Source organism: Brevundimonas sp., from assembly GCF_051860745.1.
Classification (GTDB): Bacteria; Pseudomonadota; Alphaproteobacteria; order Caulobacterales; family Caulobacteraceae; genus Brevundimonas.
In genome coordinates, this window is the sequence record NZ_JBHYDN010000001.1 from 129749 (window position 1) to 185782 (window position 56034).

Below are 56034 nucleotides of genomic sequence, written 5' to 3' on the forward strand. Positions count from 1 at the left end.
GACACGCTGGAAGAGGTGCTGGAGCGTTCGGAAGCCGAAAACCGGCCGACGCACGAGATCGCTGACGCCATCGCCGAGACCCGTATCAATGCGGCCCGCGACGCGAAAGCCGAGCAGCGCAAGGCGGCATAGGGCAGGTCCCCCGCTGCGAGCCGACGTCCAATCCTGACGTATCTGTCCGCTATCCTGCGGGATGGTCGGTGCAGCGCACGCTACGGACGGAGTGAACGGAGCGGACGGAGCGGACGGAGCGAACGCTTCGGACGGTGTTTTTCGAGTCCGGATCACCGGATTCGCGCGTCAGGCGCATACGGAACACTATGCGGGATGCTTCCCGTTCTGATTCGGGCTGAGGCGCCATGACCGTAACCGCCGTGACCTCGACCAAGAGCCGTCCGTTCGACCCGATGCTGATCGTGATGGTGGTCGGCTTCGTGGTCGCGGTCGCGGCCCTGGCCTATCCGGCGTTCCGCGCCGATCCGACCAGTGCGCCGGGACTGGTGCTGATCTTCACCGTCGGCGCCGTGGCCCTGATCGGCCTGTTCGCCTTCGCCCGCGGCGAGACCCGAAAGCCCCTCGGCGACGCTACCGTCGACCTGCTGGACGCCATGGCCGAACCCGCGGCCCTGGTCTGGTCGACCGGCCAGGTGCTGGCTTTCAACGGCGCCTGGGCCGAGGCCAATGGCGCCACCGTCGCACTGCCCAAGGGAAAGTCCGCCTCGGCCCTCTACATGGCCTTCGCCCAGGCCCGCGTCGGAGAACAGGGCCGCGCCATCGTCGTCATCGGCGAGCGCGAGCAGGAAGTCCTGATCGGTCAGGCCGGGGAGGGCCGGTTCCTCGTTCGCGCCGCGCCTGAGGCCGTGCTCCCGGTCGGCGCTGCCGTGTCGCCGCGCCATGCCGCGAGCTCCAACGCCGTCGAGAGCCGCGCCATGGCCGCCGGCGCGCCGTTCGGCTCGGCGGTGATCGCCGCCGACGACCTTTTCTCCGGCAAGGTGGAGGAACCCAACGCCGCCCTGTCTGTGTTGACCGGACCCGCCGCGGCCCGCGACGCGGCCTTCGGCCATCTGTTCGATCCGGCCGGCGTGGCCGAGGCGCGGTTGAAGCTGGACAGCGGCTCGTCCGGCCCGATCGAACTGGTCGCCCGCGCCTTCCCCGACCGGATGTTGCACCTCTATGTCGCCCCCGAAGGCGATCGCCGCCGCATCTGGCTGTTCGACGTCTCGGCCCAGAAGTCGATGGAGCTGCAACTCTCGCAGGCCCAGAAGATGCAGGCCGTGGGCCAGCTGGCCGGCGGCGTGGCCCATGATTTCAACAATCTGCTGACCGCCATCCAGCTGCAGCTTTCAGGGTTGCTGGAGCGCCACCCGGTCGGCGATCCGTCCTATGAGGGGCTCAACGAAATCCGCCAGACCGCCATCCGCGCGGCCGATCTGGTGCGCAAGCTGCTGGCTTTCTCGCGCAAGTCGACGGTGCGGCGCGAGCGGCTGGACCTCGGCGAGCTGGTCGGGGAGTTCGCCGTCCTGTTGCGCCGCCTGCTGCGCGAGGACGTGCGGCTCGAGACCGACTACGGCCGCGACCTGCCGGTGGTGCTGGCCGACAAGAGCCAGCTGGAGACGGCGGTGATGAACCTGGCCGTCAACGCCCGCGACGCCATGCGCGGGGTGGTCGAACCGGGGGCCGGCGTGGTCACCATCCGCACCGCCCGCCTGACCGCCGACGAAGCCCGGCTTCTGGGCTGGAGCGCGGCCTCCACAGCCGCCGTCGCCCTGATCGAGGTCAGCGATTCCGGCCCCGGCGTCCCGCCGGAACTCCTCGACAAGATCTTTGAGCCTTTCTTCACCACCAAGGCGGTGAACGAGGGCACAGGCATGGGACTGGCCACGGTCTACGGCATCGTCGAACAGGCGGGCGGCCATATCAATGTATCGAACGCCCCCGCCGGCGGCGCCGTCTTCCGCCTCTTCCTGCCCGAGGCGGCCGAGGCTGAGCTGGCCGAGACGCCGGTGGTCGAGAAGGTCGCCAAGGCGCCGCGCGATCTGTCGGGCGCGGGCCGTATCCTGTTCGTCGAGGACGAGGCCGCCGTGCGCGGCATCGCCGCCCGCCTGTTGCGCCAGCGCGGCTATGAGGTGATCGAGGCCGAGGACGGCGAGCAGGCGCTGGAACTGGCTGAACAACACGCCGGCACCATCGATATGATGATCTCGGACGTCATCATGCCCGGTCTCGACGGCCCGGCCCTGCTCAAGAAGGCCCGCCAGTACCTCGGCGACGCCCCGGTCCTGTTCATTTCGGGCTATGCCGAAAGTGACTTTTCGGACCTGCTGCAGGACGAGGTCGGCGTCTCCTTCCTGCCCAAGCCGCTGGACATCAAGACCCTTGCCGAACGCGTGAAGCAGGAGCTCCACGCCGGCTGACGGGGCTGACAGAACCGTAACTTGCCAATCCCGATCGGGCGCCATCCTGTGGCGCCCTCGCGCCAAGGAGTTAGCCGCCATGATCGATCGCCGCCGCCTGATGTTCACCGCCGCCGCCGGAGCGGGCCTCGCCGCCTGCGGTCAGGCCCTGGCCCAAACGCCCGCAGCGGCGGCCTCCGCCTCAGCGGCCCTGACCGCCCTGATGAACGCGATCGTCCAGAGTTTCCTGCTGGAATCGCCCGAGACCCTGACTTCGCTCGGCATGGACAAGGGACCGATGGCGGCGATGAAGTCGCGCCTCGACGACCGGTCGCAGGCCAAGATCAACGCTGATCGGGTCGTGTTCCACGGCCAGATGAATCAGTTGAGGGCCATCGACCGGGCGTCGCTGCCCCCGACTGAAGGCGTCTACTACGACGCCCTGAGCTTCTTCGGTGAGACCCAGATTATGGGCGAACGCTTCCCTTATGGAGGAGGCGGCGCCCCGGCGCCCTACACCATCTCCCAGCTGACCGGCTCCTATCAGGGCCTGCCGGACTTCCTCGACACCCAGCATGCGATCGAGACCGCCGAGGACGCCGAGGCCTATCTGTCGCGCGTCGCCGCCTTCTCCACCGCGCTGGATCAGGAAACCGCGCGGATGCAGACCGATTTCGCGGCCGGCGCCGTGCCGCCGGACTTCGTCATCGACAAGACCCTGCTCCAGCTCGCCAATCTCTATGACACCCCGGCGGACCAGTTGGTCCTGACCACCTCCGTCGTGCGGCGAACAGGCGAGAAGAACATCGCCGGCGACTGGGGCGCCCGCGCCCAACGGATCGTCGAGGCCGAGGTCTATCCGGCCCTGCGCCGTCAGGCCGAGGCCATGCGCGCCCGCCGCGCCGAGGCCACCCATGACGCCGGCGTCTGGCGACTGCCGGACGGCGAGGCCTATTACGACTGGGGCATCCGCAGCTACACCACCTCAACCCTGTCGGGCGCCGAGATCCACGCCCTCGGCCTGGAGCAGGTGGCCGAACTCTCGGCCCGCGCCGATGTGCTGCTCAAGGCCCAGGGCCTGAGCCAGGGCACGGTCGGTGAGCGCATCTCCGCCCTCGGCAAGGACCCCAGCCAGCTTTATCCGAACACCGACGCGGGCAAGGAGCAGCTGCTGGCTGACCTCAACGCCCAAATGGCCGACATGGCCACCCGGCTACCGGAGTATTTTGGCCGCATCCCGGCCGCTCCGGTCGAAATCCGCCGCGTGCCGACCTTCATCGAGGCGGGCGCGCCCGGCGGTTACTACAACTCGCCGGCGCTCGATGGTTCGCGTCCGGGCGCCTACTACATCAACCTGCGCGACACGTCGGAATGGCCGCGCATGCAGCTGCCGACCCTGACCTATCACGAGGCGTCGCCGGGCCATCACCACCAGATCGCCCTGCAGCAGGAACAGGCCGATCGGCCGCTGCTGATGAAGGTGCTGGGCTTCTCGGCCTATTCCGAGGGCTGGGCGCTGTATTCCGAGCAGCTGGCCGACGAAATGGGGGTCTATGCCGACAATCCGATCGGCCAGATCGGCTATCTGCAGTCGCTGCTGTTCCGCGCCACCCGGCTGGTCGCCGACTCCGGGCTGCACCACAAGCGCTGGAGCCGCGAGCAGACCATCCGCTACATGGTCGAGACCCTGGGCGACTCCGAAACCGCCGTCACCACCGAGGTCGAACGCTACTGCGTCTGGCCGGGCCAGGCCTCCAGCTACAAGGTCGGCCACAACAAATGGGTCGAGTTGCGTGCTCGCGCCCAGGCCGCCCTGGGCGACCGGTTCGACATCCGCGCTTTCCACGATGCGGGCATGAACGCGGGCGGCGTGCCCCTGACCGTGCTGGACAAGATCATGACCGACTGGATCGCGGCCCAGCGCACCTGAGACGAAACGCGGAGATTCCGGCCTTGTCCGCACGAGGCCGGAAGATCGCAGGCAGAGGATTCTCCATGCTCGACCGCCGTCGCCTGATGCTGTCTTCCGCCGGCCTCGGCCTGATGGCGGCCCTGCCCGCCGTCGCGCAGACGACCACGGAAAGCGAGGACGCCCGGCTGCATGCCCTGCTGCTGGCCCAGTTCGAGGACGGACTGGATCGTGGTCCGGAGAGCGCCACGTCTCTCGGGCTCGACGTCGGCGCGCGGGCGGCGCAGAGGGGCCAGTTGAACGACCGCTCCGTCGCGGCCTCCAACGCGGAAGTCCCGCGCAATCGCGAACGGCTAGACCGGCTTCGCGCGATCAATGCCGACGCCCTCTCGCCGGAAGGACGGCTGAGCTACGACGTCGCCCTGTTCCAGCGCGAACTGGCCGTCGACTATGCCCGCTTCCCCTGGCACACGCCCGACGGCTGGAAGCAGACGCCCTATGGCGTGTCGCAGTTGGGCGGCGCCTACGCCACCGTACCGGACTTCCTGGACAGCACGCATCCGATCGAGACCCTCGAAGATGTCGTCGCCTTCCTGAACCGCCTCGACGCCTTCCCGACCGCGCTCGACCAGGACACGGAGCGAATGCTGGCCAATGCGGAGATGGGCGTGATCGCGCCCGACTTCGTGCTCGACAAGACCCGGCTGCAGCTGATCGCCCTGCGAGACCAGCCCGGCGAGCAACAGGCCATGGTCCGGTCGCTGGTGCGCCGGAGCATCGAGAAAGGGCTGACGAATTTCGGCCTGGGCGCGGCGCAGATGTTCGACGGTGCGGTTCGCGCCGCGCTTGATCGACAGATCGCGGCGGTCGAGGCCCTGCGGCTCCGCTCCAGCCATCAGGCCGGTGTCCTTCGGGTGCCGGACGGCGAGGCATACTACGCCCTCAACCTTCGCAACTTCACCACCACCGACTATTCGCCCGCGGACATCCATAGGATCGGTCTGGAGCAGGTCGCAGATCTGCAAGGCCAGATCGACGTCCTGCTGAAGGGCGAAGGCTACACGCAGGGTTCGGTCGCCGAGCGGTTGGCCGGGCTCCGCACCGAGGCGCGCTTCCGTTTCGCAAACACCGACGCCGGGCGGGAGGAGCTGCTGGCCTTTGTGAACGCCGAGATGGCGACCATCCGCGGCCGCATGCCCGAGGTCTTTCCGCGCATTCCACGCAACGACTTTCTGGTGCGGCGCGTCCCGCCGGCCATCGAGGCCGGGGCGCCGGGCGGTTATGCCCAGGGCGGCAGTCTGGATGGGTCGCGGCCTGGCATCTACTACATCAACCTGCGCGACACGGCGGAGTGGCCGCGCTGGACGCTAAAGACCCTGACCTATCACGAGGCGGCCCCCGGCCACCTGTTCCAGGGCGCCCTGGCGCGCGAGGCGGGCGAACTTCCGATCTACCGGCGCGTCGGCGGCTTCTCGGCCTATGGCGAAGGCTGGGGGCTGTACTCCGAGCGTCTGGCCGATGAGCTCGGCGTTTATGACGGCGATCCCTTCGGCCGCATCGGTTATCTGGAGAGCTTCCTGTTCCGGGCCTGCCGTCTGGTCGTCGACACCGGCCTGCACGCCCAGGACTGGAGCCGCGAGCGGGCCATCCGGTATTTCGCCGAGAACGTCGGCGATCCGAACGAGGCAGAGGTCGAGCGCTACTGCGTCGCGCCCGGACAGGCCTGCAGCTACAAGATCGGCGAGACCTTCATCACCGCCCTGCGCGGTAGCCTGAAGGACCGACCGGGCTTTGACCTGAAACGCTTCCACGCCGCGGTGATCGACGGCGGCAACATCCCGCTGACCATTCTCGAGCGGCGTGTCCGCGCGGCGATGGCCATAAGACCCGGAGCCCGAGTATGATCGACCGCCGCCGCCTGATGCTGTCCTCCGCCGGCCTCGGCCTGATGGCGGCCTTGCCCGCCGTCGCCCAGACCCCTGCGATGTCGCCCGCCGACTCCCGGCTCGACGCCATCCTGACCCGCTGGTTCGAGGAGAATGTTGATCTGTCGCCGGAGTATGCGACCAACCTCGGTCTCGACCGGGGCGTCCGCGCCGCCCTGTCGGGTCAGCTCCGTCAGGCCGGGATCGCGGACGCTGAGGCCGACCGGACACGTGCGCGGGCCCGTTGGGCCGAGATCCAGACGGTGTCGGACGAGGGCCTGTCGGATCAGGCGAAGGTGTCGCTGGCCGTCTATCGCTTCACGGCGGAGGGCGCGGCCCACGCGGCGGACATCCCCTACGGCGGCGGCATCGGCCCTTATGTCGTGACCCAACGGTCGGGGGCCTATTTCTCCGTGCCGGACTTCATGGCCAACCAGCACCGTCTCGAGACCGAGGCCGATGCGGAGGCCTTCATCTCGCGGCTGTCCGCCTTCGCCCGCGTGCTGGACCAGGAGAGCGAACGGATCACGGCCGACGCCGCGCTCGGCGTCATGCTGCCCCGCTTCCTGATGGACAAGACCCTGACCCAACTGCGGACACTGCGCGATACGCCGGCCTATGACATGGCCATGGTCGAGGCGCTGATCCGCAAGACCGACGACCGCAATATGATGGGTGACTGGGGCGCCCAGGCCGCCAGCGTGATCGACACCGAGATCAAGCCGGCCCTGACCCGCCAGATCTCCGTCTTCGAGGCCCAGCGCCCGAACGCGACCGAAGACGCAGGAGCCTGGAAACTGCCCCAGGGCGACAGGACCTATGCCCTGGCCCTGCGCGCCTTCACCACCACCGACTACAGCGCCCAGGACATCCACGACATCGGCATTCAACAGGTCGCCTCCATTCAGGCCGAGATCGATACGATCCTGAAGGGGATGGGCATGACCGAGGGTTCGGTTGGCGAACGGATCAAGACGCTCAGTGAGGACCCGCAGCACCTCTGGCCCAATACCGACGAAGCCAAGGTCGAGTTGATCGGCTCCCTGAACCAGCAGATGGCGGAGCTGGAGCCTCTGCTGCCGCGGGTGTTCAACACCCTGCCGGGCGCCCGGGTCGAAATCCGTCGCGTGCCGCCGTCGATCGAGCTGGGTGCGCCGGGCGGCTACTATCAGGCCGCCTCGCTGGATGGGACCCGGCCGGGCGCCTACTACATCAATCTGTCGAACACGGCGAACTGGCCCAAATGGGGTCTGCCGACCCTGACCTATCACGAGGCCTCGCCGGGCCACCATTTCCAGATCACCGTCGCGCGCGAGGCGGGCAGCCTGCCGATTTATCGCCGCGTCGCCGGCAATTCCGCCTTCAACGAAGGCTGGGCGCTGTACGCCGAGCGCGTCGCCGCCGACGATCTGGATGTCTATGCCGGCAATCCGTTGGGCCGGGTCGGATACCTGCAGTCCTATCTGTTCCGCGCGGTCCGGCTGGTGGTCGACACCGGCCTGCACCACAAGCGCTGGAGCCGCGATCAGGCGATCCGCTACATGATCGACGAATGCGGCGAGCCGCCCGAGTCGGCCGAGAAGGAGATCGACCGCTACTGCGTTTCGATCGGCCAGGCCTGTTCCTACAAGCTGGGCCAGACCGTCATCGCTCGGCTGCGAGCGGAGGCAGAGGCTCGTCCGGGCTTTGATCTGAAGGCCTTCCACGACCAGGTGCTGCTGAACGGCTCCGTGCCGCTGGCGGTGTTGGAAGGCCTGATGCGGGCCTGATCGCCCGCGCGTCCACGATCGTGGGATCGGCGTCGGCCTGTGCGGCCAGCCAGTCGCGGAAACGGGCGATCTTGGGCGACCGGCGACGGCCTTCTGGCCAGACCAGATAGTAGCCGGTGTGGAACGACACCGTCTGGGCGAATGGGCGCACCAGCAGTCCGTTTCGAAGCTCGCGCGCGAACAGGACGGGCGAGGCGAGGGCCACGCCCTGATCGCCGAGCGCGGCCGCGACTTCCAGCGCCTGATAGTCGGCGGTCAGTCGGGACATGGGCTGGGTTCCGCCGCTGACGCCCGCCGCGGCGAACCAGGCGGCCCACCCCTTCTCCATGCCGATGCGTGGCGCGTCCAGAAGGTCGCTCGGCTTGGTCAGTTTCAACCGCTCCGCCATGGCCGGACTGCACACCGGGGTGAAGACGCTGGGCATCAGCAGCTGGCTTTCCATTCCGGGCCAGTCGCCGGAGCCGGAGCGGATGCCGATGTCGAACCCCTCCCGCGCGAGGTCGAGCAGGTTGGGATTGGTGTCCAGCCGCACCGCCAGACCCGGATTCGCGACCTGGAAGCCGCCCAGGCGGGGCGCCAGCCACTGGGCGGCCAGGGAGGCGAGGGTGGTGATCGACAGGATGTGCTCGTCCGCCTCGGTCAGGTCGCTGATGGCCCGGCGCAACAGGGTCATGGCCTCGGTTGCGGCGCGCGAAAGCCGCTCTCCGCCCTCGGTCGGCTGGACCTCGCGCGGCCGGCGTCGGAACAGGCTCTGGCCCAGCCGGCCCTCCAGCGCCTTGATCTGCCAGCTGACGGCGGCCTGGGTCATGCCCAGTTCCTCGGCCGCGCGAGTGAAACTCTTCAGACGGGCGGCGGCCTCGAACACCCGGATGGAGGCGAGGGGAATGCCGGAGAGGGGATCGGCCATAAGGTGTCCTTGTGATTTGGTCGGATCATCTGGTTTGTGGGGCCGGCCCGTCAAGCCTAGATATCCGTCATCGCAACAACAACACGGGAGGTCGTCATGGAAAACATCCACGGCGCCCACAAGGAACAATCGTCGGGCTGGTTCAGCGCCTTTGTCGGCGTGGTCACTCGCATCAAGCGCCGGTCCGAAGCCCGTTCGCGCGGACTGGTCGTCACGCCCTGGAGTGGGCGGTCGCCCGCCGGCTGGTCCGCCTGACAAGTCAACGAAGCCCGAGGAGATCAGGATGGAAGAAGCACACCACACCCACAAGGAAACTCCATGGGGTTGGACCGAGGTCCTGAAGGACTGGCGCCGCAGCCGGACCCGCCAGCGGCTGCGCACGCCGTCGCGCATCCTCACGCCCTCGACCCGCTGACGTCGCACAGAGACCGGTCCGCTGCAGGAGACCACCCTTCCCCCGCCCGTGACCGTCGGCCCGCAAGGGCCGTGGCCCGAACCCCGGAGTCTCCTGCTCCCGGGGTTCGGGTCGAACCGTGTCTGGCCTCAGCCCATTGTCCAGCCGTCCGCCTCGCGCAGGGCGTTGTGGATGGCCGTGGCCGCCACCGCCGCCTCGGCCGAGGCCACGGCGATCTGGTTCAGACCCCGCACGACGTCGCCGGCGGCGTAAAGGCCGTCGATGCTGGTCTGCTGCCGCGCATCAACGAACAGTCGACCGTCGTCGCCGGTCCGCGCATCCAGACCTTCGGCCAGCGCCGCGTTCGGGGTCGTTCCCAGCGCCGAATAGACGAGATCGAAGGTACGAAAGACTCCTCCCCAGCTGAGGGCCGTCACGCGGTCGCCTTCCAGCCGGACGTTGTCGATCGGCGCGCGGATCAACTCGATCCCCAACCGCTCCAGGTCATCGGTCTCGATCAGGGCCTCGGGCGAACCGATATGGATCAGGGTGACGCGATCGGAATAGGTGCGCAGGAAGGCCGCTTCGCGCAGGCCCTTGTCGTCCTCGCCGATCACGGCCACCGCCTTGTCGATCGCTTCATAGCCGTCGCAGATCGGGCAGATGCGGACCAGCGACCGTTCGATGGCCCGCTCCACGCCAGGCATGTCGGGATGTTGATCGACCACCCCGGTGGCCAGCAGGACCGCCCGCACCCGCACCTCGCGGCCGTTGATCCGGGCGATGAAACCGTCGCCGTCGCGCATCAGACTCTCGACACGCCCCGCCTCGATGACCGCCCCGTATTCCCGGGCCTGGTCGGTCATCCGCTCGAGGATGGCGTCGCCGGTGATCCCCTTGGGAAAGCCGGGCATATTATGGCTGACCGGAATCCAGCGGGCCCGCGGCGATCCGCCGTCAGCTACCAGAATCCGTCGTCGGAACCGCGCCAGATAGGTCGCCGCCGTCAGCCCTGCCGGACCCGCACCGACGATCAGGACTTCGGGATCACCGCTCACGGGTGCGCCAGGTGGTCGGCCACGGGCATGCCCCAGCATTCCTGCATCTCCCTCTCTGCGGACAGGACGAAGGTATTGCCGGTCCAGGTCCAGGTCTGGGTCGTGCCGCAGTCACCCACGCCGCGACCATTGGCGAAGGCCAACAATGTTCGGCTGTCTGCCGCATACCCACCGTTGATCGTGCAGCTGCCGTCTCGCCGCTCGCCGACGGCAGCTGCAGCGGGCGTGGATTTCGTCCACCGATGTCCGTCAGATACCAGTCGTGGCCCATATTGTAGGCGCCGATGAAGCAGGGAACGGCCCACAACTCGGTCGCGGCGTTGAGCCGGGCCGACATGACCTCTTTCTGCACCCCATCGTTGTGGCTGGTCTCCTCGCGGCACACCTTGACGGCGGGCGGGACTTCGAGGGCGGCGGGCAGGGTTCGGCCAGAGTCTCCGTCGCCGGTCTGGGCGACCGGCGGGACGGGCCGTGAAGACCGGCAGGGCCGGGGCGGCGGAGATAAAGAGGTCTGCCGCCAATATCCCGATCAGGCTCATTTCGCGCCCGCCTTCGGAGCCTTGCCGGTCCGCCCCCGGCCACAATAACCCCGGTCGCCCGGCATGTCGCTACTGCGCCGGATCGTCTGGTCGTCCTTCGACATTATCGAGCACCTGCCGCATCAGGTCCGCATCGATGAGAACGGGAGTTTCGCAAAAAGCGACAATCCAGCGCTGAACCAGCGTTCTTGTTTCACTATCCAAGAGAGACGTCCTCACACATACTTCCGGCCAACAGAACCACCCCGGGGCCGGGCGGTTCACCTTGACCGTGGAAGACTTTTTCGGGGCAGGGTTAACGGGCGGACCGCCTCCCTTTGCGCCTGCCCGCGCGCCCCGCTATACCGCCCGCCACACTCCCCATTCCCATTCAGAGGCGCGAACCCGCATGACCAGGATCAAGGTCGCCAATCCCATCGTGGACATCGACGGCGACGAGATGACTCGCATCATCTGGCAGTGGATCAAGGACAAGCTGGTCTTCCCGTTCCTGGACGTCGAGCTCGACTATTACGACCTGTCGATGGAAAACCGCGACGCCACCGATGACAAGGTGACGGTGGATGCGGCCCACGCGATCCAGAAGCATGGTGTGGGCGTGAAATGCGCCACCATCACTCCCGACGAGGCGCGGGTGAAGGAGTTCGGCCTGAAGAAGATGTGGAAGTCGCCAAACGGCACGATCCGCAACATCCTCGGCGGCGTGGTCTTCCGCGAGCCGATCATCTGCTCGAACGTGCCGCGGCTGGTGCCCGGCTGGACCCAGCCCATCGTGGTCGGCCGTCACGCTTTCGGCGATCAGTACAAGGCCACGGACTTCCTCGTTCCTGGTCCCGGCAAGCTGATGATGACCTTCACCGGCGATGACGGCGCGGTGATCGAACATGAGGTGTTCCAGTTCCCCTCGGCCGGGGTGGCCATGGGGATGTACAACCTCGACGACTCGATCACCGAGTTCGCCCGCGCCAGCTTCGCCTTTGGTCTGGGCCGCAATTTCCCGGTCTATCTCTCGACCAAGAACACCATCCTGAAAGCCTATGACGGGCGCTTCAAGGACATCTTTCAGGATGTGTTCGACAGGGAATTCGCCGCCAAGTTCAAGGCCGCCGGCCTGACCTATGAGCACCGACTGATCGACGACATGGTGGCCGCGGCCATCAAATGGTCGGGCGGCTTTGTCTGGGCCTGCAAGAACTACGACGGCGACGTCCAGTCCGACGTGGTGGCGCAGGGCTTCGGCTCGCTGGGACTGATGACCTCGGTGCTGATGACTCCGGACGGCAGGATCCTGGAGTCGGAAGCCGCCCACGGCACCGTCACCCGCCACTTCCGCCAGCACCAGAAGGGCGAAGCGACCTCGACCAACTCCATCGCCTCGATCTACGCCTGGACGCGCGGCTTCTCGCACCGCGCCAAGCTGGACGGCAATGCCGAGCTGGCCACTTTCGCCGACACCCTGGAACGGGTCGTCGTCGAGACGGTCGAGGCCGGCCACATGACCAAGGACCTGGCGCTGCTCGTTGGCGATCAGCAGGGCTGGCTGACCACCGAGGGCTTCCTCGACAAGGTCGCCGAGAACCTGACCGCGGCGATGAAGGCATAGTAGCGGAGCGTTATCGCTCGCGGCGCGGCGGCTCGCTGCTTGAGCGCGGGGCATACGCGAAGCGCGAGGCCGCATCGGGTCGGGAGGTCCCGAAGGGCCGACGACCGCGGCCCAACAAACAGGCCGCGGCCAAACAAACAAGGCCCGCCGGATTCGCGTCCGGCGGGCCTTTCGTTTGAGCCGGGTCCCTGTTCGTGCATTGATGGCGCCTGACGAGAGGAAGACGATCTTGAACACGCCATCCGACGACCACCATCAGCCGGTGTGGGCCCGGAGCCCGAAACGGCAACGCGGGCTCGGCGGGCTCTTCGGCAATCTGATCCTGTTCGCCGTGCTGGGGGTGGTGATCTCCTGGTTCGCCGCACCCGCCGTAGCCTTCTTCGGCATACGTTCGGCGGCCGAGGCCAGTGACGCCGCAGGTCTGGCGCGATTGATCGATTTCCCCGCCGTGCGCCAGTCCCTGCGGCCACAGCTGGACGGCAATCCGGCCGCCGCCGCCCCGGCGCCGTCCTTCATGGACGACCCCATCGGCGCCGTACGTCGCCAGATCGAACAGGCGACGGCGGCTCCTGCGCCGGATGTCGAGGCCTATCTGACCCCCGCCGCTCTTGCGGCCCTGACCCGCGGCGAGGGCCGCTATGCGTCACAGCGCGCCGGACCCCAGCCGTCTCCGGACGCCACGATCACCGGGGGGCCGATGCCCAAGCCGGTCTATTGGGGCATGAACCGGGCGCGGATGAGCGTCACTGACGAGGGCGGATCCGAAACGGTCTTCACCTTCGAGCGCAAGGGTCCCTTCGAGTGGAAACTGGTCCATGTCGGCCTGCCCGACGGCGTTGCGCCGGCTCCCGAGACGCGGGCCGCGCCGACGGTCGAGGGCGGTTGAAAGCGCCGCCCCTTGGCGACCCTGCGCGACTCGGGCAACCGTAGCGGTAGGGAGGCGTTACGACGCCAGAGGGTTGCATGAAGAAATCACTGATCGTCGGCGTCGCCGTCGGGGCCGTGGCCCTGTTCGGAATCGCCTGGGCCGTTGCGCCGGTGCTGGCGGCGCAGGCGTTGATCCGCGCGGCCAAGGCCGGGGATGAGGCCAAGATCGAGAAACTGGTCGACTTTCCGTCGTTGCGCGAAAGCCTGAAGTCCGAGCTCAACACCGAACTGATGGCGCGCATGAGCCGCGATCCGCGCGTGACCGACAGCGGTCTCGGCGGTCTGGGCATGATGCTGGCGCCGATGATCCTGTCCGGGGCGGTCGATACGCTGGTCACGCCCCAGGTGGTCGCCCACATGGTCACCACGGCCGAAGCCCCCGACCCGACGCGCCGCCCCGCGCCTGAACCGCCCGGAGACGAGGCCGACGGCGACGACATCCACCAGGCCTGGGGCTATCGCAACCTCGATGAGTTCGCTGTCACCCTGACGGATCGGGACCAGCCCGACGACCACCTGGCGCTCATCATGGAGCGGCGGGGTCTGTTCGACTGGAAGCTGGCGGCTGTGGATTTGCAGACCGGGGCGGACGCTTAGCCCGCCAGCGCCGCCCGCACCGCCGCCAGACCTTCTTCCGCCTTCGACCCGTCGGGCGCTCCGCCCTGGGCGAAGTCCGGCTTGCCGCCGGCGCCCTGACCGCCCATGGTGATCACGGCGACACGGGCGAGGTCGGCCGCATTGACCTTGCCGATCATGTCATTGGTCACGGCGACGGTGATGGCCGCCTTGCCCTCGGTGACGCCGATCAGGGCGACGACGCCCGAGCCGACCTGTTTGCGGAAGTCCTCGGCTACGCCGCGCAGGCCCTTGCCATCGACGCCGTCCAGCACGCGGGCGATCAGTTTGACGCCGTTGATCTCTTCCGGTCCGGCGTTGGCCGAACCGCCGCCGCCGAGGGCCAGCTGTTTCTTCAGCTCGGCGACCTGCTTCTCCAGCGCGCGGCGGTCGGCGGTCAGGGCCTCGACGCGAGCGGGGACGTCCGCGGGCTGGATCTTGAACGACTGGGCCAGCGACTTCGCCACCCCGGCCTGGGCCAGCAGGAACTGGCGCGCGGCCTCGCCGGTCAGGGCCTCGATACGGCGCACGCCGGCGGCGATGCCGGTCTCGGACACGATCTTGAACAGGGCGATGTCGCCGGTGCGGGCGACGTGGGTGCCGCCGCACAGTTCGACCGAATAGGGCGCGTCGTCCGTCAGGGACCGGCCCAGCGTCAACACCCGCACCTCGTCGCCGTATTTCTCGCCGAACAGGGCGATGGCGCCGGCGGCGATGGCCTCCTGCGGGGCCATCATCTTCGTTTCGGCGGGCAGGTTCTGGCGAATGACGGCGTTCACTTCGTCCTCCATCCGGGCCAGCTCGTCCTCGGTGACAGGGGCGTTGTGGCTGAAGTCGAAGCGGAGGCGTTCGGCGTCGACCATCTGGCCCTTCTGGGCGACGTGGCCGCCCAGAACATTGGCCAGGGCCTTGTGCAGCAGGTGGGCGGCCGAGTGGTTGGCGCGAGTGGTCAGGCGAGCGTCGGGCGCCGAGCGCAACTGGGCCCGGGCGCCGATGGCGAGCACGCCCGAGGTCACTTCGATGCGGTGGGCGAACAGGTCGCCGGCGTGTTTCTGGACATCCAGCACTGTGGCCGAGCACTGCTGGCCCGAGGCGTCGGTCCATTCGATCTCGCCGCGGTCGCCGGCCTGGCCGCCGCCTTCGCCATAGAAGGGGGTCTGATCGAACAGGACCTCGGCGGTTTCGCCTGCGGACAGTTCGTCCACGGACGATCCGCCGCGCACGATGGCCAGCACCTCGCCCGAGCCCTCGACGGCGTCATAGCCGGTGAAGACGGTCGGGCCGAGGCGTTCACGCAGGGCCAGCCATTCGCCGGTCGAGGCGGTCTGACCCGAGCCGGTCCAGTGCTCACGGCTGCGCGTCTTCTGCGCGTTCATGGCGGCGTCGAAGGCGTCGGTGTCGACGGTGAAGCCGCGCCGACGGGCCTCGTCCTGGGTCAGGTCGAGCGGAAAGCCGTAGGTGTCGTACAGGGTGAAGGCGGTCTGGCCGGACAGCACGCCGCCCTCGCCGAGGTCGCGCGACGCGTCCTCAAGCAGGCCCATGCCGCGGCCGAGGGTGGTGCGGAAGCGGATCTCTTCCTGCTTCAGGGTGTCGGTGATGAAGGCCTCGGCGCGGCGCAACTCGGGATAGGCCTCGCCCATCTCGGCCACCAGCGTCGGCACCAGACGGTGCATCAGGGGATCGGCGGCGCCCAGCAAATGGGCGTGGCGCATGGCCCGGCGCATGATCCGGCGCAGCACATAGCCGCGCCCTTCGTTCGAGGGGGTCACCCCGTCGGCGATCAGGAAGGACGAACTGCGCAGGTGGTCGGCGATGACCCGGTGGCTGGGGGTGCGGTCGCCCTCGGCCGAGGTGTTGGTCTCATGCTCCGAGGCCGCGATCAGGGTGCGGAACAGATCGGTCTCATAGTTGGAGTGCACGCCCTGCAGCACGGCCGCGACCCGCTCGAGCCCCGCGCCGGTGTCGATCGACGGCCTCGGCAGGAGCGAGCGCGAGCCGTCGGCCTGCTGGTCGAACTGCATGAAGACCAGGTTCCAGATCTCGACCCAGCGGTCGCCGTCCTCTTCCGGCGTGCCGGGAGGGCCGCCCCAGATGTGGTCGCCATGGTCGTAGAAGATTTCGGTGCAGGGGCCGCACGGGCCGGTGTCGCCCATGGACCAGAAATTGTCCGAGCCGGCGATACGGGTGATGCGGCTCTCGGGCAGTCCGGCGATCTTCTTCCACAGGTCGAAGGCCTCGTCGTCGTCGATATAGACGGTGGCCATCAGCCGGTCGGCGGGCATGCCGAATTCCCTGGTGACGAGGTTCCACGCCATCTCGATGGCGTGTTCCTTGAAATAGTCGCCGAAGGAGAAATTCCCCAGCATTTCGAAGAAGGTATGGTGCCGGGCCGTGTAGCCGACATTGTCCAGATCGTTGTGCTTGCCGCCGGCGCGGACGCATTTCTGCGAGCTGGTGGCGCGCTTGTTGGCGCGGGTTTCCTGGCCGGTGAAGACGTTCTTGAACGGCACCATGCCGGCGTTGACGAACAGCAGGGTCGGGTCGTTCTGCGGCACCAGCGGGGCCGACTGGACCTTCTCGTGGCCGTCGGCGGCGAAATAGTCGAGGAAGCTCGAGCGGATCTGGTTCAGGCTGGACATGACGGTGCGTTCGGTCGGGGGAGAAACGGGGAACGCGCCTCATATAGGGGTTTCAGCCCCAATGCATCACCCGCCCGTGAGCGAGGCGGCTCAGCCGGCGCCGAGCATGCGGCGGGCCACCCAGGCGATCGGCAGGCCGACGGCCACGATATGCACCGCGATCGGCTTCAACGCCGTCATCAGGTCGGCGGGGGGCGTCAGCGGCGAGGCCGACATCGGCACCACCACGAAGGCCATGGCCAGCCAGACCGCGACGCCGAACATCACGCCGACCGGGATCCAGAAGCGGCGCAGCGCCGGGATCGCGGCGGCGGCGGCCACGAAGATCACGGCGATGACCAGCATGATGGCGAAATGAGACGTCAGCCCCAACCAGGCGGTCGGCCAGCCGCCGCGATACGCCTCCGGACCGAGCAAACCGCTGGCGACGGACTGCAGCACGACCCGGGCCGGGACCTGCGGATTGGTCACGATGGCCGCGATGATGTCGAGCGCCCCCGCCAGCAGGCCGGCATAGAGGGCGGTGCGGGCAAGGGTCAGGGTGGTCGGCAGGGTCATGGTCGGGGTCCTCCGGTCGGGGAAGCCTCTGACAGCCTGGCTGTTACGGCAAGAAAAAAGGCCGCCCGATCCGGGTGGAGATCGGGCGGCCCGCTCCGTCCGGCCCGGCCCGCGGGGGTCGGAGGCGGGTCGCGGGACCCGGCCGGAGAAGGTGATGAGTCAGAAAAGCGAGTCCAGAGAGTCTAAAGAGTCCAAACCCGGGGCCGCTGAAAAACAGGGTCCAAAGAGTCCAGGGAGTCCAAAGCCGGCCGCGAAAAACACCGTCCGAAGCGTTCACTGCGTCCACAGCGTTCGCTCCGTCCGGATCAGCCCTCGAGGTCCTGGCCCTCGTCGGGTTCGGGCGTGCCCAGCAGCTCCTCGGCGATCTTGGTGGTCGAGGCGCGGACCGCCTTTTCAATCGAGTCGGCGATGTCGGGATTGGCCTTGAGGAAGGCGCGCACATTCTCGCGGCCCTGGCCGATGCGCTGGCTGTCGTAGGAGAACCAGCTGCCCGACTTCTCGACGATTCCGGCCTTGACGCCCAGGTCGATGATCTCGCCCAGCTTGGAGATGCCCTCGCCGTACATGATGTCGAAGATGACCTCGCGGAACGGCGGGGCGACCTTGTTCTTGACCACCTTGACCCGGGTGGTGTTGCCGACGACCTCGTCGCGGTCCTTGATCGCGCCGGTGCGGCGGATGTCGAGACGGACCGAGGCGTAGAATTTCAGCGCATTGCCGCCCGTCGTCGTCTCCGGCGAGCCGTACATGACGCCGATCTTGTGGCGGATCTGGTTGATGAACAGGACGATGCACTGCGACTTGTTGATCGAGGCGGTCAGCTTGCGCAGCGCCTGGCTCATCAGGCGCGCCTGAAGACCAGGCAGGCTGTCGCCCATCTCGCCCTCGATCTCGGCCCGCGGCGTCAGGGCGGCGACGGAGTCGATCACCACGATGTCCACGGCGCCCGAGCGCACCAGGGTGTCGACGATCTCCAGCGCCTGTTCGCCCGTGTCGGGCTGCGACACCAGCAGGTCGTCGAGGTTGACGCCCAGCTTCTGGGCGTAGCCCGGATCGAGCGCGTGTTCGGCGTCGACGAAGGCGGCGGTGCCGCCGGCCTTCTGGATCTCGGCCACGGTGTGCAGGGCCAGCGTCGTCTTGCCCGAGCTTTCCGGTCCGAACACCTCGATCACGCGGCCGCGCGGCAGGCCGCCGATGCCCAGCGCCATGTCGAGGCCGAGCGAGCCGGTCGAGACGGACGGAATCGCCTCCAGCGCCGCGCCGCCCTTGCCGAGCTTCATCACCGAGCCCTTGCCGAAGGCGCGGTCGATCTGGGCGATCGCCGCCTCCAGAGCCCGCTGCTTGTCGCCGTCGTCCCGCGTCACCAACTTCAAATTCGCCTGAGCTGCCACCTTGCCACTCTCCCTTGCCATGATTCCCATCTGGTTCCGGGAGAGACCCGCCTGGACCCGCTCCCTGTGTGAGACGGAGTTAGTACACGGTTTGTTCTGGTTGCCAATATGTTCTTTTTTGCAGGTCGCGGAGGTACGTCCGATTTTGACGTCGGGGGATCCGCTCCGCCCCCCGATCGCTGGTGTCGCCCCGTTCATCGGTGGCTACCTGCTGTGGCGGGACGACTGTGGTGCAGTTGGCCGGTCGAGTCAGCGTCAACGACCGTCGTGAGTCCCATCCCGACCCACCTCCCACTCCCGGGCGGATATTTCGGCACAGTTAACCCATAATAGTGAGACGGTGTGCTTGCATCACTCCGGAGACGATGGTCGGAGAAGCGTTTTTGGATCCCGAGGAAAACCAGCGCGGCGCCGGCGAGGCAAAGCCACCTGCCAATTCGCTCCTTTCCCCGGAGGCGTTGTCCCTGGACGTCCTGGGAATGGACCTGCCCCTGTCAGGATTGCTCGAAGCCATCGTGAGGCTTGCCGAGCGGATCCATCCTGGCTCCGTGGCCAGTATCATGCTCCTGGACGAGGCAGGGGAGCATCTTCTTCTGGGCGCGGCCCCGAGCCTGCCGGACATCTACAACCAGACAATCAGTGGGTCCGCCGTCGGTCCGGACGCCAACCCGTGCGGCACCGCAGCCTTCGGCAACTGTCTGGTCGTTGTCGAAGATATTCAGTCTGATCCGCTGTGGGCCAAGTTCAAGACCTTCGCCGAAGAGTTGGGTCTGCGTGCGTGCTGGTCGCAACCCATCCGGGGCGTGATTGGGCAGGTCCTCGGGGTCATAGCGATCTATCACCGGGAAGCCTTCTCGCCGACAGGGCGGCAGATCCGATCGATCCAGAACCTCTCGGTCGTGGCGTCCAGCGTCATCGAACGGCATGCCGCGGAAGCGGCGACGGCCGAGGTCGAACGGCGACTGTCCGAGACGTCCTCGCGCCTGAACGAGGTGGCCGAGCACGCTGACCACGAGCGGCGTTCAGTCGCACGAAGAGAAGCGTTCTACGGGACGATCATGGAAATGCTGCCGGCCCTGCTCGTCGTGAAGGAGGCGATCACCGGCAAGTTTGTCCTGATCAATCGAGCGGCTGAAGAAGCCACGGGCCTGTCGTCAGCCGAGGCCGTGGGGAAGACAGTTCATGAACTCTTTCCCGCTGAAGAGGCGCAGCGATCCTGGGACGAGGATCAGGAGGTCATTCTCAGCAAACAGGTGAAGGTCGAGCATAGCGCGCTGGTCACAACCCGGGACCGGGGCGAGCGGTACTGGACGACCCGGAAAACCGCGACCTTTGAGGACGGTCAGCCTGCCTATGTCGTCACTGTCAGTGAGGACGTGACCGAGCAGCACCATATGAATGTTGCGCTCCAGGCCGCCCTGGACGCCGCCGAGGCCTCCGGGCGTGCAAAATCGGCATTCCTGGCGAACATGAGCCACGAACTCCGTACGCCCCTCAACGGGATTGTGGCGGCCTCGGACATCCTGACCCGCAAATGCGACCGGCGTGACCAACTTGAACTGCTGGATATCATTCGCTCATCCGGCGAAACGCTGACGGCCTTGCTGTCGGACCTGCTCGATACGGCCAAGATTGAGGCCGGCGAACTCAAATTAAGCCTCGAAGCATTCAATCTGCGGGAATTGGCAGAATTCAACCACGAAAAATTCAAACTGCAGAACGTCAATGCAGCCGTGGCCTATGGGATCATTATCGAAGAAGGCCTTGATGGCTTTTACAGAGGGGACCCTCTGCGAATCCGGCAGGTGCTGGGCAACTTTTTCAGCAACGCCGCGAAATTCACCTCGACAGGAAAGATCGTCCTGTCGGTTGAAAAGCGTTCAGGCGGACTGATCCGCTTCTCGGTGTCGGACACAGGAATTGGCTTTCCGCCGGAAACCAGGGGCCGGCTGTTCAACAGATTCCAACAAGCCGACGAGACAACCACGCGCAAATTCGGCGGGACCGGTCTCGGCCTGTCCATCTGTCGCGATCTGGTGGAACTCATGGGAGGCGCGCTGGATTGCGAGAGCCAACCGGGGGTGGGTTCGACCTTCTGGTTTGACCTTCCGCTGGAATCCGTCAGCGCCCCGGAAGACAAGCGCTCGACTGCCGCGGCCGTCGAATCTCCGGATCGCCCCCTGCGGGTGCTGATCGCCGATGATCACCCCACCAACCGCAAGGTGGTCGAGTTGATGTTGTCCGGAGTGGCCGAGGTCGTGAGCGTGGTCGATGGACAGGAAGCCGTAGACGCCGCGTTCGCTTCGCTCTTCGACATCATCCTTATGGATATGCAGATGCCGGTCATGGACGGCCTCACAGCCGTGCGGAGGATCCGAGCGGCGACATCACCCTGTCGGGACGTTCCGATCGTCATGATGACGGCGAATGCGATGCGGGAACATGTCGAGGCCAGCAGGACCGCGGGCGCTGACGTTCACCTCGCCAAGCCGATCACCGCCGAGACCCTGTTTTCTGCGATGAACGAGGCCATGGAACGATCCGTCCCCGATCAGGAGAACGCCTGTCAAACCCCGAGTTCGGCCGGGATATGACCGGGGCTGGGAGCGGAGAGGGTTGGAGGCCCCGGCCCGGTCTGCCGAGCGACGGCTCTTCGGCCCTGGCGTCGACAAGGCCGAAAATCCGTTTCCGCGCAAAACCAGGCGGCAGGAAGCTTGCGACCGACGGTCTTCGACGGCTTGGAAGCCGTCGCGACGGGATCGACCGGAGTCGGCCTTTGCGACGGGCTTGATCCCCAAGCGCCGCCGTGCGTTCAGGGCGGATGACAAAACGCTCCAAGCCCGCCGTCCTCAATATCCGCAACGCCAGACTGGCCGATGTCGGGGCGATCTCGGCCCTGGTGGCCAAGGTCTACAAGGACATGCCGGCCTATACGCCGGGCATGTTGCGGGGGCAGATCGCGGCCTTCCCGGACGGCCAGTTCGTGGTCGAATACGCCGATGAGATCGTCGGCTACGCCGCCGGCTTTCGCATCGACGAGAAGACGGCGATGTCGCCGCACACCTGGACCCAGATCACCGGCGGCGGATACGCGGCGCGGCATGATCCGGTCGGGGACTGGTTCTACGGCATGGAGGTGTGCGTCGATCCCGACCGCCGCCGGCTGCGCATCGGCCAGCGGCTGTATGACGCGCGGCGCGACCTGTGCGAGGCGGAGAACCTGCGCGGCATCGTCTTCGGCGGGCGGATGCCGGGGCTGGCGCGGCGCAAGGCGGCCTGGCCCGACGCCCGCGACTATCTGGACGCGGTCACGGCGCGCAAGCTCAACGACCCGGTGATCGGCTTCCACATGCGCGGCGGCTTCGAGCCGATCGGGGTGCTGGAGAACTATCTGAGCTCGGACACGGCCTCGATGGGCCATGCGGCGCACATGGTCTGGCGCAATCCCTATTATACCGAGACGCACGGTCGGGGCGCGGCCTTCGCGGTCAAGGAGACGGTGCGGGTGGCGACGGTGCAGCTGCAGGCCCGCAAGGTGGCCAGTTTCGAGGAGTTCATCGCCAACGTCGAATATTTCGTCGACGTGACCTCGGACTACCGTTCGGACTTTGTGGTCTTCCCCGAGCTGTTCACGCTCCAGCTGCTGTCGCTGGAGAAGAAGAAGCTGACCCCGGTGGAGTCGATTGAGGCCCTGACCCGCTACACGCCGCGCTTCGTCGAGGCGATGCGCAAGATGGCGGTCGAGTACAACATCAACATCATCGGCGGCTCCCACCCGACCCAGACCGAGGACGGCGACATCCAGAACGTCGCCTATGTCTTCCTGCGCGACGGCTCGGTGCACGAGCAGGAGAAGATTCACCCGACGCCGAACGAGCGGCATTGGTGGAACATCAAGGGCGGCGACCGGGTGCACGCCATCCCCACCGACTGCGGCCCGATCGGGGTGCTGATCTGCTATGACTCGGAGTTCCCGGAGCTGGCGCGGCGGCTGGTCGACGAGGGCGCGCGGCTGCTGTTCGTGCCGTTCTGCACCGACAACCGGCAGGGTTATCTGCGGGTGCGCTATTGCTCGCAGGCGCGGGCGATCGAGAACCAGTGCTACGTCATCCTGTCGGGCAATGTCGGCAATCTGCCCAACGTCGAGAACATGGACATCCAGTACGCCCAGTCCTGCATCCTGACGCCGTGCGACTTCCCGTTCGCGAGAGATGGCGTGGCGGCGGAGGCGTCGGAGAATGTGGAGACGGTGACGGTGGCGGACCTGGACCTGTCGGACCTGGCCTGGGCCAAGTCACAGGGCACGGTGCGCAATCTGCGCGACCGCCGCTTCGACCTGTACAAGACGGTGTGGACCGACGGGGGCTGAGGGCGGGGGCCGGTGGCCGGAGATCGCTGGTTCATCACAGCGGGCACAACGGGTTCACGACGGGCACGACGGGTCCTCAGCGGATTACGGAGCCGGAGTCGCTTTCGAGGTTATCGAAACAATGCGGCGTACGCCGCGGTCACAAGACTCCGGAAAGACGTCGACGCGGACACATCCCCGGTCGCGTCGTGTCCTTTGTGACTTCCGTTGTCCCGTGGTGATGAACCTCCCGCCCGGCCATGGCCGGCTCAGGCGGTGCTGGCGGCGACCATCGGCTCCACGACCCGGGCCGCGACCGACAGGCCGACGCCGAGGAACAGGGCCGCCGCCGCCGCGATCAGCAGGGGGCGCGCCAGTCCCTGCTCCGGGCTGAGCGGCCGGATCAGCATCAGCACCAGCAGGCCGAGCAAGACCAGCACGCCCGGCATGTTCATGCCGATGCCGAGGAAGACGGTGTGGGCCTGACCCATGATCCAGGCGCCGCCGAGCACGGCGGCGACGGCTGCCGGGGCCAGAGAGCGGGGGCGGGTCAGGCCGGGGTCGAGGAAGGCGGCGAGGGCGGCGGCGACCGCCGCCAGCAGGCCCGTCCAGATGAACAGGAAGGCGGCCTCGGGCGCGAGGGCCTGCGCCACCGTCCCGAGGGTAAGGACGAGGCCGATCAGGCCCGTCCAGCCGCCCCAGGTCGAGCGGGCGGCGAGGCCGGGGAACAGCGACAGGCCGGCGGCGATGATGGCCGCGCCGATGACGATCGTGTTCACTCCGCCGAGAACCAGGGCGACGACGGCGGCGACCGCTATGGCCCCGGCGACGATCCGGCGGTCCAGACGCGTCCGTCCGCCGAACAGGGCCAGCGCCACCGCCAGCACGGTCAGGGCCGCCCCGGCCTCCATCCACGGCAGGCGGGCCAGCAGGGTGTAGTAAGCGTCAGCGCTCTCTGCCCGCCCCGACATGGGTCCGGCCAGAAGGCGCACGAGCTGGGTCAGGACCAGTCCCGTCGACAGGAACCAGAGGCCGTCCACTGCGCCTCGCCCGGCGTCGGCGAAGGTCAGGCCGGCGTGGGATCTGGCTCGCCAGACGGCGAGGCCGAGCCCGACGAAGGCCAGTCCCAGCAGGCCCCAGCCCATGACCGGCGAATGGCCGACGACGACGCGACCGAACAGGTCGGCATAGACGAGGTTTTCGGTCGCGGCGGGCAGGGCGGGCGCGCGCAACAGGGCGTCCGCCGTCTCCAACGCTTGCGATCCGATATGCTGCACGCTGCCCTGATCGAGCGCGTCGGGGGTCGAGACGGCGGCGTGATACTGTTCCGGTCGGCCGATGAAGGCGAGGTTGATCCCCTGGACGCCGCGGTCCTTGGGGATGGTGAAGTCGGTGCCGTTGGGCATGGCTTCATAGACGAACACAGCCAGCGAGTTGGACGAGACGCCGCCGGTCGCCCGGGCGCCGGCGCGGGCGAACAGGCTGATGGTCCCGGCATTGCCGCGCCCGGTCTCGAACATCATGGCCCGGCCGCCGCCGCCGCGCGCTTCCAGATTGACCACCGCCCCGATGCGGTCGCGCAGGGGATGGCCGCCCCAGAAGGCGCGGGCGCCGTCGAGGTTCAGCTCCTCGCCGTCGGTCAGCAGAACGACCAGGGTGCGGTCTGCCGGCCCGCGGGCGCGGATGGCGCGAACAGCCTCGAGGATGGCGGCCACGCCGGCGGCGTCGTCCGCCGCCCCGGCCGAGTCGGGCACGGTGTCATAGTGGGCCATCAGGGCGACGGCGGGCAGGCGCGGGTCCTGCCCGGGCAGGACGCCGATGAGGTTGGTCAGCTCGACCCCGGCCGCGGAGCCGCTTTCACGCTCGAACCGACGGACGGCCGCAGGCGAGAGGGCGCCGGTCTGGGTCGAGGTCTGCAGGCCCAGCGCCTCCATCCGTTGCAGCAGCACGGCCCGGACCCGCGCATGGTCAGCCGAACCGACCGGATGCGGGCGGCGGGCGATCTCGCGGATGTCGGCCATGGCCCGCCCGGCCGAGAAGGCGGAGGCCGGGGCGCCGACGCTTGCGGGCGCGGGAACCTGCAAGGTCAGCACCGCAATCAGCAGCGCGAGCGCCAACGAACCGACGAGCCAGAGCAGCCGCATGAGTCATCCTCCCCGATGAAGGGGCAGGCTAGCGGGCTGGGAGGCCCCCGTCATCCTCAGCCGAGACCTTTCGACCGGCGGCCTGCGGCGCGGGCGCGGGCGGACCGCGGCGCTCCGCCGCCAGCTCTTGCCCCGACCTCATATGGGTCGGGCAGAATCCCGGGTCGCGAGAGATCCAGAGGCGTGGATCATAGTCGATCACGGCCGAGGCGTAGTTCCGGCAGCCATGGCCTCTCGTGGTGACGCCGGGGCAGCGTTGCCGGCCCTCGGCGGTGCGCCACGCAACGAGCTGCTGGAGCGTAACCTGAAAAAAGTCGGCCACCGCGACGTCGGGATCGTCCGCGGTCCGCACCGTCTCCTCAAGGCCGCCCCAGATCCTGGCCACCCGGTTGCGGAACGAAAGCTCCGGCTTGCTGACTTTCACGCGTCATCCCTCGCCGGGGAGTGCCGCCGGTGAAGCTATAACCGCGTGGCGGCTGGTTCGTTGCTGTGTGGGAAGCCGTACCCGAATCAATGGAGGCCCGAAAAGCCGTCCGTCTGACGGACGTTCACCCTGGGCCTCAGGCCACCCGCCTCAGCGCCGCCGGGGATTTGACGAACAGACCCTTGCGGCCCGCGACCGGGCGGAAGGCGATGCTGTCGTTCTCCGGCTGCTCGTCAGGGCCGAGGAACAGGCAACCGTCATCGACCAGCCGCCGTTCCAGATTGTCGAACATCTCACCGCGTCGGGCCGGATCGGCGTCGTCGAGAACGTGGCGGCAGAAAATGATGTCGAACTGACGGGCGTCGGTCGAGGCATCGACCAGATTGGCGCGGTCGAAATGGACCATGGCCCGCAGCTCGGCCTTGGCGATCCAGGCGTCCTCGGCCTGGTCGAAACACCGTAGCATGGTCTCGGCCTTCAGGCCGCGCTGGATCTCGAACCCGGTGTAGGCCCCGGAACGGGCCTTCTCCAGCGCGCGCTGGGACAGGTCGGTGGCGACGATTTCGACGGCGACGCCGGCCTCTTGGGCGGCGATGGCCAGCGACCAGGCCTCCTGGCCGGTCGAACAGCCGGCGGACCAGACCTTGACTGGCTGGCCGCCGCGGGCCTTGCCGAGCGCGGGCAGCAGTTCCTTGCCGAAGGTGTCGAAACTGACCCGGTCGCGCCGGAACCATGTTTCGGGATTCAGCAGGGCCTCGATCACGGCCCAGCCCAGGCTGGCGACCGGCTTGGCCCAGAGCGAGCCCAGCATGGCGTCGACGGTCTCGAACCCCTCGCGCCGGGCCACGGGACCCAGCCGGTGCTCGGCCAGCTTCATCCGGTCGCGCGTCAGCCGGAAGCCCGCGCGCGAGGCCATCAGCGATTGCAGGCGATCGAAGTCGTCCGGGCTCATGGAGTCAGACAGCCCCCACTTCAGCGAATTTCGAGGTCAGGATCTCGCCGTCGAAAGGCTTCATCACATAGTCGTCCGCTCCGGCCAACAGGGCCTCGGCGATGCGTTCGGCGCGGGTCTCGATGGTGCAAAACAGGACCTTGGGGGCCAATCCGCCGGGCAGGGCGCGCAGGCGGCGCAGAAAGGTCATGCCGTCCATTACCGGCATTGACCAGTCCAGCAGGATGACATCCGGGATCACGCCACCGCAGAAGGCCAGGGCTTCGGACCCGTCGGCGGCCTCGTCGACCTCGAAGCCGAGTCCCTCGATGATGCGGCGCGCGACCTTGCGGATGATCCGGCTGTCGTCGACGATCAGACAGGTTTTGGGGGTCAAAATCTGGGTTCCGGAACTGTGATACACAACGCCCGCGTGTACGTGAGTCCCATAATCGGCCCACGCCGGTTAATGACTCCTTGGGAAACCGGCTTAAGTGTCAGTTAGGCATGTGGGCGGTCAGTACGACCCGCCCCTCCTCGGCCTCGACGTCCAGCGATCCGCCGGCGTCATGGGCGGTCAGCCAGAGCCAGTAGGGCTGGATCCATTGGCCGGACAAACCCTCAGAGAGGGGCTGCCCGGCCAGTCCGGCGACGGCTTCGCCCTTCAGGCGGGCGCGGGCGCCTTCGGCCCGACCCTCAATGACCAGTCGGGCGCCGTCGGATCGCGTCGCGATGGTCGCCACCCCGCCCGAGGGCAGCGCGGCCATGGTCAGATAGGCCAGGTTCACCAGCGCCCGCGACTGGGCCTTGGAATAGCTCGTGTCCGCGACCGCCCACTCCAGCGTCGCCCGACCGCCCTCGGTCAGGCCCGAGACTAATCCGCCCAGTTCGGCGCCCGAAAACCGCTCGGCCGAGGTCGCCGCGCCGAAGGCCACGCGGGCAAAGGCGACAAGGGCCACCATCTTCCTGGCGCTGGCCTCGATCAGCCCCATGGCGTCGTCGCGCATGTCCTGGGCGGTGGGGTCTTTCAGCAGGTCGAGGCCCGAGCTGATCGCGCCGGCCGGGCTGATGAAGTCGTGGCACAGCTTGCCGGCGATCAACGCCGCCAGGGCCTGGCCGTCGGGAAGGGGAGAGGCGGGGGCTGTGTCGGTCATCGGGCCTTGCGCGCAACAGTCGGAAGCTGGCCGGACGCTGACCTGATTTGCCGGTTCGCGAAACCGGTCCGATGCTCTAATCGGGCGGGCATGAACAAACGACTGATCGCCGACCTCGGGTCCGGCGCACTGACGGAGGCGCTGGCTGACCTCGCCGAAGACGCCGCGCGCGTCATTCTGCCGTACTGGCGCAACGGGGTGGTGGCTGAGTCCAAGGCCGACGACAGTCCGGTCACCCGCGCCGACCAGGAGGCCGAGGCCCTGATCCTCGCGCGTCTGGCGACCCTGTATCCCGGCATTCAGACCGTGGCCGAGGAGGCCGTCGCCGCGGACGGGGCGCCCGCGTCCGCCGAGGACTGGTTCTGGCTGATCGATCCGCTGGACGGCACCCGAGGCTTCATCGAGGGGCGCGAAAGCTTCACCGTCAATATTGCTCTGATCCACAATGGCGCGCCCGTCGCCGGAGTGATCACGGCGCCCGCGACGGCCACCACCTGGCGCAGCGCCGCGCCGGGCGCCGGAGCGTTTCGCCGCCGTTTCGGCGAGGTCTGGCAGGCCGTCAAGGTGCGCAACCGGCCCGCCTCGCCGATGGCCTTGATGAGCCACTCCATGACCGACGTCGAGGCCGAACGGCTGGCGTCGCGCCATGGCTGCGTCCAGTGGCAGGGTATGGATTCCTCGCTGAAATTCTGTCTGGTCGCCGAGGGCCGTTTCGACGCCTATCCACGCACCGGCCCGACCTCGGAATGGGACACGGCGGCAGGGCAGGCGGTGCTGGAAGCCGCCGGCGGCCGGGTCATGGCCGAAGACGGCCAGCCGCTGCGTTACGGCAAGCCGGGCTTCGGCAACGGCGGGTTCGTGGCGCTGGGAGGCTGACGCGGGTCAGAGGCCGTTGGCGCGCATACCGATGGGCATGAGGTAGGCCCTCATTTCCGGCCAATCGACCCGCCCGTCGCTGCCGGTATCCATGAGGCGCACCCACAGGGAATTGCTCGCCTCTTCCGCGATGCGATCTCCGTCTGCGTTTTGATGTCCCCGTTCCGCGATGGGCGCTTCGGCAAGATCAATGTAGCCGTCGCCGTTGCGGTCGGTGAGTTCGAAGCTGCGGCGGTACTGGCGTTCCAGTTCCGCTGGGTCCTTGGTGACGAAATGGGTTGAACTGCCGATGGTGGCGCGAGCATCTGGACTCATTGTCGAGGAGGGATCGCCCAGTGCCCCCAAGATCGTGGCTAATACGGCAAGCATGAAATTCTCCGATTGCACAATCAAAAGATGCATTCGGGAAGTTAACGAACGATGACCCGCGAATGTGCAGCGGATCGCTTGGCGTGAATCAGCGGCTAGGCCGCGGCCGCCTGCAGCTGCAACAGGGCGGCGCGCTGGATCAGGGCCGGGGCGCCCCATTCGCGGGCGGTCTCCATGGCCTCGGCCAGCATCATGCCGACGGCGCGGGGTTCGGTCGCCGTCAGACGCGCCTTGGCCAGGGCCAGGTGGGCCATGCCGATCTGGTCGGCGACCCACTCCAGCGGCTGGGCGCCCGCAGACTCGGCCAGACTGCGCCGCACGACAGCTTCCAGCCCGGTCAGGCTCTCGACATCGCCCATGGCCTCGGTAAGGGCCGTCTCGGCCGCCAGCCGCCGTTCACGGGCCAGCGCGCCCAGGATCAGGCCGGGTTCACGGGTCAGGGTCTCGGCCTGGATCAGCCGCGCCAGCGGCGTATCGGCGTCGCCGGGGGCGAGCTGCACGGCCACCCAGTCCAGCGGGCTGTGGTCGGCGGTGAACTGATCGGCGGCGGCGGCGAACAGGGCCTGACCCTGGGTCGTCGCGGCCTCGTCCTTCGCCAGACGGGCCAGCGCCATCAGCCCGGCGCCGGCCAGCGCCAATGCGCGGGCCCGGGTCAGGGGCCGGTAGTCCGGCGAGGCGGATTCGACCAGCACCCGCAGGTCACGTCCGGCCTGATCCAGCAGCCGCCCGTCGCGGCGGGCCACCCCGGCTTCCAGCCCGAGCGCCGCCCGATCCAGCCTCAGATCATCGCCGACCGTCGGCGGCAGGGCCCTGGCCCCATGCAGGGCCGCATCCAGCAGGGCGGCCGCGTCCAGCATGGCTGCCGGCTCTCCTGACACCCGGGCCCGCCGCGCCGTCAGCCGGGCGTGCAGGGCCGCCGCGGCGGAACGCGTGGCCGGACGGTCCGCCGTCAATGACTGAACGTCCGCCACGGCCGCGGTCAGTTTCTCCGGGCCGCCGAACAGGTCGAAGCGCAACAGGTGAATCTCGCCGGACTCGATCGCGGCCGCCGCGGTCTGGTCGGGCGTGGCCGTGTGCCGCGCCGCGTCAGAGGCCGCCGCCGCCGCGCGGTCGAGGCTGGTCCGGCGGCCCGTCCGGCGGGCGTGCTCGCGCCACAGGGTCGAGGCCCGCATCCAGGTGTCGAAGGGATGGGCGCAGGATACCCGCCCGGCCTCGATAGACAGGGACTGGGCCTCGGTGGCGACCAGGTCCGCGCTGACAAGCTCCAGCCAGCCGAGGTCGTCGCTCTCGCGCGCCTTTTCGAACAGCTTCCTCAAATCCCGGCCGAATTCGAACATGGGGGCTGGCGCTCCGGTCGTCCCGCTTCGGGACCAATACGCGTCCCTTGGGCCATGACTAGCAAACGCGACGCCGCGCCGGAGGTTCGACTGGCGGGTCGTGGAGTTTCAGCCCAGCTCCATTAGTCCGACCCGGTCCTGGCGCGCATGTGTTCGATCTGGGCCAGCAGCTGGCGGGCTTGCTGGACGCCCGGCCCGCCATGCGGGTCGTTGACGATGGGCGTGAGCAGGACGACGGCCTCGTCGTACCGTCCGCCTTGCATCATCGCGATCGCCGCGTCGCCACGGATCGACATGACCTGTGGTGCATATCTCGTCGCCATCGCCCAGGTCATCAGGTCTTCCTGTGTCGGATAGTCCTCGGCCCCGCGACGCAGGCGGGCCAGGTCGGCGTAGACACGATAGTCCTTCGGCTCTGCCTCGAGCGCGCGGCGCAGCAGCTCCACGGCAACGCCGCGCTCGCGATCGATTTCGGCCTGGTCGGAGGCCAGATCGGAGCGTTCCTCGACGATGTCCGCCATCAGCAGCAGGCCCTCTACGTTGGTGGGCTCGATCTCCAGAGCGCGGGTCAACGCAGTTTCAGCCGCCGCGGGGTCGCCCCAGCGCCGTTCCGCGCGACCCAGCGCGACCAGCGCCAGCGCATCGTCAGGGAAGCGAGCCGCATTGGTCCGGCTGGTCCCCAGCAGGACGGGGCCGTTCATCTCTTCGGGGCGCGGGCTGCGGCTGTTGACCAACGGCAGGATCACTGTGTCCCACGCCGGCGACAGGATCGAGACCGTGATCTCCGGCGTGATCGGCGGGATGTTGAGTTCCGAGTAGTAGAGCCGTCCCCGGGCATAGGCCTTCAACTGGGTTTCCAGCGCGTCAGGCGCGATGCCGAAGCTCGCCTGCCAGGCTTCGACCGGGTCCCGACCCGCGCCTACCGCGTTCAGATAAACGCCCAGCGCTCGCGCCCGTGTCTGGTCGGCCAGCAGCCAGTGGGTCAGAGCCCAGGACTGGGCGTAGTACATGCCCCGGCCGGTCTGGCTTTCGATATCGAACGAGCCCTGCGCCCGCAGCAGTTGCTCCATCGGAAGCCAGCGGCCCTGCTGCAGCTGATACTGGCGGCCGGCGTTCGGCAGCCCGAAGGACGCCGCCCCGCGCTCGCTGACCGTCGCGGTCGCATAGTATTCGGCCAGCCCCTCGCTGAACCAGCCGGGAAGGCGGCCCTGGCCTGCGTTCGCCATGAAGTGGTGGGTGTATTCGTGCAGCAGCAGATCATCGTCCCGGCCACGGATCAGGATGGCGAAAATGTCGTTCTCGCTGGCCATGTAATAGCCGTCGATCCCTTCGGGCAGCTGGGGCTGGGCGATGCGCAGCGCCCGGGCGTCCCCCACCAGATAGACGGGCAGCTTGCGGGTGTCGTCTTGCGCCGCCCCGCCGAACCGCGCCTTCAACAGCCCATGAAAACGCTCCAGCCGAGCCGTGTAGTCGCGCAGCGAACGCTCCGAGCCGTCGCTGTAGACGACGAAATGCTGGCTTTCAGCCTTGCGCCAGTCGGCGTGGGCGAGGCCCGGAACAGCGGCACACGCGAGCCCCAGCATCATGACGCGCGCCATGGCGATCAGGCGGTCTGACAATTTCATCCAAAATCCCCCGTTTTATCGAGCCTTAGCTCATTTCGATGACAGGATCATCGCGGCTCCCGTCAAGCCCCGGGGGCCGAATCCCCGGATACGAGAATGGCCGCGACCGAATCGCAGGGCCCGTCACAGGTCGTCGAGGTTTGGCTGTGACGCGCCGCGCGGGAGATTTTATGGATATCGAGCACCGTTTCGACGAACCGGCGAAACGCGTATTCATGAGGGTCGGCGAGACGACCACGGGCGCGGCCGTGTCGCGCCATATCGCCGGGCTCGCCGCCGGCCGGCCCGAACTGGCCGGCTGGGACTGGATTCAGGACGTGCGCGAGAGCCGCGGCGAAGTCGACAACGCCGATATCGCCAGCGTCGCCGAGGCTTTCGCGGCCGCGCCGCCCGGGCCCTGCTGGACGGTCTTCATCAGCCCCGACCCGAATCTGGCCCTGTGGTGCAAGGTGATGGACGCCATGTTCATCGGGCGTCTGCACCGGGCAGTCCTCACCCCCGAGGCCGCCGTCCAGCTTCTGGACTCGCTGCGGGCGGCTACCCCCGCTCCTTCGTCTTCGTAAAGGCGACGGCGGGGAACCGCTCCATCACATAACCGGTCTCCCAGCTCGACTTGGCGAGGAAGACCGGGTCGTCGTCGATGTCGCGGGCCATTTGGCCGCGGTATTTGGCCATGAAGTCCTCAAGGTCCGCCTTCGTCCCGCCGATCCAGCGGGCCTCGGCCCAGGGGGAGGGTTCGAAGAGGACCTCCAGGCCGTATTCCTCGCCCAGCCGGTCGGCCATGACCTCGAACTGCAGCTGGCCGACAGCGCCGACGATGAAGTCCGAGCCCATCTCCGGGCGGAACAGCTGGGTCACACCCTCCTCGGCAAGGCCGTCCAGCGCCTTCTTCAGATGTTTGGCCTTGAGCGGATCCTTGACCCGGACGCGCTGAAGAATCTCGGGGGCGAAATTCGGCAGGCCGGCGAAGCGGATCAGGCCGCTTTCGGACAGGCTGTCGCCGACGCGCAGGACGCCGTGGTTGGGGATGCCGATAACGTCGCCGGCATAGGCGTCCTCGGCCAGCTCGCGGTCCGAGGCGAAGAACATGATGGGGGCGTTGACGGACAGCTGTTTGCCGGTGTTCTGGACCTTCAGCTTCATGCCACGCGTGAACTTGCCCGAAGCCATGCGGAACATGGCGATGCGGTCGCGGTGGTTGGGGTCCATATTGGCCTGGACCTTGAAGACGAAGCCGGTGACCTCGGCGGCTCCCGGTTCGACCGTGACCGCGACCGGCTCGGCGGCGTTGCGGGTTCCGGCGGGCGCGGCCTTGTGCGCCTTCATCACCTTGGGCGGCGGGGCCCATTCGCCGATCGCCGCCAGCAGTTCCTCGATGCCGAAATGGCGCAGGGCCGAGCCCCACAGCACCGGGGTCATATGGCCTTCGAGGAAGGACCGGCGGTCGAAAGCCGGATAGCCGCCCTCGACCAGTTCCTGGGCCTCCATCAGCGCCTCGTGTTCGCCGGGCTCGAAATATTGCGCCGCCTCGGCCAGGGGCAGGGCGGCCGGATGGGGCACGTCCTCGGCCGAACCGGCGGGCTTGCGGGCGTAGGGCTGGAAGCGGCCCGTGCCCATCTCGACCATGCCGCGCAGGCGGTTGCCGCTCTGGGCCGGCCACCAGATCGGGGCGGGGTCCAGCTGGAGCCGTGACGCGATCTCGTCCAGCAGGGCCATCGGGTCCTGGGCCTCGCGGTCGAGCTTGTTGATGAAGGTGATGATCGGGATGTCGCGCAGGCGGCAGACCTCGAACAGCTTCAGCGTCTGCGGCTCGATGCCCTTGGCGGCGTCCAGCACCATGATGGCGCAGTCGGCGGCGGTCAGGGTGCGGTAGGTGTCTTCCGAGAAGTCCTCGTGCCCGGGGGTGTCGAGCAGGTTGAACATCTTGCCGTCGTGCTCGAACGTCATGACCGAAGCGCTGACGGAGATGCCGCGCTCCTTCTCGATCTTCATCCAGTCGGAATGGGTGCGCCGGTTCTCGCCGCGCGCGCGCACGGCCCCGGCGGCGCGGATGGCTCCGCCGGCGAGCAGGATGTGCTCGGTCAGGGTGGTCTTGCCCGCATCCGGGTGCGCGATGATGGCGAAGGTCCTGCGGCGCAGGGCCTCCTGTTCGAGGGGAAGTTTCGACATGTTCTATCCGTTGGGCCGCGCGAGGTAGCGCGGACAGGGCCGAAAGTCACTCGTCCGCGGAAGTCGGACGGGCCGGCGGACGTCAGTCGGCCGCGACCTCCGGCTGCGCGGTCTCTTCCGACGGGCCTTCCTCGACGTCCGCAACCCCGCCGGTCGCGGTTGCGATGGCGGCGAGCATGGTTCGGGCGCGGACGCGGTCGGCGCCGGGGTGGGGCGCGTTGGCGACCGGATCGAGCATCGTCTTCGCCTCACTCCACAGGAACTGGGCCATATAGGCCTCGGCCAGCCTCAGCCGGTTCTCGTCGGCTTGAGGGGTAAGGGCGGTGGCGACCTCCAGGGTCGATATGTCGTTGGCGTTGGGATAGCCGGGCTGCCCGCGCCGCGTGTCGTTCAGGCCGAGATAGATGCGGAAGTCCAGCGGCTTGTGTTCCATGGCCCGGCCCAAATAGGCACTGGCGAGGCGGCGCTGGGAACGCGCGCCCTCGGCGTCCGGCGCCGCCTTGACCTGGTCCATCAGGAGCGCGGCGGCGACGCGCAGCGCGTCCGCGTCCGCGGACGTGTCCGACAAAAGCGGCTGCAGCGCCGCCAGACCCGCCGCCGGATCGCCGTTCAATCGATGCGCTCGGGCGGCTACCAGCATGGCCATGCGTTGGCCTGGGCGCCGCGCCGCCGCCGCGAGGGCGTCGGTGATCAGTTCAGCGCGATGTCGGGCCGCGTCGCGGGCCATCTGGACCCTTCGCCCCTCCGAGCGCGGATCATCGGGGTCGTTGTCGGGCGGGACGACCAAGGGCGTGTCGTCCAGTCGAATGTCGTACCAAACCAAGGCCCCTTCATCCGCGCCCAGGGTCGAAATCGCGACCTCGGGCATCGGGATATCGATCTGGGGCGCATAATAGGTGATGCGCCCCAGAAAGTAGCGGCGCATGTCGTTCTGGAGTTCGATCGAGGTGCGCCCAGTCGCTGTCTCCATCGCCGTGATCGGGTCCGCTCCCCGGATCACGGCGTTCAAATACTGACCCAACATCCGCTGCCGTTCGGGCGTGCTCATCAGATAGTGGGTCAGCGCCCAGGACTGGGCGTAGTAGTCGAAGAGGCGGGCCCGCCCGGATCGACTGATCCGCCATTTCAGTACGTCGGCCAAGGGCGCCCATTCGTTGGTCCCCAGCTGCGTGAACAGCATCATCCGCCCGCGGTCTTCCCGTCCAACCTCGATCTTGTCGGGTTCCATGACGACGGTGGAATAGTATTCGGCGAAGCCCTCCACGAACCAAGACGGGTAGGCCTCGGCCGACATCTGGAACATGAAATGGTGCGCGTATTCGTGGAACAGGGTGCTCAGCGCCTCCGGGTTTGAGATGTTGGTCACCGTGTAGATGCGACCCGCGTCGGCGGAGTAGAAGCCGGCGATGCCCTCCGAGCCATCGGGAAGGAGGCGGCGCATGTCCCGCGCGCCGTCCGCCAGATAGATTTCCAGCTTTGGAATCTGGACGTCGCTCTGGATCGGATAATAGGTCCGCAGAAGGGCGTCGAAACGTTCGATCTTGGTGGCGTAGGTGCGCAGGGTGCGCTCGGACACGTCGCCGTAGAGAATGAAGTGCGCAGTCTCCGCGCGACGCCACTCGGCGCAGGCCGGTCCGGCGACGAAGGCGGCTGCGGCCAGGACGACGGCGGCCAAAAGCTTGATGACGTTCATGGCCCAGCTCCCCAGACACGTGGCGCCCGCAGGGTCAGACAAGCTGTGCGAGGCGTCAATCCTGTTGGGCTTGGCCTTCCGCGGTGGGCACCTCGGCTAGCAGGCAACTTCTCACGCTGCCATGCGCATCCACACCGCGCGGTCGGCGGCGAGGGCGTTCAGCTGGCCCTTGGCGGCGCGGGCCTTCAGCTGGCGCATGATGGCGGCGGGCAGGGCGCAGAACTGGGGTTCGACCAGGGTCGGATCGCAGCCGGCGGCGGGGGCGGCGAACAGGGCGGCGTTTACTTCCGGCGACCTGTCGTGGATCAGCCAGGCCAGACGGCGCGCGCGCTGCGGGTCATGGAGATGCAGCAGCGGATCCTCGGAAAACAGTTCGCAACCGAGTTCCAGTACATAGTCCAGCTCGAGGTTCTCGAAGCGGCGCGCGTCGCCGGGCGTGACCGGGCAGGCCTCGTCCAGATCGAACACCACGTCGTTGAGAAGAAAGAGCATCGACAACACCCACCATCGCTCCGGGCTCATTGCGGCCCGTTGAAGCTGACCATAGGCGGCTCCGCTTGAGGTTCCGTTCCCGAACGCAGTTAAGGATTTCGCACTGGCGAAGTTGGCGGAAAGGGCTGGTTAGGGAGTCGGGGATGGGGGCTAGGGGTTGGGGGCTGGGGGACTCGAGCGCAGGGGTGCTTCGTCGAGCCGTTGCTTGAGCCGGGTCAGCATTCGCCCGACCTCTCCGGCAGTCTGCAGGCATGGTTGAACCTTGGCATCCGTCAGATGGCCTACTCGCGCGGCCAGAAGCAGAAAGGTCTCAACTTCCGCGACTGAGCCTCGGGCGATGGCGATGAAGCGCGCATAGTCCTTGCGAGTGCCGCGCTGATAGCCTTCGGCAATGTTGGCCGGAACCGAGGCCGCCGCACGCTGCATCTGGCTCGTCATGCCGTAGAGCTCGGATTTCGGCATTGATGGTCCAAGACCATAGATCATCGACGCCAAGTCCATGGCTCTGTTCCAGACATCCAGATCTGAATAGCCTCGCATTGTTCCCTCTATCCCCCAGACCCCAGTCTCCAAACCCTAGGCCACCTTCTCGGTTATGAAGTGCCGCCCCTCGCGGTCCTCGATCTCGACCACCCAGAGGTCGGGGTCGTAGCCAATCTGGCGCTGGATATAGGCGTCGAGCTCGCTCTCGAACTCACTTTCGACCGGCTGCATCCACAGCCGCTCGCCGTCGGGGCCGAAGGCTTCACTATAGAGTCGGGCGCGGCGGTTCGAGGTGTCGAAGGCCTTGACGATGACCGTGCCGGCGCGGGCGTCGCCCTTGCGCGCGACGGTGGCGAAAGCGCCGCCCAGCTCGGCGCGGCGGATCAGGGCGGACACCCAAAGGTCGCTCGACAGAAGCACTTTGATAACCCTGCTCGGAAACCGGACCGGAACGCGTGATGCGTATTGTGCGGTCTCATGACGATAGGCCAGACCGCCTCGAAGACCAAAGCCGCGTTGGCGGCCGCCGCCGTGCTGGGGCTGCCGAACATCGCCTCGGCCGAGGCCGCCGACACCTATTATGAGCGCGCCTTTGTGGTCGCCGCCGACGCCCGCTGCAATCTTTTCGCGCCGCAGATCGGCGCGGCCCTGCATGCTGCTACGGCCCAGGCCCGGGGCGCCGCACTGCGCTCCGGCGCGGGCGAGGCCGAACTGGCCGCCGCCGCCGCCCGCGCCCGCGCCCGCGCCGGCGCCGTGTCGTGCGCTGATCCGCAACTGGCCACGGTCCGCGCCCGGGTCGACGGCGCGTTTGCGGGCTGGCTGCGCACGCCGCGCATGGTTTTCCCCGGCGCCCGTCGCTCGTGGATCGCCAACCGCGTCAGCTCGACCGACGCCAACTGGCGGCTGCAGCAGATGTCCGTGGTCGGGGCCTCGCCTGTGGCCTTCGGCTATGCGGGCAAGGGCGATGCGCCGGGCCTGACCGCGGTGGTCAGTTTCGTCGGCCGGTCGCGGCCTTATGCGGCGCGTATCGTGCTGCGCGATCCGGTCCGGGTTCCGCGTCCCTGGCTGGCCGGCGACGGTCTGGCCCCGGTCTCGGCCCAGGCCAGCCTGTGGGCCACGGGCGTCAGTCCGGCCGATCAGACCCTGCTGGCCGAGGGCCGCCGCGCCGGCGAGGCCTGGCGCTTCCCCGCCGCCGCCGCCGCCGCTCTCGAGCGTCTGGACCCGCGCGAGACCTTCGCCATCGAGTTCCATTTCCGGGACGGCAGCGTCGCGACGGCGAAGTTTGAAGCCGGCGACTTCACGGCCGGTCGGGCGTTCCTTGCGATGGGGATGCTGTAGGTCGCCACAGCGACCCGTCAGCCCCCGCCCTTCATCGGCATCTGGATGATCTCGGCCCCGCCCTCCGGCGCCGGTGCGCGAGCGATCAGGGCTACCGGCAAACGCACCGTCACCGCCGTACCCTCGCCCAGGGTCGAGTCGATGCTCATGCGGCCGCCGTGCAGTTCGGCGAAGGCGCGGACCAGCGACAGGCCGAGGCCAGTGCCCTGACGGCGCTGCTCCATTTCCCCCGCCTGTTCGAACGGCCGGCCCAGACGGCGCACGTCCTCAGGTGCGATGCCCACGCCGGTGTCGGCGACGACGACTTCCAGATAGGGGCCGATGGCCTCGACCGTGACGGTGATCGCGCCGCCGTGCGGGGTGAATTTCACGGCATTGGACAACAGGTTCAGGGCGATCTGTTTCAGGGCGCGCTTGTCGGCCGAGACCTCGACCGGATCGGCGGGCAGGACGCTGGACAGGCTGACGCCCTTGTCGTCGGCGTTGACGCGGACAAGGGCCATGGCGGCTGACACCACTTCGCGGGCGTCGAACCGCTCCAGCGTCAGGGCGTAGCGCTCGGCCTCGATCTTGGTGACATCCAGCACGTCATTGATGAGATCGAGCAAATGTCCGCCGGCCTGATGGATGTTCTCGGCGTATTCGCCGTAGCGGTCGGGCAGGGGTCCGAAGATGCGCTGGCGCATGATGTCGGAGAAGCCGAGCACGGCGTTCAGGGGCGTACGCAACTCATGGCTCATATTGGCCAGGAAGCGGGTCTTGCCGGCCTCGCGGGTCTCGGCCTCGGTGCGGGCGATCTCCAGGCCCAGCTCGCGGGCGTACTGGGCGGTGGCGTCGAAGACCTGGGCGATCAGGCGGGGGCCGGACGGATCGTCCAGCCGCCGCACGATCAGCTGCACCCGGCGGTCCAGCGCCATCCGGGGCGCGAACAGGGCGGCGCCGTCATGGCCCTTCATGGCGCGTTCGATGGCGTCCAGAAGCCGGGGCCGGTCCGGCGCATGTACCGCGGCCACCAGCCCGCTCTCGAACAGCGGGTCTACCGGCAGCGACACGGGTGGCGCGCCATAGGCGGCCAGAACGCGGCCTGACGGCTCAAGCACAAGGGTCAGCCCGGGCTGGGCGGCCAGCAGGGTCTCGACCCGGGCCGTCTCGGCCTCAGCCGCTGTCAGGCGGGCCTCGCGCTGTCGCCATGACAGGCGCACCGCCAGGGCGGCGGCGGCGGCGGTCAGCAGGGCCGAAATCGCCGCCAGACCGGGAAGATGCGGTCCGGGGGTGACCCAGGCCGAAAGCAGGCCGGCGAGCGCCGCCACGCCGACCGCCAGGGCGCCGACCTGCACCGGTCGCGGACCGCCGAGCGCGATGCCCGCCGCCAGCGGAAGAAAGACAAAGCCGCTCAAGGGACCGGTCAGGCCGCCTGACAGCGCCGCCGCCAGCAGGGCGGCGAGGCTCCAGATGCCCAGCTGGGTCATCCGCTCATGACCCCCGTCGCGCCGCAGCAGGCCCAGACCGCTCAGGCCGGGGACCACCATGGCGAGGACGCCGTAGAACAGCGGGCCGTCGATGCCGCCGATCCAGCGTCCGCCCAGCGCCAGCAAGGCCGCCGCCACCGCCCAGCCTGCATGCCACGCAGCCAGCGACGGACGATCGCTCGCCGGAGCGTCGGGCAGGGGCTTCGGGTCAGGGCGGGCGGACTGGATCAAGGGCCGATTGGGGCGGGCCGGACAGGACGCCGCCGGCCTCTTCAACCTAGCCTTCCGGGTGAGTCGTCCAAAGCCCGCACGCGTTCCAGGCGACTGGCGACAAGGCCTTCCGGGCGGATTTCCGGGGAAAGGACAGGCGGTTGTCGTTAACGCCGGTCCGGCCTATCTGGCGCCCATGACCGAAGTCCCCTCCATCGACGACGTCCTGGCCGAACTGGTCGAGGAGTTCGACCTGCTCGGCGACTGGGAAGGCCGGATCGAATACGTCATCGAACTGGGCAAGGGTCTGTCGCCCCTGCCGGACGAGGATCGGACCGAGGCCCACAAGGTGCCGGGTTGCGCCGCCCAGGTCTGGCTGTCGGTGCGCCGCGAGGCGGATCGACTGACGTTTGCCGCGGACAGCGACAGCGCCCTGTCGAAGGGAAACATCGCCCTGCTGCTCAGGCTGTATTCGGGGCGCACGCCGGCGGAGATCCTGGCCTTTGACGCCCGCGCGGCTCTTGATCGCCTCGGCCTGCCGTCGGCCCTGACGCGTCAGCGCGCCAACGGCCTGAACGCCATGGTCGGCCGGATCAGGGACGCCGCCGCGGCGGCCTGACTGCCGAAGGTCAGTAGTAGGAGCCGCGAACCGTCATGGTCGGACGCTCGCCGGGCTGTTCGCTCACCTCGACCGCCAGACCGTATTCATCGGGGTAGGCGCTGCGGCGATCCCAGCGCCAGGCTTTGTCCGGCGGCGTGGTCCAGTATCGGGGGTCGCGGAAGGCGCGACGACCGAGGTCCGCGAGTTCGCGGGCGCTGGCCCGGCTGGACGAGATGGTGCAGCTGGCCTCATAGGCCGGTCGCTCGTCGCGTTCGACAGACCCTTCCTCGATCTTCACGCGCCAGGCGCCGTCCCTGGACACCATGGTGATCTCGGACGCCCATTCCTCCAGCGGTTCGGTGTCGTTCACCGGGCGGCGGAATTCGAGCTCGCGGGCGGCGCGGATCGAGCGTTCGAAGGTCTGGGCGCGGTTGGCGTAGGGCAGACATACCTCGGTCAGCAGTCCGGCCGGCACCGCCTCCTGGGCGGCGAGCGGGGCTGCGACGGACAGCAGGCCGGCGACCAGACTGCAAAAGATTACTGACTTCACCGACATCCCCGAAATCGACGGCTTTGGGAGCCCGTCGCCACAACGCGATAGCGCGCCCCAAGGGAGGCGCGCTTTCAACTTCATCCTACGGCTGAATCCCGGCAGGAAAAAGTTACGAGCCTGTAACGTGTGGCTCCCTGTGTTCCGTCGCACATCCTGTGCATCAGCCGATCCGGTAGTGGACCGCCAGGGCGGCCAGGCCCCTTTGCAGCAGGTCTTTTCCCTCGCGGCGGCGCAGACCGAGGTCTCGCTCGGCCGCCTGCAGGGCCGAGGCGCGGATGCAGATGGCCTCGACCATGGGCCGCGCGGTCCCGCAGGCGGCGAGGGCGGCCTCGACCCGCCGGGCCGCGGCCATGGCGGGATCGCCCGGTTCCGCCCGGATCGCGGACCCGCCCCCGGCGCGGGGCAGAGCGTCCCAGCGCAGGGTGAGCGACGGCCCGCGCGCCGCCATCTCGGCGTCGAGGCCCAGGCGCGCGGCAGCCGCGACCTGGGCGGCGGCCAGCCAGGGCTGTCCGAGCGCAGTCTTGCGTTGGGCCAGCCAGGCCACGGCCGACTGTCCAAGATTGGCGCGCCGCCGGACGGGCCGGCCATCGTGCTCCATCACGATCCGATCGCCCTCAATCAGGCCGGGCTTTCCGGGTCCGGGGGTATGGGGGCGCTCCGGCGGGGCGGTGCGCGCGACCCAGCCTCCGCCGGGCCGTCGCCGCAGGCCAGGCAGCTCGATCAGCTGTCGGAACCCCGCCTCATCCAGAACCAGGACGATGCGGCTGCGGCGGTCCCCGCCCGGTCTCAGGCCATAGCCGTCCGGCACGGACTCGATCCAGCCGCCTCGGCGGGCCAGCAGACGCCGCGCCCGGGCCACCACGGCCGTACCCGTCGCCTCGCCGGTCATGCGGGCAGTTCGCAGGCGGGCGCTTCGAGAAGCTGGTTCACACAAAGCTCAAGCCGGTCCAGCAGGGCGTCGACCGACGGGTGGTCGCGCCCGTCCTCGGCCCAGCGGCAGGCCGCCGCGGCCGTCGCCCGGTTCAGACCGAAGGCGTGGGCCACCCGGTCCAGCGGCCAGCCGAAGGTCACATAGGCGGTGTACAGGGCCAGCCATCGCGCCCGGCAGGCCCGTCCCTTCAGGCGCACGGACGCCGTCATTTTTTCCACCTAACTATGCACTATACAAACCGGACGCCATGACATATCCAAGCGCCGACAGGCCGGCATTCGAGATAGAGGTCACCCCCGAGATGATGGGGGCCGGGCAGGACGTTCTGAACGAGTGGGTTTCGGATCGTTTGGCTTACGGTGTTCCGGAAGGGGTCGTGGCGGACTGTTTTCGGGCCATGGTTCGAGCGGCGAAACGACCGCGTGAGTGACGCGCCTGAGCAGTTCGCCCAGCGCGAGGATGTCTTGGTCTAGTTCTCCCGCATCAATCGTCAGTTCCTTTGTGCGTTTTGGGGTCTTGGAGAAGACCCAGGTGACGATAAAGACCTCGCCATTCTCGAACTCGCCATACATCCCGTGGGCGAGTTCGTTCCTCCGGGTGTTTGCAGCCCGGATGGCGGGGACTAGGCTTGAGACAAGGGTTGCTGATGCGTGTTTGAAGCCGCCTGCCTTGATCACGTCGTCGATTACATCGACGCGGTCCGAAATGTTCCGGAACTGCATCAAGATGGCCATGGAAATCGGCTGCGACAGTCCTGAAGCACTTGTGAGGGCTGCCGGGAGGAGGATTTCGAGTTCGGAGAAGGTCGCGATATAGATGCCAACGCGAGCTGCGATCTCAGGATGTTTGATGAGAGTGGACATGGCTAAAGACCTCACGGCAGAGCGGCGCGACGAAGTGCTCAAGCGTATGCTGAACACCCCGCCGAAACCGCACAAGCCGAAAGAAGAGACGGGGCGCGAGCCGAGACCCGCACCAAAAAAACCTTAGGCGCTCTGCTCGTCTTCAAAGCCGCACACCGAACACCGGAAACGATCGACGTCTGTGTCTGACGGCACGGGGCGCAGCGTGGAGGGGCAGCTATGCTCAAGGGCGCAGACAGGGCAATCATCCGGCTGAAGCGGCGGTGCGGCGCTTATGCGGTCTATGGCCGCGCGAGCCTCAAGTTGCTCCGCTCTATCCTTTTCCACGCGGCTTGCCGCTTCGCGCTCTGTGCGCTCAAGGCGTTCGATAAGCTGGCGTCGATACGGTTCCCGGTCAGTCATTCAGTGCCCCCACTAGCTGCTGCTAGCGGGGGGCATAAGAGAACGAGAGTCAACGACGCTTCTTCCTCAACCTTGCGAGGCGGAGGGCCTGAAACCTAAACGTAGGCTTCGTCAGTCCGCCGATAGGTCAGGCGCTTCCCGACGGTGCCGAGGATGGCCAGATCGGTGCGCTGACTGTCGTTGTAGCCAAGGGCGGCGCGGGTGTTGTGGCGGAAGCCAAACTCGGTGACGTAGCGGTTCAGGTGCTTCTCGGAGCAGTGCTGATAGACGCCCTTCATGCCCTTCTTGAACACGCCGAAGAAGCCTTCCGCGCTGTTCGTGTTCACGTCCCCACGGGCGTATTCGCCCGCCGAATGTTTCACCGTCTCGTGCGAGGCGAACACGTCAGCGGAGCCCGTGTAGAGGCGGCTTTCGTCGGTGTGCAGACGGGTCGCCGGATGCACGTTGTCGCGAACGATCTTGGACACGGTCTTCTTGTCGGCCACAGCGACGTGGAACACCTTGGCCTTGCCGCCGCGCTCGACCAGAGCGACGACAGGGCGGCTTTGACGAGCCCTTTTGGCCTTAAGGAACGGGGTGCCGTTTGTGCGGAGCGTCGGCGAGATGGCGGGGCGGCCATAGTAGGTCTCGTCGGCTTCCACGACCTTGCCCTCGCCACCTAGCGGGGTGTCGCTGGTGTCGATCATAGCCTCGCGGATGCGGTGCGCCATGAACCAAGCCGTGCGGTAGGAGCCGAGGGCCAGTTCGCGTTGAAGCTGGAGGGCGCTGACACCCTTCTTGCTGGCGCACATGAGGTGCATGGCCAGAAGCCACTTGTTCAGGGGAACCTTGCTGTCCTCGTAAACCGTGCCGATGGTCGCGGTGAACTGCTCACCGCAATCGCCACAACGATAAAGGCCCTTACGGTGAGCCTTGCCCTGCAACAGGGTCGAGCGGTCATCACCCACGACGCCACAGTGCGGGCAGACCCGACCGTTCGGCCAACGCACCTTCTCAAAGTGCGCACGGGCTTTGTCGGCGTCATGGAATATCGGATCGGAGAGCGTTGCGGCGGTCATGAACCTTGATACCGAATCCGGTCAGGTTTGTAAAGTGCATAATTAGGAATATAATCCTATAGACACGTCGAAAACGGACGCATCGATGACGCCTCGCCCACCGCCTGAAAAAATCTCGTTCGCTTGACTCAGGACTCTCGACGCCGATTCGCAAATCAGCCTACGATTCGTCTCAATGGGGTGGCGTTAACCTTTCTTAAGTTTTTACTCGGTTAACTCCCGAACAAGGTTACCCGGCATTTGATGTCGGGAACTACTGTCAAGCTTTGCCTGGAGGGGCATGAATGCGCGTTCTGCTTATCGAAGATGATCATGCGACCGCGCAGAGCATCGAACTGATGCTCAAGTCGGAAGGCTTCAATGTCTACACGACAGACCTCGGTGAAGAGGGCATCGATCTCGGCAAGATCTATGACTACGATCTGATCCTGCTCGACCTGAACCTGCCCGACATGAACGGGCTTGAGGTTCTGCGTCAGCTGCGCGTCGGCAAGGTCAATACGCCCGTGATGATCCTCTCGGGCTCCTCGGAGATCGAGACCAAGGTCAAGACCTTCGGCGGCGGCGCCGACGACTACATGACCAAGCCCTTCCACAAGGATGAGCTGATCGCGCGCACCCACGCCGTGGTCCGCCGCTCCAAGGGCCATGCCCAGGCCATCATCCACACCGGCGAGATCGCCGTGAACCTGGATGGCAAGACGGTCGAGGTGAACGGCCACCGCGTCCATCTGACGGGCAAGGAATACCAGATGCTGGAGCTGCTCTCGCTCCGCAAGGGCACCACCCTGACCAAGGAAATGTTCCTCAACCACCTGTACGGCGGCATGGACGAGCCCGAGCTGAAGATCATCGACGTCTTCATCTGCAAGCTGCGCAAGAAGCTGGCGACGGCCGCGGGCGGCAAACACTATATCGAGACTGTCTGGGGCCGCGGCTATGTGCTGCGTGACCCGTCGGAGAGCTCGGCCCCCGCGCCGGTCAGCGTCGCCGCCTGATCCCCTCGGGTTTGCGGCGCTGAATACAGAACGCCCGCCGGAGTGACCCGACGGGCGTTTTGCATGGGGGCGTACAGACTGCAGCGGCCAGCGGCCGAACCCACCGGGCTCCGGTCCTAAACACCAACCCGCCGGATCGCTCCGGCGGGCGCTTTTGTATGTCAGCCGAGGGGATCAACCCTTGGCGGCGTAGCCCTGTCCGCCGTTGGACGGGCGCCGGCGGCGCGGGCGGCGCTTGATCTCGCCGTCGGGCTTGGCCGAGGCAGTCGCCGGAGCGCTGGTGTGGCGCGGGTCGTTGTTGGTCGGGCGCGGACGCTCGCGCGCCATCGGGTCGAAGGCGCGCTCCGGCGTCGGGCGGGCGTCGCGACCCGGGCCGGGCTTGCGGACGCGGTGCGGTTGCCCGCCGCCTTCCAGCTTGACGCCGTCGCGGCGCGGATTGCGGGGTCCGCGCTGCTGCTGGCGGTCGCCGCGACCGTCGTCGGGCATCGAGGCCTTGGACTTGACGCCCGAGGCCATGATCGACTGGTCGAGCAGGGCCAGCGACTTGTCATTGCGGCGGTCGGTCGACGGGATCTTCTGGCGCGTGACCTTCTCGATGTCGCGCAACAGCTTCATTTCATCGCCGGCCACGAAGCTGATGGCCGTGCCGTCAGCGCCCGCGCGGGCCGTGCGGCCGATGCGGTGCACATAGGCTTCCGGCACGAAGGGCAGTTCGAAATTGAGGACGTGCGAGACGCCGTCGACGTCGATGCCGCGGGCGGCGATGTCGGTGGCGACCAGAACGCGCAGCTTGCCGGCCTTGAAGGCGGCCAGGGTACGTTCACGCTGCGGCTGGCTCTTGTTGCCGTGGATGGCGCCGGCTTCGACGCCGCCGGCTTCCAGATAGGCCGCGACCTTGTCGGCGCCGTGCTTGGTCTTGGTGAAGACCAGGCAGCGCGTATAGCCCGGATCGGCGAACATCTCTGTCAGCAGTGCGCGCTTGCGGCCCTGTTCGATATGGATGATCGACTGGCTGATGCGCTGCACCGTGGTGGCCGAGGGCGTGACCGAGACCTTGACCGGATCCTTGAGCAGTTCGCCGGCCAGCTTGCCGATCTCGGTCGGCATGGTGGCCGAGAAGAACAGGTTCTGGCGCATGGCCGGGATGCGGCTGACGATCTGGCGGATCGGCTTGACGAAGCCCAGGTCCAGCATCTGGTCGGCCTCGTCGAGGACGAAGATTTCGGTCTGGCTCAGGTCCAGCGTCTTTTGCTGCATATGGTCCAGCAGACGGCCGGGGGTGGCGACCAGCACGTCGAGGCCGGCCTGGATGGCGCGTTCCTGCGGGCCGTATTTCACGCCGCCGAAGACGACCGCGACCTTGAAGCCGAGGTGGCGTCCGTAGGTCTTGAAGCTCTCGGCGATCTGGCTGGCCAGTTCACGGGTCGGCGACAGGATGAGGACGCGCGTGGTGCGCGGCTTGGGCGCGATGCGGTTGGCGGCCAGACGGTGCAGGATCGGCAGGGCGAAGGCGGCGGTCTTGCCTGTGCCGGTCTGGGCGATGCCCAGCAGGTCCTTGCCGGCCATGACGTCAGGGATAGCCTGCGCCTGGATCGGGGTGGGGATGGTGTAGCCTTCGGAGGCCAGCGCCTGCAGCAGGGCCGGGTTCAGGCCGAAGGTGTCGAATGTCTTGCTCATGGGAGCGGGTTTCTTTCGCGTATGCGGCGACGCGCAACAGCCATGGCTCAACGCCGAAAAGGCCGCGCACCGCCAGTCCCGACAGAGCCTCTGCATGAGGCCCTCGGGGTGGATCGGGCGCCGCCCCGCGTGTCCGGGCAGCGAATGAATCTTGAGGGCCGGCCGCTGCTACAGTCAGGTCTTCGGAAGTCGGGAAGACCCACACGCGCTGGAGCGCACCGGGCATCGCAATTGTGCGACGCAGCGCAAATGGGCGCTCAATGGGGCCAAGTCAAGGCGTGGAGGTTAACGGCCGGCCGGGTGCAGCGCGAAAAGCCCTCGACTTACGCCGGGTCATCACGGAATGTTTCAGCTCCGCCCGAAGGAGAATTCCATGTCGATGACGTCGCGCGCCGGTCTTCAGGTCGCCGAAGAATTGGCAGCCTTCATCGAGGGGGAGGCGCTCCCGGGGCTGGCGATCGAGGCCGATGCCTTCTGGGCCGGAGTCGCCGAGGTCTTCGCCCGGTTCGCGCCGGAGAACCGGCGGCTGCTGGCCGTTCGCGACGACCTTCAGGCCCGTATTGACGCCTGGCATCGCGGGCGGCGCGGCGCGGCGCATGACACTGCAGCCTCGGAGGCCTTCCTGCGCGAGATCGGCTATCTGATCGACGAACCGGCGCCCTTCGCCATCGGCACGCGCAACGTGGATGCGGAGGTCGCCACGCTCGCCGGACCGCAGCTGGTCGTGCCGAGCCTCAACGCCCGTTTCGTGCTCAACGCCGCCAACGCCCGATGGGGCAGCCTGTATGACGCCCTGTACGGTACGGACGCGCTCGGCGATCTTCCCCCGCCGGGACCGTTTGACGCCGCGCGCGGGGCGCGGGTGGTGGCGCGGGCCAAGACCTTCCTCGACGAGGCGGTTCCGCTGGCCGAGGGGCGGTGGGCGGATCTGGGCGATCCGCACGGCGGCATCGCGATCCGTGATCCGGACCAGTACGTCGGCCGCAGCGAACGCTCGCGCCTGTTCCGCCACAATGGCCTTCACATCGAGGTGGTGTTCGACCGGGACCATCCCATCGGTGGCGACGATCCCTCGGGGATCGCCGATGTGGTGCTGGAATCGGCCCTGTCGACCATTGTCGATCTTGAGGATTCCGTCGCCGCCGTGGACGCCGCCGACAAGGTCGCGGCCTACCGCAACTGGCTGGGCCTGATGCGCGGCGATCTGGTCGAGACCTTCGACAAGGGCGGGCGGATGCTGACCCGCGCCCTGGCGCCGGACCGGGACTTCGTCGCGCCCGACGGATCCACGGTCACCCTGCCGGGCCGATCGCTGCTGTTCGTGCGCAACGTCGGACATCTGATGACGACGCCGGCGGTTCGGTTGGCGGACGGGTCAGATGCGCCCGAGGGGGTGCTGGACGCCATCGCCACCAGCCTGATCGGGATGCACGACCTCAAGGGTCTGGGGGCGGTCCGCAACAGCCGCGAAGGCTCGATCTATATCGTCAAACCCAAGATGCATGGCCCGGAGGAGTGCGCCTTCACCAACGCCCTGTTCGACGCGGTCGAGGACTTGCTGGGTCTGGCCCGTCACACCGTCAAGGTCGGGGTGATGGACGAGGAGCGGCGGACCTCGGCCAATCTCGCCGCCTGCATTCACGCGGTCAGGGACCGGATCGTCTTCATCAACACCGGCTTCCTTGACCGCACCGGCGATGAGATTCACACGGCGATGCAGGCCGGTCCGGTGGTGCGCAAGGGCGACATCAAGTCATCGGACTGGATCGCAGCCTATGAGACGCGCAACGTCGCCGTCGGCCTGAAATGCGGCCTGTCGGGCAGGGCCCAGATCGGCAAGGGGATGTGGGCGGCGCCCGACCGCATGGCTGACATGCTCGAACAAAAGGCCGCGCATCCGAAGACCGGCGCCAATACCGCCTGGACGCCCAGCCCGACGGCGGCGACCCTGCACGCGCTCCACTACCATCAGACCGATGTCTTCGCCTTGAGGGACGGGATCGCCGCGCGGCCGACGCCCGGTCTCGACGACCTCCTGACCCCGCCGCTGGCGAACGGCGCCAACTGGTCAGAGACCGAAGTCGCCGAGGAGCTCGATAACAACGCCCAGGGCCTGCTCGGCTATGTCGTGCGCTGGATCGATCAGGGCGTCGGCTGCTCCAAGGTGCCCGATATCCATGACGTGGGCCTGATGGAAGACCGCGCCACCCTGCGCATCTCGTCCCAGCACATGGCCAACTGGCTGCTGCACCGCGTCTGCACCCCCGAACAGGTGGATGCGGCGCTGCTGCGGATGGCGGCGAAGGTCGACGCCCAGAACGCCGCCGATCCGCTTTATCGGCCCATGGCTATCGACCTCGCCGCCAGCCTCGCCTTTCAGGCCGCCCGAGCCCTGGTGTTCGACGGCGTCGCCCAGCCGAATGGCTACACCGAACCGCTGCTGCATGCGTTCCGGCTGAGGGCGAAAGGGAGGGGTCAGGTTCTAGGTTCTAGGTTCTAGGTTCTAGGGGTGAGCCGAGGCTGCAGGCTTTCCTAGCCCCTAGCCCCTAGCCCCTAGCCCCTAGCCCCTAGCCCCTAGAACCTACCTCACTGTCCGCTGCCCGAGCGCCACAGGTTGTTGGTCAGGGGCTCCAGCAGATAGCCGAGCGCCGTGCGTTTGCGCAGCAGCACCACGACCTCGACCGGCGCGCCGGGGCGCAGGGTTTCGGCGCCGCGGCCCATTTTGGCCAGCTCACTCGCGGGGACCACGATTTCGGCCCGGAAATAGCTGGCCCCGGTCTCCTCGACGGTGAAGCTGTCAGCGGAAATGCGGGTGACGCGGCCGTGGATGATCGGCGGATTGCGTTCGCGCAGGCCGGGGAAGCGGACCTCGGTGTCCTGCCCGATGCGCAGGTTGTCGACGTCGTTGGGCGCGATCTGGGCGATGATGACCTGGGAGGCGTCGCGGGGGACGATTTCCATGAGTGTCTGGCCCGGCTGGATCACGCCGCCCTGGGTGAAGATGGTCAGGCCGACAACCTCGCCGGAGGCCGGCGCCCGCACCTCATTGCGCGCGATCTGGGCGCGCAGCTCGACCATCCGGGGACGCAGCTCGTTCAGCTGGACGTCGATCTGGCGCAGCTGATCGGCCACGTCCTCGTTCATCTTGGTCGAGACGCCTGACACCTGCAGCCGGGTCTCGCCTACGGCTTCGCGCGACTGGGCGATCTGGGCCCGCAGGGATCCCAGCTCCCCGTCCAGCTGCGCCGCCGTGCGTTCGAGAGCCCGCACCCGCGTCATCGGGGCAAAGCCTTTTTCGGCCAGACTGCGCATGCCAGCTAGCTCATCCTGGATCAGCCGCTGCTGCTCGATGTTGGCGACGATCTGACCTTCATAGCCGGCGATCTGCTCATTCAACTGGGCGACGCGCTGGCCCAGCACTCCGGTCTCGGTCGTTCGGCCGGTCCGCCGCGCGCCGAACTGCTGCTGCTGAATGCGCAGCGACTCCTGCGCCAGCACCCGGTCCTCCGCCGGCAGGTTGGCGAACTCGGCCGGTGTCGGAATGCCGCGCAGTCTGTCGCGTTCGGCGATCAGCCGGGCCCGCTGGGCGATCAGGGCATAGACCTGACTGGCCACACCGCGTTCGGTGGCCTTGAGCTCGCCGCTGGAGAGTTGAAGCAGCACCTGGCCGCTGCGCACCGTGTCGCCTTCGGCCACCAGAAGGGCGCTTACGACGCCGCCTTCGCGGTGCTGGACGGCCTGGCGGTTGCCGGAAATGGCGACCTGGCCCTGGGCGTAGGCGCCGGCGTCCAGGGGAGCCAGCGCGGCCCATCCGAGGAAAATCACGAAGAACGCCACGATGATCGTGACTCCGATCACCAGCTCACGGCGAGGATTGTCGAGGGCGACGGAGGGCGCCGCCGGGGCCGGCGGCATGGGACCTTCGGGCGGCGGCTGAGGGCTCGGGGGGGCGACGACATCGGTCATTGGGTACGCCGCGGATGGTTCTGGGCCGGCTGGACCGACGGCTGGGGCTGAACCTGCCGCGGCTGCGGCTGGCCCTGCGGTGGAGGCGTCGGCTGGCCTGCCGGAGAGCCGGGACGGCCGGCGGTTGCCCGCATCTTCTCCAGCACCTCCTCGCGGGGTCCCTCCAGCTGGACGACGCCGTCGCGCATCATCAGCAGCCGGTCGACCCGCGCCAGGACGCCGGCCCGGTGAGCGATGATGACCACGGCCGCGCCACGGACGGCGGCGCCCAGGATCGCCTGCATCAGGGCCGCTTCACCCTCCTGGTCGAGGTTGGAATTTGGCTCGTCCAGCACCAGCAGGACGGGGTCGTTGTAGAGCGCCCGCGCCAGGGCGACGCGCTGCGCCTGCCCCGCCGAAAGGCCCTGACCATAGGGTCCCAGAATGGTGTCATAGCCATTTGGCAAGCGCAGAACCAACTCATGCGCGCCGGCGGCCATGGCCGCCTTCACCGCATTCCGGTCGGCCGTTTCCTGATCCACGCCGATCGAGGTCGAGAAGCGCGAAATATTGTCCTTGATCGAACCGGCGAACAGGCTCGGGACCTGCGGCAGATAGCCGATCCAGCGCGCCAGTTCGTCGCCGTCGCGAGCTTCATATTCCGCACCGTCCAGCCGGACGGCTCCGGCCTGGGGCTTCAGGGCTCCGGCGATGACGCGGGCGAGGGTGGTCTTGCCCGAGCCGCTTGAGCCGACGATGCCCAGCGTCTCGCCGGGCTTCAGCGCGAAGGCCACACCGCGCAGCTGGGGCGCCTCGGTGTCGGGGAACTTGACCGACACGCCCTCGACCTGCAGCCGGCCCTTGGGGTCGGGCAGGGTGGTGCGTTCGCGTTCGACCGAGGCGGTGCCGGCGAACAGATCCGTCAGGGTCTTCCAGCTGGCGACGGCCTGCACCAGGCTGGGCCATACGCCGACCAGGAGTTCGATCGGGGCGACCGCGCGGCTGAGCAGCACCGAGGCGGCGATGATGGAACCTGGAGTGATCTCGCTCTTCACGGCCAGATAGGCGGCGAGGCCCAGGGCCGCCGACTGCATCACAAGGCGCAGGAATTTGATGGCTCCGGAATAGTGTCCGCCCGCCAGCTGGGCGTCGGCCTGGGCGGCTGTGGCCAGTTGGCGCTGTTCGACCTGCCGCGCGATGGAGGACTGGCGCATGCCCAGGGCGCGAACCACCTCGGCCTGGCTGGCGACACCTTCCTGGGCGGCATAGGCGTGGTTCTGCGACTGGATGGCCTTGTTCAGGCGGGGGCGGGTGTCGCGCTCGTTCAGCCAGGCGAGGGTGAACAGGATGATGCCGCCCACCAGCGTCAGCACCCCGATGGCGGGGTGAAGCAGGAAGCAGCACAACAGATAGATCGGGGTCCAGGGCGCATCAAACAGGGCCAGCATACCCTGACCGCCGATGGCGCCGCGAACATTGTCGAACTCACGCAGCGCCTGGGTGTTGGGTGATTTGGCCTGCAGATCGACGACCCGCGCCAATACCTTGCCGGACAACAGCCGATCCAGCCTCAGCCCGGCCCGCAGCATCAGCCGCCCGCGCAGCCAGTCGAGTCCCGACAGGGCGGCCAGGGCGAAAACGGCGACCGCTGTGATGAGGACGAGAGTGGTCAACCCCCCCGTCGGCACGACGCGGTCATAGACCTGCATCATGTAGAGCGTGGGGGTCAGATACAGCAGGTTGACCAGGGCCGAGAACACGAAGGCCCAGACGAAATGGGTCTTGCACGCCTTAAGCGCCTCGGCGAGGGGCTCGGTGCCCGGCTTGCTGGGAAGCAGGTTCTTTAACACGGGGGAGGTCAGTTCCAGCGGATCGGGCCGTCAGTCTAACGGTTTGATGCGGTTACAGATAGGCGGCTCGGTCGCCACGGCAAATACCAGAATTCGGGTGCGAGCGAAGCGTCATCGTCTCAGACGGGAACCGCGCGATGCCCCGACGCGGAACCTGTCAGAACCGTAACTTGCGAGCCGGCTCGCAGGATGACAAGGTTCCTTTACTTCACGGAGGGCTCCGGGCCGAGGCTCCGGCCGACAAACAGGCCCTGATCACCGACCTGTTCGAGAAAATCACCCTGTACGACGTCAAGACGACCGGGGTGACCTCTACCCGCCGGATCGATGGCCGCTGGGACGTGACGGTCACCGTCGATGCCCGCAAACTCTATGCGGACGGCGAGGGGGTCGAGACGGCGTCGCCGCTGAACGAGGTGTTCGACGTGGGCCTCTTCACCGCCGAGCCGGGCAAGGGCGCCTTCAACGAGGACGACGTGGTCCTGCTGGAGCGCCGTCCGATCCGGTCGGGGGTGCAGACCCTGCGCTTCATCACCACGCGGGAGCGAAGGTTCGCGGGGGTCGATCCGTTCAACAAATGGATCGACCGCGACTCGAACGACAATGTGCAGGCGGTCAGCGCCGGATGATCTGGGCCGAGAACCGCTCCATTTCCTCCTCCTGCGGGCTCATCTGCAGCAGGAGGAGGTCGAGGCCGGCATCCTCATAGGCCTCGACCCGGGCGGCGATCTGTTCGGGCGTGCCGACCAGCTGCGGGCGGAGTCCGCGGTTGGAGACCGAATATTCCTGGATCTTCAGCTCCCGCTCGAGCTGGGTGCCGGACAGCCACTGATCGAAATTGGCGAAGCCGGGCGGGGGCGAGCCGGCGTCGAGGCCGGGGATGGTGGTGATCCGCGCCTGTTCGGCGAGCGCCTCGGCCTCGCTGTCGCGCACGATGGCGTAGGCGGCCATGCCGTAATGCATCGGCGGCAGCCCCTCGCGTTCGCGGCGCTCGCGCATGTCGGCGATCTTGAGCTTGATGTGCTCGGGCGTGTCGCCGTGCATGACATAGGCGTCGCACTGGCGCGCGATCATGGTCTTGGCGGCGTCGCTCTCCCCGCCGGCGTAAATCACGGGCCGGGGCCGTTTGACCGGCTTGGGCTCCACGATGGCCTGGTCGAGCGTGTAGTAGCGGCCGGAGAAGCTGAACTGCGGCTCGCGCCACAGGCCGTCGACGACCTGGAGCCATTCCGAGGTCCGGGCGTAGCGGTCATCGTGCTCGTCGAACTGGAGGCCGTAGCTGGTCGCCTCCTTCGCCCACCAGGACGACACGACATTCAGGGCCAGCCGTCCGCCGGCGATGTTGTCGATATTGGCCGCCGCCTTGGCGAACAGGGCCGGTTGATGGAAATTCGGACGTACCGCGACCATCAGCTCGATCGAGTTCGTGACCGCCGCCAGCGCCGCCGCCGTCGACCAGGCGTCCAGCGCCGGGGCCTGCACGCCCTTGATGTCGTTCAGGTTCAGTTCGGCGATCAGGGTGAGATCGTAGCCGATCTCTTCCGAGCGCCGGACCAGCCGCGACATCGACTCCCACGAGGCCGCGCCGTCCTCACCGGGGTGGTTGCGCAACCAGCCGCCAAAGACGGGCGCCCAGTATCCATATCTCATGCGGCGGCCTTTCCGAGGACGATCTGATCAACCAGATAGTCGATGAGGTTATCGTGGGGGTCGAAACCGATCACCTTCACCGGGTCGGCGACGAAATTCGACAGGGCGTTGATGTCGTAAAATTTCACCGAGCCGTCCCGATCGTCGACCAGGTATTCGACGCCGCCCACGTCGATCCGCGACGCCTGGGCGATATGTTCGGCCGCGGCGATGATTTCGGGCGGCGGGGTCACGGCCTCGATCTGGATGGAGGCCTTGCCCGGCGCGATCATGCAGACGTCCGCGAGACAGAGGTCGAAGCCGCCGGTCTCCACGCTGCAGGCGTAGAGGAAGCGGCCGTTCAGCGTCTCCACCCGAACGATCCGGTCGCCCCGGGGCGGCGCGTGCTCCTGCACGAGGGCGCAGCTGTTGATCCCCATCGACACGGAACCGGCGGCGACGGCCTCGGCCAGTTCCTCGGGCGTGTCGAAGCGTTGGATGCCGGCGCCGGACCCGCCGATGTCCGGCTTGACGAGGACGGGGAAGCGCAGGCCGGCGGCGGCCTTCGGCAGGTCGGCGGCGCGATGAACCATGCGGGTCTCCGGGGCGCCGTAGCCGAGGCGGCGGATCAGGGAAATCTGCCGGCCCTTGGAGGTATCGACCTCCAGCGCCGGGCCGTTGATCACGCGGGCGCCCTGACCCTCCCAGTGGTCGAACAGGGTGCGGGCGTAGAAGATCGGGTGCTCGGTCTCCCGCAGGAAGGCGGACATGCCGATGCGGTTGAAGATCATCGGCGCGGGCGGGGCGCCGGGCCCGGCGTCGAACACATGGTCGCCGGCGTGGATGCGGCTCCAGTCGATACCCCGGCGGTCGAGCGCGGCGAACAGCGGCTCGAACCATGCGGGGTGCTCATAGAAGATCGCCAGGTCCGTCATGCGCGCTTCACTCCTGCCACCGAGGCTCCGAAGGGCGATCTCGACGTGGGGTCCGATCTGGTGCCGCCGCCCCGATCCGTCAAGGCGGAGATCGGGCTATCGCGTCCCGAACAGCCGGTCTCCCGCATCGCCGAGGCCCGGGACGATGTAGCCGTGGTCGTTGAGGCGGTCGTCGACGGCGGCGGTCCAGATCGGCACATCGGGGTGCCAGCCGCGCAGGCGCTCCAGCCCTTCGGGAGAGGCGACGAGACAGACGAAGCGGAGGTTGGTCACGCCGCGCTCCTTCAGCCGTTCGAGGGCAGCGACGGCGGTGTTGCCGGTGGCCAGCATGGGGTCGATGACAACGCACAGGCGCTCGGCCACGTCGTCGGGCGCGCGGAAATAGTATTCGACGGCGTCGAGCGTCACCGGTTCGCGGTACAGGCCGATGTGGCCGACGCGGGCCGAGGGGACCAGTTCCAGCATCCCGTCCACCAGACCGAGGCCGGCGCGGAGGATGGGGACGAAGACCATCTTCTTGCCGGCGATGCGCTGGCCGGTGGTGGGGCCGACGGGGGTCTCGACGGGGTAATCTTCCAGCGGCAGGTCGCGGGTGACCTCGTAGCAGAGCAGGGTCGATATCTCGCGCAGCAGCTGGCGGAAGCGGGCGGTCGAGGTGTCTTTCGACCGCATGATGCTGAGCTTGTGGGCGACCAGCGGGTGGGCGACGACGGTGACGCCGTCCATCTTGAAGGGCTTGGTCGGCATCAGAATACGGTCCCGTCGGAGAGGATGGTCAGGGGTGGTCCGCCGCCCGGACGACGTTCGGCGGCGGCGCGGCGACCGGCGGCCCATGTTCCGCCCTCCAGCACGCTGGCCAGCGGCATGGCATCGGCGGTGACGCCGAGTTCGGCACGGACCAGC

The 56034-nt window shown here is 67.7% G+C and carries 51 protein-coding genes and 1 pseudogene (2 of these 52 only partly in view); 20 read left to right on the forward strand and 32 right to left on the reverse strand.

Annotated features, from left to right (window positions below):
* The 5 genes and pseudogenes from ACTIEW_RS00600 to ACTIEW_RS00620 all read left to right on the forward strand — a co-directional run.
* Positions 1-132, forward strand: partial view of a Glu/Leu/Phe/Val family dehydrogenase gene (locus ACTIEW_RS00600; RefSeq protein ID WP_439476300.1) — the 3' end only. It extends 960 nt beyond the left edge of the window; 132 of the gene's 1092 nt are visible here — the last part of the coding sequence; its start codon lies beyond the left edge, outside the window; its stop codon occupies positions 130-132.
* Positions 133-359: 227 nt separating this feature from the next.
* Complete coding sequence (gene cckA, locus ACTIEW_RS00605) at positions 360-2414, forward strand: cell cycle histidine kinase CckA (RefSeq protein ID WP_439475964.1); 2055 nt, start codon at positions 360-362, stop codon at positions 2412-2414.
* A 79-nt stretch (positions 2415-2493) separates the two neighbouring features.
* The gene (locus tag ACTIEW_RS00610) at positions 2494-4323 is read left to right on the forward strand and encodes a DUF885 domain-containing protein (protein ID WP_439475965.1); all 1830 of its coding nucleotides are present in this window, start codon (positions 2494-2496) and stop codon (positions 4321-4323) included.
* A 65-nt stretch (positions 4324-4388) separates the two neighbouring features.
* On the forward strand, positions 4389-6206 hold the full coding sequence (locus ACTIEW_RS00615) for a DUF885 domain-containing protein (RefSeq protein ID WP_439475966.1): 1818 nt from the start codon (positions 4389-4391) through the stop codon (positions 6204-6206).
* A gap of 80 nt (positions 6207-6286) precedes the next feature.
* Positions 6287-7924 (forward strand): annotated as a pseudogene (locus ACTIEW_RS00620) (DUF885 domain-containing protein); the annotation flags it as partial.
* On the opposite strand, the gene ACTIEW_RS00625 reads toward ACTIEW_RS00620, so the two are convergent.
* Positions 7872-8903 carry a LysR substrate-binding domain-containing protein gene (locus ACTIEW_RS00625; RefSeq protein ID WP_439475967.1) on the reverse strand — a complete coding sequence of 344 codons (1032 nt, stop codon included), beginning with the start codon at positions 8901-8903 and terminating at the stop codon, positions 7872-7874. The pseudogene ACTIEW_RS00620 and the gene ACTIEW_RS00625 overlap by 53 nt on opposite strands.
* A 96-nt stretch (positions 8904-8999) precedes the next feature.
* Here ACTIEW_RS00625 and ACTIEW_RS00630 point away from each other — a divergent pair, with 96 nt between their 5' ends.
* Positions 9000-9158, forward strand: coding sequence for a hypothetical protein (locus ACTIEW_RS00630; protein ID WP_439475968.1), 159 nt, complete (start codon positions 9000-9002; stop codon positions 9156-9158).
* Between the two features lie 28 nt (positions 9159-9186).
* Positions 9187-9318, forward strand: coding sequence for a hypothetical protein (locus ACTIEW_RS00635; RefSeq protein WP_439475969.1), 132 nt, complete (start codon positions 9187-9189; stop codon positions 9316-9318).
* A 128-nt stretch (positions 9319-9446) separates the two neighbouring features.
* On the opposite strand, the gene ACTIEW_RS00640 is transcribed toward ACTIEW_RS00635, so the two are convergent.
* Complete coding sequence (locus ACTIEW_RS00640; RefSeq protein WP_439475970.1) at positions 9447-10355, reverse strand: NAD(P)/FAD-dependent oxidoreductase; 909 nt, start codon at positions 10353-10355, stop codon at positions 9447-9449.
* Positions 10352-10894: a DUF1176 domain-containing protein gene (locus ACTIEW_RS00645; protein ID WP_439475971.1), complete on the reverse strand. Its 543-nt coding sequence runs from the start codon at positions 10892-10894 to the stop codon at positions 10352-10354. Before ACTIEW_RS00645 ends, ACTIEW_RS00640 begins: the two co-directional genes overlap by 4 nt.
* Before the next feature lie 388 nt (positions 10895-11282).
* On the opposite strand from ACTIEW_RS00645, the gene ACTIEW_RS00650 reads away from it, so the two are divergent.
* The 3 genes from ACTIEW_RS00650 (at position 11283) to ACTIEW_RS00660 (ending at position 14021) form a co-directional block, all read left to right on the forward strand.
* Complete coding sequence (locus ACTIEW_RS00650; protein ID WP_439475972.1) at positions 11283-12497, forward strand: NADP-dependent isocitrate dehydrogenase; 1215 nt, start codon at positions 11283-11285, stop codon at positions 12495-12497.
* A gap of 229 nt (positions 12498-12726) precedes the next feature.
* On the forward strand, positions 12727-13383 hold the full coding sequence (locus ACTIEW_RS00655; RefSeq protein WP_439475973.1) for a DUF2939 domain-containing protein: 657 nt from the start codon (positions 12727-12729) through the stop codon (positions 13381-13383).
* 77 nt (positions 13384-13460) lie between these two features.
* A complete protein-coding gene (locus ACTIEW_RS00660; RefSeq protein ID WP_439475974.1) occupies positions 13461-14021 on the forward strand; it encodes a DUF2939 domain-containing protein in 561 nt (186 codons plus the stop codon).
* Here ACTIEW_RS00660 and alaS read toward each other — a convergent pair.
* The 3 genes from alaS to recA form a co-directional block, all read right to left on the reverse strand.
* On the reverse strand, positions 14018-16678 hold the full coding sequence (alaS, locus tag ACTIEW_RS00665) for an alanine--tRNA ligase (RefSeq protein WP_439475975.1): 2661 nt from the start codon (positions 16676-16678) through the stop codon (positions 14018-14020). The genes ACTIEW_RS00660 and alaS overlap by 4 nt on opposite strands.
* Positions 16679-16768: 90 nt before the next feature.
* Complete coding sequence (locus ACTIEW_RS00670; RefSeq protein ID WP_439475976.1) at positions 16769-17236, reverse strand: hypothetical protein; 468 nt, start codon at positions 17234-17236, stop codon at positions 16769-16771.
* Between the two features lie 305 nt (positions 17237-17541).
* Positions 17542-18627, reverse strand: coding sequence for a recombinase RecA (gene recA / locus ACTIEW_RS00675; protein ID WP_439475977.1), 1086 nt, complete (start codon positions 18625-18627; stop codon positions 17542-17544).
* A gap of 365 nt (positions 18628-18992) precedes the next feature.
* Between recA and ACTIEW_RS00680 the strand changes: the two genes are divergently transcribed.
* Together ACTIEW_RS00680 and ACTIEW_RS00685 are read left to right on the forward strand one after the other, a co-directional pair.
* A complete protein-coding gene (locus ACTIEW_RS00680; RefSeq protein WP_439475978.1) occupies positions 18993-21221 on the forward strand; it encodes an ATP-binding protein in 2229 nt (742 codons plus the stop codon).
* A gap of 227 nt (positions 21222-21448) precedes the next feature.
* A complete protein-coding gene (locus tag ACTIEW_RS00685) occupies positions 21449-22996 on the forward strand; it encodes a GNAT family N-acetyltransferase (RefSeq protein ID WP_439475979.1) in 1548 nt (515 codons plus the stop codon).
* A gap of 248 nt (positions 22997-23244) precedes the next feature.
* Here the strand turns inward: ACTIEW_RS00685 and ACTIEW_RS00690 are convergent, their stop codons facing one another.
* The 5 genes from ACTIEW_RS00690 to chpT all read right to left on the reverse strand — a co-directional run bounded on the left by ACTIEW_RS00690 (position 23245) and on the right by chpT (position 27628).
* Positions 23245-25119, reverse strand: coding sequence for a M20/M25/M40 family metallo-hydrolase (locus tag ACTIEW_RS00690; RefSeq protein ID WP_439475980.1), 1875 nt, complete (start codon positions 25117-25119; stop codon positions 23245-23247).
* A gap of 28 nt (positions 25120-25147) precedes the next feature.
* On the reverse strand, positions 25148-25543 hold the full coding sequence (locus ACTIEW_RS00695; RefSeq protein WP_439475981.1) for a hypothetical protein: 396 nt from the start codon (positions 25541-25543) through the stop codon (positions 25148-25150).
* A 136-nt stretch (positions 25544-25679) separates the two neighbouring features.
* Entirely contained in the window at positions 25680-26495 is an 816-nt protein-coding gene (locus tag ACTIEW_RS00700; RefSeq protein WP_439475982.1) for a CheR family methyltransferase, read from the reverse strand.
* Positions 26496-26499: 4 nt separating this feature from the next.
* Entirely contained in the window at positions 26500-26871 is a 372-nt protein-coding gene (locus ACTIEW_RS00705) for a response regulator (RefSeq protein WP_439475983.1), read from the reverse strand.
* Positions 26872-26971: 100 nt separating this feature from the next.
* On the reverse strand, positions 26972-27628 hold the full coding sequence (chpT, locus tag ACTIEW_RS00710; RefSeq protein ID WP_439475984.1) for a histidine phosphotransferase ChpT: 657 nt from the start codon (positions 27626-27628) through the stop codon (positions 26972-26974).
* 90 nt (positions 27629-27718) lie between these two features.
* Between chpT and cysQ the strand changes: the two genes are divergently transcribed.
* A complete protein-coding gene (gene cysQ, locus ACTIEW_RS00715; protein WP_439475985.1) occupies positions 27719-28504 on the forward strand; it encodes a 3'(2'),5'-bisphosphate nucleotidase CysQ in 786 nt (261 codons plus the stop codon).
* Between the two features lie 6 nt (positions 28505-28510).
* Here cysQ and ACTIEW_RS00720 read toward each other — a convergent pair whose 3' ends face one another.
* From ACTIEW_RS00720 to ACTIEW_RS00730, 3 genes are all read right to left on the reverse strand, one after another.
* The gene (locus ACTIEW_RS00720) at positions 28511-28906 is read right to left on the reverse strand and encodes an EF-hand domain-containing protein (RefSeq protein ID WP_439475986.1); all 396 of its coding nucleotides are present in this window, start codon (positions 28904-28906) and stop codon (positions 28511-28513) included.
* A 62-nt stretch (positions 28907-28968) separates the two neighbouring features.
* Complete coding sequence (locus tag ACTIEW_RS00725; protein ID WP_439475987.1) at positions 28969-30210, reverse strand: hypothetical protein; 1242 nt, start codon at positions 30208-30210, stop codon at positions 28969-28971.
* A gap of 122 nt (positions 30211-30332) precedes the next feature.
* The gene (locus tag ACTIEW_RS00730) at positions 30333-31835 is read right to left on the reverse strand and encodes a DUF1570 domain-containing protein (protein ID WP_439475988.1); all 1503 of its coding nucleotides are present in this window, start codon (positions 31833-31835) and stop codon (positions 30333-30335) included.
* A gap of 170 nt (positions 31836-32005) precedes the next feature.
* On the opposite strand from ACTIEW_RS00730, the gene ACTIEW_RS00735 reads away from it, so the two are divergent.
* The gene (locus tag ACTIEW_RS00735; RefSeq protein ID WP_439475989.1) at positions 32006-32398 is read left to right on the forward strand and encodes a hypothetical protein; all 393 of its coding nucleotides are present in this window, start codon (positions 32006-32008) and stop codon (positions 32396-32398) included.
* On the opposite strand, the gene ACTIEW_RS00740 is transcribed toward ACTIEW_RS00735, so the two are convergent.
* From ACTIEW_RS00740 to ACTIEW_RS00760, 5 genes are all read right to left on the reverse strand, one after another.
* Positions 32373-34004 carry a peptide chain release factor 3 gene (locus ACTIEW_RS00740; RefSeq protein WP_439475990.1) on the reverse strand — a complete coding sequence of 544 codons (1632 nt, stop codon included), beginning with the start codon at positions 34002-34004 and terminating at the stop codon, positions 32373-32375. The genes ACTIEW_RS00735 and ACTIEW_RS00740 overlap by 26 nt on opposite strands.
* Before the next feature lie 82 nt (positions 34005-34086).
* Positions 34087-35697: a DUF1570 domain-containing protein gene (locus ACTIEW_RS00745; RefSeq protein WP_439475991.1), complete on the reverse strand. Its 1611-nt coding sequence runs from the start codon at positions 35695-35697 to the stop codon at positions 34087-34089.
* A 111-nt stretch (positions 35698-35808) separates the two neighbouring features.
* The gene (locus ACTIEW_RS00750) at positions 35809-36189 is read right to left on the reverse strand and encodes a hypothetical protein (RefSeq protein ID WP_439475992.1); all 381 of its coding nucleotides are present in this window, start codon (positions 36187-36189) and stop codon (positions 35809-35811) included.
* A 150-nt stretch (positions 36190-36339) separates the two neighbouring features.
* The gene (locus tag ACTIEW_RS00755; protein WP_439475993.1) at positions 36340-36729 is read right to left on the reverse strand and encodes a four helix bundle protein; all 390 of its coding nucleotides are present in this window, start codon (positions 36727-36729) and stop codon (positions 36340-36342) included.
* Positions 36730-36765: 36 nt separating this feature from the next.
* A complete protein-coding gene (locus ACTIEW_RS00760; protein ID WP_439475994.1) occupies positions 36766-37092 on the reverse strand; it encodes a DUF1491 family protein in 327 nt (108 codons plus the stop codon).
* Positions 37093-37149: 57 nt separating this feature from the next.
* Between ACTIEW_RS00760 and ACTIEW_RS00765 the strand changes: the two genes are divergently transcribed.
* On the forward strand, positions 37150-38010 hold the full coding sequence (locus ACTIEW_RS00765) for a hypothetical protein (protein ID WP_439475995.1): 861 nt from the start codon (positions 37150-37152) through the stop codon (positions 38008-38010).
* Between the two features lie 17 nt (positions 38011-38027).
* On the opposite strand, the gene ACTIEW_RS00770 is transcribed toward ACTIEW_RS00765, so the two are convergent.
* Positions 38028-39710, reverse strand: coding sequence for a sensor histidine kinase (locus ACTIEW_RS00770; RefSeq protein ID WP_439475996.1), 1683 nt, complete (start codon positions 39708-39710; stop codon positions 38028-38030).
* A 175-nt stretch (positions 39711-39885) separates the two neighbouring features.
* Between ACTIEW_RS00770 and ACTIEW_RS00775 the strand changes: the two genes are divergently transcribed.
* Positions 39886-40308 carry a SufE family protein gene (locus ACTIEW_RS00775; RefSeq protein WP_439475997.1) on the forward strand — a complete coding sequence of 141 codons (423 nt, stop codon included), beginning with the start codon at positions 39886-39888 and terminating at the stop codon, positions 40306-40308.
* 10 nt (positions 40309-40318) lie between these two features.
* Here the strand turns inward: ACTIEW_RS00775 and ACTIEW_RS00780 are convergent, their stop codons facing one another.
* The 4 genes from ACTIEW_RS00780 to ACTIEW_RS00795 form a co-directional block, all read right to left on the reverse strand.
* A complete protein-coding gene (locus tag ACTIEW_RS00780) occupies positions 40319-40840 on the reverse strand; it encodes a hypothetical protein (protein ID WP_439475998.1) in 522 nt (173 codons plus the stop codon).
* Between the two features lie 163 nt (positions 40841-41003).
* Positions 41004-41732, reverse strand: coding sequence for a DUF6456 domain-containing protein (locus ACTIEW_RS00785; RefSeq protein WP_439475999.1), 729 nt, complete (start codon positions 41730-41732; stop codon positions 41004-41006).
* Positions 41729-41983, reverse strand: a complete 255-nt coding sequence (locus ACTIEW_RS00790; protein ID WP_439476000.1) for a chromosomal replication initiator DnaA — start codon at positions 41981-41983, stop codon at positions 41729-41731. The genes ACTIEW_RS00785 and ACTIEW_RS00790 overlap by 4 nt, the downstream gene beginning before the upstream one ends.
* Before the next feature lie 81 nt (positions 41984-42064).
* The gene (locus tag ACTIEW_RS00795; protein WP_439476001.1) at positions 42065-42637 is read right to left on the reverse strand and encodes a hypothetical protein; all 573 of its coding nucleotides are present in this window, start codon (positions 42635-42637) and stop codon (positions 42065-42067) included.
* Between ACTIEW_RS00795 and ACTIEW_RS00800 the strand changes: the two genes are divergently transcribed.
* Positions 42636-42764 (forward strand): hypothetical protein, encoded by a 129-nt coding sequence (locus ACTIEW_RS00800; RefSeq protein ID WP_439476002.1) that lies wholly within the window; start codon positions 42636-42638, stop codon positions 42762-42764. The two genes, ACTIEW_RS00795 and ACTIEW_RS00800, sit on opposite strands and share 2 nt — an antisense overlap.
* A gap of 370 nt (positions 42765-43134) precedes the next feature.
* Here the strand turns inward: ACTIEW_RS00800 and ACTIEW_RS00805 are convergent, their stop codons facing one another.
* Positions 43135-44097: an IS1595 family transposase gene (locus ACTIEW_RS00805; protein ID WP_439476003.1), complete on the reverse strand. Its 963-nt coding sequence runs from the start codon at positions 44095-44097 to the stop codon at positions 43135-43137.
* Positions 44098-44381: 284 nt separating this feature from the next.
* Between ACTIEW_RS00805 and ctrA the strand changes: the two genes are divergently transcribed.
* On the forward strand, positions 44382-45095 hold the full coding sequence (gene ctrA, locus ACTIEW_RS00810; RefSeq protein ID WP_284223694.1) for a response regulator transcription factor CtrA: 714 nt from the start codon (positions 44382-44384) through the stop codon (positions 45093-45095).
* 174 nt (positions 45096-45269) lie between these two features.
* On the opposite strand, the gene ACTIEW_RS00815 is transcribed toward ctrA, so the two are convergent.
* Positions 45270-46772, reverse strand: a complete 1503-nt coding sequence (locus ACTIEW_RS00815; protein WP_439476004.1) for a DEAD/DEAH box helicase — start codon at positions 46770-46772, stop codon at positions 45270-45272.
* 373 nt (positions 46773-47145) lie between these two features.
* On the opposite strand from ACTIEW_RS00815, the gene ACTIEW_RS00820 reads away from it, so the two are divergent.
* A complete protein-coding gene (locus ACTIEW_RS00820) occupies positions 47146-49272 on the forward strand; it encodes a malate synthase G (RefSeq protein ID WP_439476005.1) in 2127 nt (708 codons plus the stop codon).
* Between the two features lie 86 nt (positions 49273-49358).
* On the opposite strand, the gene ACTIEW_RS00825 is transcribed toward ACTIEW_RS00820, so the two are convergent.
* Together ACTIEW_RS00825 and ACTIEW_RS00830 are read right to left on the reverse strand one after the other, a co-directional pair.
* Entirely contained in the window at positions 49359-50687 is a 1329-nt protein-coding gene (locus ACTIEW_RS00825; protein WP_439476006.1) for an HlyD family type I secretion periplasmic adaptor subunit, read from the reverse strand.
* 47 nt (positions 50688-50734) lie between these two features.
* Positions 50735-52567 carry a type I secretion system permease/ATPase gene (locus ACTIEW_RS00830; RefSeq protein ID WP_439476007.1) on the reverse strand — a complete coding sequence of 611 codons (1833 nt, stop codon included), beginning with the start codon at positions 52565-52567 and terminating at the stop codon, positions 50735-50737.
* Positions 52568-52704: 137 nt separating this feature from the next.
* Here ACTIEW_RS00830 and ACTIEW_RS00835 point away from each other — a divergent pair, with 137 nt between their 5' ends.
* Positions 52705-53196 carry a hypothetical protein gene (locus tag ACTIEW_RS00835; RefSeq protein WP_439476008.1) on the forward strand — a complete coding sequence of 164 codons (492 nt, stop codon included), beginning with the start codon at positions 52705-52707 and terminating at the stop codon, positions 53194-53196.
* Here the strand turns inward: ACTIEW_RS00835 and ACTIEW_RS00840 are convergent.
* The 4 genes from ACTIEW_RS00840 to ACTIEW_RS00855 all read right to left on the reverse strand — a co-directional run.
* Positions 53183-54217 carry an LLM class flavin-dependent oxidoreductase gene (locus ACTIEW_RS00840; protein ID WP_439476009.1) on the reverse strand — a complete coding sequence of 345 codons (1035 nt, stop codon included), beginning with the start codon at positions 54215-54217 and terminating at the stop codon, positions 53183-53185. The two genes, ACTIEW_RS00835 and ACTIEW_RS00840, sit on opposite strands and share 14 nt — an antisense overlap.
* The gene (locus tag ACTIEW_RS00845) at positions 54214-55131 is read right to left on the reverse strand and encodes an ATP-grasp domain-containing protein (protein WP_439476010.1); all 918 of its coding nucleotides are present in this window, start codon (positions 55129-55131) and stop codon (positions 54214-54216) included. The genes ACTIEW_RS00840 and ACTIEW_RS00845 overlap by 4 nt, the downstream gene beginning before the upstream one ends.
* A 96-nt stretch (positions 55132-55227) precedes the next feature.
* The gene (upp, locus tag ACTIEW_RS00850) at positions 55228-55857 is read right to left on the reverse strand and encodes a uracil phosphoribosyltransferase (protein ID WP_439476301.1); all 630 of its coding nucleotides are present in this window, start codon (positions 55855-55857) and stop codon (positions 55228-55230) included.
* Between the two features lie 20 nt (positions 55858-55877).
* On the reverse strand, positions 55878-56034 hold the end of the coding sequence (locus ACTIEW_RS00855; protein ID WP_439476011.1) for a URC4/urg3 family protein. The gene runs 1085 nt beyond the window's last position; only the last 157 of its 1242 coding nucleotides appear in the window; the start codon falls outside the window, past its right edge; its stop codon occupies positions 55878-55880.

Bases quoted from the DNA above. Each gene is read 5' to 3' on its own strand.
- cckA (WP_439475964.1), top strand. From the start codon at position 360: ATGACCGTAACCGCCGTGACCTCGACCAAGAGCCGTCCGTTCGACCCG.
- ACTIEW_RS00610 (WP_439475965.1), top strand. From the start codon at position 2,494: ATGATCGATCGCCGCCGCCTGATGTTCACCGCCGCCGCCGGAGCGGGC.
- ACTIEW_RS00615 (WP_439475966.1), top strand. From the start codon at position 4,389: ATGCTCGACCGCCGTCGCCTGATGCTGTCTTCCGCCGGCCTCGGCCTG.
- ACTIEW_RS00625 (WP_439475967.1), bottom strand. From the start codon at position 8,903: ATGGCCGATCCCCTCTCCGGCATTCCCCTCGCCTCCATCCGGGTGTTC.
- ACTIEW_RS00630 (WP_439475968.1), top strand. From the start codon at position 9,000: ATGGAAAACATCCACGGCGCCCACAAGGAACAATCGTCGGGCTGGTTC.
- ACTIEW_RS00635 (WP_439475969.1), top strand. From the start codon at position 9,187: ATGGAAGAAGCACACCACACCCACAAGGAAACTCCATGGGGTTGGACC.
- ACTIEW_RS00645 (WP_439475971.1), bottom strand. From the start codon at position 10,894: ATGAGCCTGATCGGGATATTGGCGGCAGACCTCTTTATCTCCGCCGCC.
- ACTIEW_RS00650 (WP_439475972.1), top strand. From the start codon at position 11,283: ATGACCAGGATCAAGGTCGCCAATCCCATCGTGGACATCGACGGCGAC.
- ACTIEW_RS00660 (WP_439475974.1), top strand. From the start codon at position 13,461: ATGAAGAAATCACTGATCGTCGGCGTCGCCGTCGGGGCCGTGGCCCTG.
- alaS (WP_439475975.1), bottom strand. From the start codon at position 16,678: ATGTCCAGCCTGAACCAGATCCGCTCGAGCTTCCTCGACTATTTCGCC.
- ACTIEW_RS00670 (WP_439475976.1), bottom strand. From the start codon at position 17,236: ATGACCCTGCCGACCACCCTGACCCTTGCCCGCACCGCCCTCTATGCC.
- ACTIEW_RS00680 (WP_439475978.1), top strand. From the start codon at position 18,993: ATGGTCGGAGAAGCGTTTTTGGATCCCGAGGAAAACCAGCGCGGCGCC.
- ACTIEW_RS00685 (WP_439475979.1), top strand. From the start codon at position 21,449: ATGACAAAACGCTCCAAGCCCGCCGTCCTCAATATCCGCAACGCCAGA.
- ACTIEW_RS00690 (WP_439475980.1), bottom strand. From the start codon at position 25,119: ATGCGGCTGCTCTGGCTCGTCGGTTCGTTGGCGCTCGCGCTGCTGATT.
- ACTIEW_RS00700 (WP_439475982.1), bottom strand. From the start codon at position 26,495: ATGAGCCCGGACGACTTCGATCGCCTGCAATCGCTGATGGCCTCGCGC.
- chpT (WP_439475984.1), bottom strand. From the start codon at position 27,628: ATGACCGACACAGCCCCCGCCTCTCCCCTTCCCGACGGCCAGGCCCTG.
- cysQ (WP_439475985.1), top strand. From the start codon at position 27,719: ATGAACAAACGACTGATCGCCGACCTCGGGTCCGGCGCACTGACGGAG.
- ACTIEW_RS00720 (WP_439475986.1), bottom strand. From the start codon at position 28,906: ATGCATCTTTTGATTGTGCAATCGGAGAATTTCATGCTTGCCGTATTA.
- ACTIEW_RS00725 (WP_439475987.1), bottom strand. From the start codon at position 30,210: ATGTTCGAATTCGGCCGGGATTTGAGGAAGCTGTTCGAAAAGGCGCGC.
- ACTIEW_RS00730 (WP_439475988.1), bottom strand. From the start codon at position 31,835: ATGAAATTGTCAGACCGCCTGATCGCCATGGCGCGCGTCATGATGCTG.
- ACTIEW_RS00735 (WP_439475989.1), top strand. From the start codon at position 32,006: ATGGATATCGAGCACCGTTTCGACGAACCGGCGAAACGCGTATTCATG.
- ACTIEW_RS00740 (WP_439475990.1), bottom strand. From the start codon at position 34,004: ATGTCGAAACTTCCCCTCGAACAGGAGGCCCTGCGCCGCAGGACCTTC.
- ACTIEW_RS00745 (WP_439475991.1), bottom strand. From the start codon at position 35,697: ATGAACGTCATCAAGCTTTTGGCCGCCGTCGTCCTGGCCGCAGCCGCC.
- ACTIEW_RS00750 (WP_439475992.1), bottom strand. From the start codon at position 36,189: ATGCTCTTTCTTCTCAACGACGTGGTGTTCGATCTGGACGAGGCCTGC.
- ACTIEW_RS00755 (WP_439475993.1), bottom strand. From the start codon at position 36,729: ATGCGAGGCTATTCAGATCTGGATGTCTGGAACAGAGCCATGGACTTG.
- ACTIEW_RS00765 (WP_439475995.1), top strand. From the start codon at position 37,150: ATGACGATAGGCCAGACCGCCTCGAAGACCAAAGCCGCGTTGGCGGCC.
- ACTIEW_RS00775 (WP_439475997.1), top strand. From the start codon at position 39,886: ATGACCGAAGTCCCCTCCATCGACGACGTCCTGGCCGAACTGGTCGAG.
- ACTIEW_RS00785 (WP_439475999.1), bottom strand. From the start codon at position 41,732: ATGACCGGCGAGGCGACGGGTACGGCCGTGGTGGCCCGGGCGCGGCGT.
- ACTIEW_RS00790 (WP_439476000.1), bottom strand. From the start codon at position 41,983: ATGACGGCGTCCGTGCGCCTGAAGGGACGGGCCTGCCGGGCGCGATGG.
- ACTIEW_RS00800 (WP_439476002.1), top strand. From the start codon at position 42,636: ATGGCTAAAGACCTCACGGCAGAGCGGCGCGACGAAGTGCTCAAGCGT.
- ACTIEW_RS00795 (WP_439476001.1), bottom strand. From the start codon at position 42,637: ATGTCCACTCTCATCAAACATCCTGAGATCGCAGCTCGCGTTGGCATC.
- ACTIEW_RS00805 (WP_439476003.1), bottom strand. From the start codon at position 44,097: ATGACCGCCGCAACGCTCTCCGATCCGATATTCCATGACGCCGACAAA.
- ctrA (WP_284223694.1), top strand. From the start codon at position 44,382: ATGCGCGTTCTGCTTATCGAAGATGATCATGCGACCGCGCAGAGCATC.
- ACTIEW_RS00815 (WP_439476004.1), bottom strand. From the start codon at position 46,772: ATGAGCAAGACATTCGACACCTTCGGCCTGAACCCGGCCCTGCTGCAG.
- ACTIEW_RS00820 (WP_439476005.1), top strand. From the start codon at position 47,146: ATGTCGATGACGTCGCGCGCCGGTCTTCAGGTCGCCGAAGAATTGGCA.
- ACTIEW_RS00825 (WP_439476006.1), bottom strand. From the start codon at position 50,687: ATGCCGCCGGCCCCGGCGGCGCCCTCCGTCGCCCTCGACAATCCTCGC.
- ACTIEW_RS00835 (WP_439476008.1), top strand. From the start codon at position 52,705: ATGCCCCGACGCGGAACCTGTCAGAACCGTAACTTGCGAGCCGGCTCG.
- ACTIEW_RS00840 (WP_439476009.1), bottom strand. From the start codon at position 54,217: ATGAGATATGGATACTGGGCGCCCGTCTTTGGCGGCTGGTTGCGCAAC.
- ACTIEW_RS00845 (WP_439476010.1), bottom strand. From the start codon at position 55,131: ATGACGGACCTGGCGATCTTCTATGAGCACCCCGCATGGTTCGAGCCG.
- upp (WP_439476301.1), bottom strand. From the start codon at position 55,857: ATGGACGGCGTCACCGTCGTCGCCCACCCGCTGGTCGCCCACAAGCTC.